This window comes from Vibrio sp. H11 (assembly GCF_004804295.1).
Taxonomy (GTDB): domain Bacteria; phylum Pseudomonadota; class Gammaproteobacteria; order Enterobacterales; family Vibrionaceae; genus Vibrio; species Vibrio ostreae.
On the sequence record NZ_SSHN01000005.1, the window covers coordinates 1 to 57,671 of the forward strand.

The following is a 57,671-nucleotide window of genomic DNA, read 5'->3' on the forward strand; positions in this document are numbered from 1 at the left end:
GGCACCGTGACCGACACCACTAAGCTGGATCAAAGCGCGCCCACCAATAACGATGGCAGCAATAGCATTGCGTTTGTTGATGGCGGCGATGAGCTGCTGAGCCGCAGCGAAGCGACCAGCGTGACGCTGACAGGGAAAGTGGAAGCGGATGCGACGGTAACGGCGATCACCATTACTGACGGCGACACCACGCTGACTGTGGCGGCGGCAGACATCACGGTCGATGCAGACGGCAATGTGTCGGTCATTGGTCAAAACTTGTCTGGCCTGAACGACGGCGAACTGACTGTCACCATGAACGTCACCGACGCGGCGGGCAACCCAGGCACCGTGACCGACACCACTAAGCTGGATCAAAGCGCGCCCACCAATAACGATGGCAGCAACCGCATTGTGTTCGACGATGGTGGCGATGAGCTGCTGAGCCGCAGCGAAGCAAGCAGCGTGACGCTGACTGGTAAAGTGGAAGCGGATGCGACGGTAACGGCGATCACCATCACCGACGGGACGACCACATTAACGGTCGACAGCGATGACATCACGGTCGACGCAGACGGCAATGTCTCTGTCGCAGGCCAGGACTTATCCGGTCTGAACGACGGCGAGCTGACCGTGACCATGACTGTGACCGACGCCGCGGGTAACCCGGGCGCGGTGACCGACACCACCGAACTGGATCAAAGCGCACCAACCAACAACGATGGCAGCAACCGCATTAACTTTGTTGATGGTGGCGACGAACTGCTGAGCCGCAGCGAAGCGACCAGCGTGACCCTGACCGGTAAAGTGGAAGCGGATGCGACGGTCACGGGCATCACCATCACCGACGGGACGACCACATTAACGGTCGACAGCGATGACATCACGGTCGACGCAGACGGCAATGTCTCTGTCATTGGCCAGGACTTATCCGGCCTGAATGACGGCGAGCTGATCGTGACCATGAATGTGACTGACGCGGCCGGTAACCCGGGCGCGGTCACCGACACCACCGAACTGGATCAAAGCGCGCCAACCAACAACGATGGCAGCAACCGCATTAACTTTGTTGATGGTGGCGATGAGCTGCTGAGTAGCAGCGAAGCAAGCAGCGTGACGTTGACCGGTAAAGTCGAGGCGGACGCCACCGTGACCGGCATGACCATTACCGATGGCACGACCACATTGACGGTCAACAGTGATGACATCACCGTCGACGCAGACGGCAATGTCTCGGTGAGAGGCCAGGACTTGTCCGGCCTGAATGACGGCGAGCTGACCGTGATCATGAATGTGACTGACGCCGCGGGCAATCCGGGCGCCGTGACCGACACCACCGAACTGGATCAAAGTGCGCCCACTAACAACGATGGCAGCAATAGCATCGCGTTCAACGATGGCGGTGATGAACTGCTTAGCCGCAGCGAAGCGACCAGTGTGACGTTGACCGGTAAGGTGGAAGCGGACGCGACCGTGACCGGCATCACCATCACCGACGGGACGACCACATTGACGGTCAACAGTGATGACATCACCGTCGACGCAGACGGTAATGTCTCGGTCAGTGGCCAGGACTTATCTGGCCTGAACGACGGCGAGCTGACCGTGACCATGAATGTGACCGACGCGGCCGGCAACCCGGGCGCCGTGACCGACACCACCGAACTGGATCAAAGCGCACCGGAAAATAATGACGGCAACAATAGCATCGCGTTCAACGATGGCGGCGATGAGCTGCTGAGTAGCAGCGAAGCAAGCAGCGTGACGCTGACCGGTAAAGTGGAAGCGGACGCGACCGTGACCGGCATCACCATCACCGACGGGACGACCACATTAACGGTCGACAGCGATGACATCTCCGTCGACGCAGACGGCAATGTCTCTGTTACAGGCCAGGACTTGTCCGGCCTGAATGACGGCGAGCTGATCGTGACCATGAATGTGACTGACGCCGCGGGCAACCCGGGCGCGGTCACCGACACCACCCAACTGGATCAAAGCGCGCCAGCCAACAACGATGGCAGCAACCGCATTAACTTTGTTGATGGCGGCGACGAGCTGCTGAGTAGCAGCGAAGCAAGCAGCGTGACGTTGACAGGTAAAGTGGAAGCCGATGCGACGGTGACCGGCATCACCATTACGGACGGCGACACCACGCTGACGGTTAACGCCAGCGATATTAGTGTCGATGCAGACGGCAATGTCTCTGTCACAGGCCAGGACTTATCTGGCCTGAACGACGGCGAGCTGACCGTGACCATGAATGTGACCGACACCGCGGGTAACCGGGGCGCCGTGACCGACACCACCGAACTGGATAAAAGTGCACCGGAAAATAATGACGGCAGCAACAGCATCGCGTTCAACGATGGCGGCGATGAACTGCTCAGCCGCAGCGAAGCGAGCAGCGTGACCCTGACCGGTAAAGTGGAAGCGGACGCGACGGTCACTGGCATGACCATTACTGATGGCAATACTACGCTGACTGTGGCGGCGGCAGACATCACGGTCGACGCAGACGGCAATGTCTCTGTGGCAGGCCAGGACTTGTCCGGCCTGAACGACGGCGAGCTGACCGTGACCATGAATGTCACTGACGCCGCGGGCAACCCGGGCACCGTGACCGACACGACCAAGCTGGATCAAAGTGCACCGGAAAATAATGACGGCAACAATAGCATCGCGTTCAACGATGGCGGCGATGAGCTGCTGAGTAGCAGCGAAGCAAGCAGCGTGACGTTGACTGGTAAAGTCGAGTCGGACGCGACCGTCACCGGCATGACCATCACCGACGGGACGACCACATTGACGGTCAACAGTGATGACATCACCGTCGACGCAGACGGTAATGTCTCGGTCAGTGGCCAGGACTTGTCTGGCCTGAACGACGGCGAGCTGACCGTGTCCATGAATGTGACCGACGCGGCCGGCAACCCGGGCACCGTGACCGACACCACCGAGCTGGATCAAAGCGCACCGGAAAATAATGACGGCAGCAACAGCATCGCGTTCAACGATGGCGGTGATGAACTGCTGAGCCGCAGCGAAGCGACCAGTGTGACGCTGACCGGTAAAGTGGAAGCGGACGCGACCGTCACGGGCATCACCATCACCGATGGCTCGACCACATTGACGGTCAACAGTGATGACATCACGGTCGACGCAGACGGCATTGTCTCTGTCGCAGGCCAGGACTTGTCCGGCCTGAACGACGGCGAGCTGACCGTGACCATGAATGTCACCGACGCCGCCGGCAACCCGGGCGCGGTCACCGACACGACCGAACTGGATCAAAGTGCGCCCACCAACAACGATGGCAGCAACAGCATTAACTTTGTTGATGGCGGCGATGAACTGCTGAGCCGCAGCGAAGCGAGCAGTGTGACGTTGACCGGTAAAGTCGAAGCCGATGCAACGGTAACGGGTATCAACATCACCGACGGCGACACGACGCTGACGGTCAACGCCAGCGATATTAGTGTGGATACGGACGGCAATGTCTCTGTCACAGGCCAGGATCTGTCCGACCTGAACGACGGCGAACTGACCGTGACCATGAATGTGACTGACGCGGCCGGTAACCCGGGCGCGGTGACCGACACCACTAAGCTGGACCAAAGCGCGCCCACCAACAACGATGGCAGCAATAGCATCGCGTTCAACGATGGTGGCGATGAGCTGCTGAGCAGCAGCGAAGCAAGCAGCGTGACGTTGACCGGTAAAGTGGAAGCGGATGCGACCGTGACCGGTATGACCATCACCGACGGGACGACCACATTAACGGTCGACAGCGATGACATCACGGTCGACGCAGACGGTAATGTCTCTGTCACAGGCCAGGATCTGTCCGACCTGAACGACGGCGAACTGACTGTGACCATGAGTGTCACCGACGCGGCCGGTAACCCGGGCGCCGTGACCGACACCACTAAGCTGGACCAAAGCGCGCCCACCAACAACGATGGCAGCAACAGCATTAACTTTGTTGATGGCGGCGATGAACTGCTGAGCCGCAGCGAAGCGAGCAGCGTGACGTTGACCGGTAAAGTGGAAGCGGACGCGACGGTAACGGGCATCACCATCACCGACGGGACCACCACATTGACGGTCAACAGTAATGACATCTCTGTCGACGCAGACGGCAGTGTCTCTGTCATTGGCCAAAACTTGTCTGGCCTGAACGACGGCGAGCTGATCGTGACCATGAATGTGACTGACGCGGCGGGCAACCCGGGCGCGGTGACCGACACCACCGAGCTGGATCAGACCGGTCCTTCTCCTATAGCTAACAGCATTGTGTTTGAAGACGGCGGCGATAACTTCGTCAACAGTGATGAAGCGAGCAGCGTCGACCTGACCGGTGAAGTGGAAGCGGGCCACCGCGTGAGCCGCATAGTAATCAGTGATGGTAATGCCGAGCACGATATCGTAGTGGCTGACGAAGACATCTTGGTGGCTGCGGACGGCACGGTGACCGTGGCGGATCAGGATTTATCCGGATTCAACGAAGGCACACTGACCGTCACCATGACCGTGGTCGACCCGGCGGGCAATGACCTGGCGGTGACGGATATCACGGTGCTGGATCTGACTTTCGCTACTGCAGGTAACGCTACAAACGATGATGCGGTAACTAAAGAGGATACCGCGATAACGGTTGACGTTTTGGCGAACGATTCTGACTCCACTTACAGCGGAGAGCTGACTTTGGTTGCCGGATCTGTCTCTTTGGCAGAAGACTTTGAAAATGCAGGTACAGTGGCAATTGTTAACAACCAGATTGTCTTTACACCGGCAAATAACTTCAGTGGTGAAGATATCGTCGTGAATTACACCGCGATGGATGCTGAAGGCAATACTGCTAATGCGACACTGACTTTGGATGTTACACCAGTTGCAGATGCGCCTAAATTTGAAGACTCTGCTGTCAATTCGAATCCGGGAGATGGTCTGACTATAGAGACCTGGACCGGAGTTTATCCAGAAGATTCTCAAGGTAACTGGGATGGCTCAGGTGTCTCTGCTGATCGACTGGAAGCTGTGGTGCGTGCTTATGTGAGTGGAAGTGCTACCGCTGATAGTTATAACTCTTCAACCATTCAGACCGTGACAGGAAGTACCTACAGTGGTCAGGGGACATTAACGGTTATTTCCGGGTTCATTTATCTTGAGGCGAATACAGTGTATGCCTTTGGTGGTCAAGCCGATGACAGCCTGTATGTGAAAGTCGGAAGTGATATCGACGCTTCGGCAACGTGGGGAACTGGGGCACAAGTTTCAGGTGATACGGTGACGGTGGAAGAGTCCGGCTACTATCCAATTGAAATCGCGCATCACAATGAACACGCAGATGGCTCTTATGAGGTTAATATTACCGCGAATGGTGTTACATCGAGCTTAAGTACTGAGCACTTCTCGCTGTTTAGCGATATGGATGCCATTGTTGCATCTGGTATTCGTTTAGCCGGGACCGTCAGCGACGAACAAAGGAATCTGGATCACTACATTGCCTATTCAGTTAACGAAGGCGATGAAGACACAAGTATTCCATTGACCTCATTCACCGTAGATGTGACGGATGACTCTGAAACGATAACCGAGGTGACTGTAACCGGAGCTCCTGTAGGAACGGTACTCACTGACGGAACCAATACGATTACTTTTGTCACTGAAGGTCAGGTGATTTCAGTTAAGGACTTTGATTTCGAAAACATGTCACTGACGCCGCCGCAAGACTTTAATGGCACGATCAATTTAACCTTTACCGCCACGTCGACCGAAGGGGAACTGGCTGCGGTTGAGTCAGAACAGAGTGCTACAGCGACGAAAGAGATCAGCGTTGAAGTTCATAGCGTCAATGATGCTCCGGTGATTGAGAATATTAGCTCTGTTTCGGTATCTGAAGAGGGACTTCCGGGCGGCAACCCTGATACTAATGGACCTGTTGATACTACGGACAACAAACAAGCGAGCGGAACATTCGATGTCAGTGATGTTGATGGCGATTCTCTGGTACTGTCACTATCCAGTTCTGCGAGTTTGACCTGCGGTGGCGAAGACGTTGTCTGGCTTTGGGATACTGATAGCAACACCTTAATTGGTTATGTTGGCGAAATTGGTGGTGACGATTATCAGTCTGTGGTGACGGTAACTCTGACCGAGCCACAAGCGGGTTCAACCCAATGGAGCTATGGTGTTGAATTACAGGCACCGCTTGATCATCCTGATACCAGTTCAGAAGACGTTGTTGATTTTAATGTGACATTGTCAGTCTCAGACGGGCAAACTGTAACGCAAGGCACTATCAATATTGCGGTTGAGGATGACTCACCGATTGCAGGGTACAGCCCGTCACAGGCACTAACCATCAACAATATTCCGGATATTCTGGTTGGTGAATTTAATCTGAGTAATTACAGTCCTGCGGCTAATCAGGGATTCACTATCAGCGCGAGAAGTTTTGCTTCGGCTAATGATTTGACCTTAGTCGATGGAACGGTTTCTTCGTCCCACGAAGGTATTGGTGTTAGTGGTCCATCGCCTTATCACCGTTTAGATAATGAAGTGGACTATCGTGAGCTTGGTGGTGAAGGTGCATCGGAAGAGATCATCATTACGCTGGACGAGGGCACGGTTGCGTACGGCTTTAATGTAGATTTCGGTTACTTCTATGGTGGTGAAAAAGAGTCGGGTGAAGTTGAGTTCTGGCGTGATGGGGTACTGATTTCGACCCAGTCCTTTGAATCTGAAGATGACGGTGGTAATCAGTCAGCAGATTTTGTCCTGGCTAAAGATGGTGGCTTTGACAAAGTGGTTATCCGGGCCACGGACAATGGAGTTGGTAACCACAGCGACAACAGCGATTTCACCATTAAGTCAATTAAGTTTATTGGTACTGAGGATAACGGGTCTGAGCCAATTGCTTACGGAAATGGACAGGTTGATGTTGATTGGGGCGCTGATGGACAAGGGTCTCTAGCCATTATGTTTAACGATTCAGATTGGAGGACCGATGATAGTCTTCCGATCAGATTTATTGACAATGGGAATAATACGATCTTGGGGCAGGAACCAGATGGAACGTTAGTCTTCCGTCTTGAATACACGCCATCGACTGGCTCCTGGGAGTTCTATCAATATCAGGCGATGATGGCCTCAGATGGTGACACAGATATTAATTTCACCGTTTATGCCACCGATGGTGACGGCGATGTTGCAGAGGGTGGTTTTGCTGTTACTCCGCTAACACCTCCCACAGTCAGTAATCTGATGCTGACTGTTTCGGAAGAAGGTCTGGACAACGGTATTGAGGATTCTTCATTGGATCAGCCAAACCATGGCACCACTGATTCTGTCACGGATGAAGGTGATGTTACGTTAACTGGTCAAGGGACATTGTCACTTGGTGAACCGGATGAGAGTCTAACGTCCAATGGACATACGATTCACTGGCAGTTGTCGACCGATGGTCAGACTCTGACCGGCTCAGCAAATGGCTCTCCGGTGATTGAAGTCGTGGTGGACAGTGCTGGGCACGTAAGCACCAAACTATTCGGAGCGATTGACCATCCTCAGGGGGCAGACAGTCTGACTGTTAATGTGCCGGTTACTGCCACAAACGGTGTTGGCTCAACTTCGGGTAAGATTGCGGTTGTGATTGAAGATGATGTTCCTACTGCTTCTGAGATATTCGAGTTCTCTGCTCCGCAAACGAAGCAAGGTGCGAATGTTCAGTTGATCGTTGACATCTCAGGTTCATCAAATGGACAAGATGATGTCAGAGAGGCGGTGACTGATATCCTTGAGCAGTATAAGTCATTAGGTGAAACTAAAGTTCAGTTGATTGTATTTAGTGATACTGCTTGGCTTCAGGGTTCAACTTCATGGCTTGATGTAGACGATGCGTTAGCTCTGGTTGACAATCTCTATGACAATGGCTCTACAAGTAACCCATCTCATGCCAAAGGGCAAGCTGACTATGACGAAGCATTAGAGTTTGCAGCACAGCAGTGGAAGTGGAGTGAAGATGGTGCTCTTAACGATGCAACAAACGTGAGTTATTTCTTGTCCGATGGCAAACCGAATGGGCATGACGGGTTCGGTCCGTGGAAGAATGATAATTCTATAAATAACAAAGAACTAGATAAATGGTTAGACCATCTGGAGACTAACGGAATCACTAGTATTTCGTACGGGTTTGGCTCCAATGTCGACGTAGACCAGCTAAATATGATTGCTTACGATGGCTTTAACAAGGCAGAGAGCTCTGCGGTCGTTGTGTCTGCAGCAAGTGATCTTCCGAATGTGATCCAACAGTCGCAAGTTAAGATTATTGAAGGCTCTTTAACTGAGAGCGGGAATAGTTTTGGTGCAGATGGTGGTTATGTAAGTCAGTTGTCTGTTGAAGGGGTCGTGTTTAGTTTTAATCAGACGTGGGTATACAGAACCGGATGTGATAACAACCTAAGCGCTTGGTATAACTCTGATAGTCATGAACTTATCATCTCTCGAGACAATGAATATCAATTAGTTATCGATTTAGTGAGCGGAGATTACCGTTTCATTGGTGCTAATCAAGATCAATCTCAGCGCATCGAGTTTGGTTATACCCTGACCGATAAAGATGGAGATTCCAGCTCCAGCACCATGACGTTTGTCACCGGTTATGACATCAACTCCACGCTTGATGCTGTTGATACCGTACATGTATACAATGATGGCGATTCGGTCCAATGGTCTTCGGTTCCTGTGGATATCGCGAGTACATCCAGCAGTGTTGACTACAGTGAAAATGGCCTTGTAGTAAACGTCGGTGCCGGTGGTGATGATGTGTTCCTTGGCGATGGTGATGACGTTATGTTCCTTGGCGACAGCCATATTGAAGGTCTGGATGACAATGCCACTGCTGCACAGAAGCAAGCAGCTGCCCAGGAAGTCATGGAGGCCTTTGGTTCGGGTCATGACAGTGATTGGCTGGTCGATGCTGATGATGAAGACAGTGCACTGAATATAAGCGCAGCAAGTAATGCCTATGTGGATATTGCGCACGGCGGCGGCGGTGATGACTACATCTATGGCGAAGGTGGTGTCGATGTTATCTTCGGCGGCTCTGGTAATGATCATCTGTTCGGTGGTGACGGCAACGATACCTTACGTGGCGGCACGGGCGATGACGTACTTAACGGCGGCGCCGGTGATGACATCCTGGTAGGTGGTCTGGGTAACGATATCCTGACTGGTGGTGAAGGTAATGACCTGTTTGTGTTTGATGGCGAGTTCCAGAATGACCATGAATACAAACACCAGATGGATGTGATTACTGATTTCCACCAGGGTGACAAGCTGGATCTGTCACTGATGATGGAAGATCTGGGAAGTGATTCGATGGAAGATCTGCTGGCACACGTTAATGTCAAAGTGGAAGACAACGACATAGAACTGACGTTTGAAACCGGTACGGGTGAAGACAGTCACAGCCAGTCTATCGTGTTGAGTGGAAGTGCGAGTCAGTTTGGTCTTAACGACCAGTCGAGTAGCTCGGATATCACTAGCATGCTGCTGAGCGATATCATTAAGCACGATCCAACAAACAGCTAGTACTGTTCAGGTAAGTATGTAAAGGTTCGGCACATATTCCCGGCTTCGGCCGGGTGTATGGCCGAATTTTTTTGTTTGTGGATGCTCACTCTGGATTGATTGGTCTCTGCGTTTGTTTCAGCTCCACCTGCTGCAATCGATGAGGTGATTGCTCTTGAGTGCTAATTGGTGAGTCACTGCTGGTTATATTTCTGTTGTGACATTTACCGTTTGTTTCTCACCTAGTTCAAATTTTTCGAATATCTAAGCCAATCCTTCCCGGTTATTTCCCGATTTTGCCTATCTATAATGGTCTTAATTAAGAGTCAAAAACATTTTAACGAGGTGAATCATGGGTAAATTAGTCGAGGGTGTATGGCACGACGTTTGGTATGATACCAAAAACAGTGGCGGCCGTTTTGTGCGTGAAGACGCAGGCTTTCGTGACTGGGTTGAAAATAAACCAGACGCAAAATTTACTCCGGAGTCCGGACGCTATCATTTGTATGTATCGCTGGCGTGTCCGTGGGCGCACCGAACTCTGATTTTCCGTCAGCTCAAGCAGCTACAAGAGCATATTGACGTCACTATCGTTTGTCCGGATATGCTGGCAGAAGGCTGGACTTTTGGTATCCCTGAGCCGCTGTTTGGTCATACCCGTATGCATCAGATTTACACTCAGGCTAAATCGGATTACACCGGTCGGGTGACCGTACCTGTCTTGTGGGATAAGAAGAGGAACACCATTGTCAGCAATGAATCGTCTGAAATCATCCGGATGTTCAACACGGCATTTAACGCCTTGACGGGTAACCAGGATGACTACTATCCGCAGCATCTACAGGCGTTAGTGGATGAGTGGAACGAGTTTATTTATCCGAACATCAATAATGGTGTTTATCGCTGTGGTTTTGCCACCACGCAAGAAGCGTACGAAGAAGCGTATGATTCGCTGTTTGCGGCACTGGATAAGGTGGACAGTCACCTGGCGACCCATCGTTACTTAGCTGGTAATGTGATCACGGAAGCGGACTGGCGTCTGTTTACCACACTGATTCGTTTTGATGCGGTGTATGTCGGCCATTTCAAATGTAATAAAAAACGTATTGCGGACTATCCGAATCTGAACGGTTATCTGAAAGAGCTGTATCAGGTGCCGGGCGTGAAAGAGACCACCGATTTTTATCATATTAAGCGCCACTATTACTTCAGCCATACCACAATCAATCCGACTCAGATTGTGCCGGTAGGACCGGATCTGGATCTGGACACATCGCACGGTCGTGAAGGGATTTAAATACCTGAACCTGCCGATGTAGCAATACTGATAAACCCTGGCCAATCGGCTGGGGTTTGTTTTATCTGAAATGTGAACTCCATTTTTATCAAAACCTTATACACTTATTAGAGGGTACATCTGCCATTGTCCTGCTCACCGGGATCAACCCGTGATGGAGTTATTATGGAGCTTACCAACGTCAGTCAAAGTGTTATCTGGAATCTACTTATTGCTCTCTTGCTGGGTGCCATTGTCGGTACGCAGCGTGGCTGGGTAACGCGGCATAATGTCGAGGGGTCGCGGGTGGCTGGTATTCGCACCTTCTCTTTGGTGGGTCTGTATGGCGGCTTATCGGCGGTGCTGGCTGAACGCTATTCGCCGCTGCTGCTTGGCTTTGCACTATTGGCGCTGGTGATGGTTACCTGCATCGCGTTTGTGCTTAAGCAGCGTAAATCACAGGACATCAGTATTACCGGCGTGGTGAGCTTGTTAGTCACTTTTGTCATCGGCAGCCTGGCGGTGTCCGGTAATCCTGTGCTAGCGGCCGTCGCGGCGGTCATTACTGCCTTGGTGCTGGACAATAAGCAGGAGCTGCACCAGGCGCTGCAAAAGCTGCAGGAATATGAACTGGATGCCGCACTGCGGCTGATGTTGATTTCGATTGTGATGCTGCCGCTATTACCCAACCAAAGCTACGGCCCTTGGGGAGCACTGAATCCGTACGAGATTTGGTGGATGGTGGTACTGATCGCCAGTATCTCTTTTATTGGCTACTTTGCCATTCGTATCGGTGGTGCCCGACGCGGCGTGCTGTTTACCGCTGCGTTTGCCGGGCTTAGCTCGTCGACCGCCTTAACCTTACAATTTTCCCAGTTGTCGCGTGAGCGGGCTGACATCAGTCCTTTGCTGGCGTGTGGTATTCTGCTTTCGTGCGGTACCATGTTTCCGCGGTTGTTGGTGGTACTTTCATTAATTAACAAGAATTTATTGCCGATGCTGGCGCCTGTGGTGGCAGTGATGATGCTGGCGCTTTACCTGCCGGCATGGTTATTGTGGCGCTGTGCTGAGACAGTGGCCCCTGAACAACAAAGTGAACAGGAAAAACGCCATAATAATCCGCTGGCGTTGCAATCGGCGTTGTGGTTTGGCCTGGTTTTGGCCCTGATCATGTTGCTATCGCATGCTTTGTCAGAGTGGTTTGGCGAAGCGGGTACCCTGGGCCTGGCTGCGGTGTCCGGGATTACCGATGTCGATGCGATTACTCTGGCACTGGCGAGGCAGAGCTCGGACGGACTGGATAATCATACTGCGGCGTTGGGTATTGTGATTGCAGCCTCGGTCAATACTCTGGTGAAAATGGGGATGGCCTGGGTAGTGGGTGACAGGCAGGTCGGCATAAGAGTGATGCCGGTGATGCTGCTGTCTGTCGGGCTGGGTTTACTGACGCTGTGGATGATCTAAATATCGTCAGCTGATTGTTAAATGTGTCAGTGCTTTTTACAAGGGCTGTTTTTTCACAAGAGCAGGGCTTTTCACAACAGCAGGGCACAAATAAACAAAAGGCCTTCGCAGTGCGAAGGCCTTTATCTTCAGTCAGAAGCCATTATTTTTGCTCTTGGTCTGCCTGAATTGCAGTCAGAGCGATGGTGTAGACGATATCGTCAACCAGCGCGCCGCGTGACAGGTCGTTGACCGGCTTACGCATGCCTTGCAGCATCGGACCGATTGAAACCAGGTCAGCACTACGCTGTACCGCTTTGTAAGTAGTGTTACCTGTGTTCAGATCTGGGAACACAAATACCGTCGCTTTACCTGCAACCGGAGAGTTAGGGGCTTTAGAAGCGGCTACGTTCTCCATGATCGCTGCGTCGTACTGTAGCGGACCGTCGATAACCAGGTCAGGACGTTTTTCCTGTGCCAGGCGAGTCGCTTCACGGACTTTATCAACGTCAGCGCCTTTACCTGAAGTACCGGTCGAGTACGAGATCATCGCTACGCGAGGATCAATACCGAATGCCGCTGCAGAGTCTGCTGACTGGATAGCAATCTCAGCCAGTTGCTCAGCGGTCGGATCCGGGTTGATGGCACAGTCACCGTAAACCAGAACCTGGTCAGGCAGCAGCATGAAGAAGATCGAAGAAACGATCGACGCATTTGGTGCTGTCTTAATGATCTGGAACGGAGGAACGATGGTGTTGGCCGTTGTGTGAACGGCACCAGAAACCAGACCGTCGACTTCGTTTGCTTCCAGCATCATGGTGCCCAGGAATACTGAGTCTTCCAGCTTCTCGCGAGCAACCACTTCAGTCATGCCTTTCGCGCCGCGCAGCTCAACCAGACGAGCAACGTAGTTTTCGCGGATAGCGTCAGAGTCGATGATTTCAACACCAGCGCCCAGTTCAACACCCTGTTGCGCTGCTACGCGACGGATTTCATCCGGGTTACCCAGCAGGACACAAGTCGCGATACCGCGTTCAGCACAGATAGATGCAGCTTTAACGGTACGTGGCTCATCACCTTCAGGCAGAACGATACGTTTACCGGCACGACGAGCGAACTCAGTCAGCTGGTAACGGAACGCAGGCGGACTCAGACGACGAATTCCCTGAGTACCTTCACTCAGAGAGTCGATCCAAGGGCCGTCGATGTGGCTGGCAACGTGATCGTTAACGAACTCGATACGCTCTTTATCGTCCGCCGGAACTTCCAGGCTGAAGCTTTGCAGGTTCAGCGAAGTTTGCCAGGTGTTACCTTGTGCCTTGAAGATTGGCAGGCCTGATTCGAAAGCTGGTTTACACAGCTGTTCGATTTCGTGCGGGATATCGTAACCACCGGTCAGCAGGATAGCGCCGATCTCAACGCCGTTCATCGCCGCCAGAGATGCCGCAACGATAACGTCCGGACGGTCTGCTGAAGTGACCAGCAGTGAACCTGGTTTGAAGTGCTCAATCATGTGTGGCAGTGAACGGGCACAGAAAGTGATGCTCTTCACGCGGCGAGTGTTGATCTCACCTGCATTAACGATTTCAGCTTTCAGGTGCTTCGCCATGTCGATAGCACGGGTCGCGATCAGTTCAACATTCCATGGCACGCAACCCAGAACGCGGATTGGGCTGGAGTTGAAGATCTGCATCACTTCCAGGTTCGCTTTGGTCGCTGCGTCAGAATCGTCAAAGATTTCAGACAGATCAGGACGAGTACGGCCAGCTTCATCAACCGGAGCGTTCAGTTTGTTGATGATCACACCAGCGATGTTTTTGTTCTTCACGCCGCCGAAGTTAGAACAGGCAACTTCCAGACGCTCTTTCAGCTGAGATGGGTTGTCGGTGCCTGGAGTGGCAACCAAAACGATCTCTGCGCCCAGCGTTTTTGCTACTTCGTAGTTAACCTGGTTAGCGAACGGGTGCTTACGGGTCGGAACCAGACCTTCGATCAGAGTCACTTCCGAATCTTTATTGATTTGGTTGTAACGCTCAACGATGGTTTCCAGCAGCACGTCCATTTTCTCGCCGCCGATCAGGCCTTCAGCTTCAGGCATCGACATTGGCTGAGCCAGTTTGATGCTGCTGTTTGCACTGATGATGGTCGAAGTAAGGTCAGGCTGGTCGCCGCCACTGCGTGGCTGTGCGATTGGCTTGTAGAAAGAAACATTTACGCCTTTGCGTTCCATAGCACGCAGCAAACCCATGCTTACGCTGGTAAGACCAACGCCGGCACTGGTTGGGATAAGCATAATAGTACGGGACATTCTTAAAGTACCTCAACACTATTGTTTAAAATCTAAGGAGCTTAGATTAAAAGGAACAAAGCCCAACAGGCGATCTGCAAGATGAGAGTGACAGAGCGGGTGTTGAGCCCCTAAAAAACACTGGCTAACTCGAGGAGTTAGCCAGGGAATCTGATTAGATGTTGGTCAGACGAGCGGTGTCTTCAGCGATAACCAGTTCTTCGTTGGTTGAGATAACCATCGCTGGGATACGGCTGCCTTCAGTTGTGATAACACCTTCGCCGCCGAAACGTGCTTTCAGGTTCGCTGCGCCATCTACTTCGATACCGAAGATAGCCAGGCGGTTCAGAACCATTTCACGGATTGGTGCAGAGTTCTCACCGATACCACCGGTAAATACGATAGCGTCCAGACGACCGTCCATGCTAGCTGTGTAACCTGCAACGTATTTTGCCAGGCGGTGGCAGAATACGTCCATTGCACGAGTCGCTTCTTCTTTAGTGCCGTAGTTGTCTTCAACGAAGCGGCAATCAGAAGTGACTTCGGTCAGACCTTGTAGGCCAGACTCTTTAGTCAGCATCTTGTTGATGTCAGCGACTGAGTAACCCAGCGTGTCGTGCAGGTGGAATACGATCGCAGGATCGATATCGCCACAACGAGTACCCATAACCAGACCTTCCAGAGGAGTCAGACCCATAGAGGTGTCAACTGACTGGCCGTTCTTGATTGCACAAACAGACGCACCGTTGCCCAGGTGGCAGTTGATGATGTTCAGTTCGCTGGCTGGTTTACCCAGACGCTCTGCGGCTTCACGTGCGATAAACAGGTGAGAGGTACCGTGTGCGCCGTAGCGACGGATGCCATGCTCTTTGTACAACTTGTATGGCAGCGCGTACAGGTACGCTTCTTCTGGCATAGTTTGGTGGAAAGCAGTATCGAATACGGCAACGTTCTGCAGTGCAGGGAATGCTTTCTGAGCTGCTTTAATACCAACGATGTGCGCCGGGTTGTGCAGAGGAGCGAAGCTAGCCGCGTCTTCAATACCTTTCAGAACGGTTTCGTCGATCAGAGCTGATTGAGTGAACTGCTCACCGCCGTGTACAACACGGTGGCCAATGGCTTTCAGTTGCTCTGCCAGTTCTGGCTTAGAAGCAAGGATAGTTTCAACGATGAAAGTCAGAGCTTCATCGTGTGCAGCGCCATCACCCAGTTGAGCTTCGTGCTTGCCGTCAAGTTTCCACTTGATACGTGCTTCTGGAAGGTGTAGACATTCAGCAAGACCTGAAAGGTACTCGTCGCCATTTTGTGCGTCGACAACAGCGAACTTAAGTGAAGAACTACCGCAGTTTAAAACTAAAACTAGCTTAGACATGAGTAACTACCTGTAATAATCGGTTAGGACAAAAATTAATCTCAAGAATAGTCAACCCATGCAGGACTGCTACTAATCTTGGTCAATAAAGCTTCAATTTCCGTATAAAAAGACGTGACAGTGTCAGTGTAATCGTCGGTGCAATCCGTGCTGCATTCATCGCAGAGTTGCTTAAATAATAATTACGGGCAACAATGAGATTGAGAATGCGCAAAGGATAGCGATATTAGGTCAAGATAACAAAAAAAATTTGAAAGAATATTATAATTTGTCAAATTTTTACGCCATTTGTTGAATCGTTCAACTATTTTTTAAAGAACGATTGGCAGCTTTAACGAGGGGAATGGTATGAGTAATAAAGCAGGAATCATCCACAGCCTAAAAGATGGTCAGAAGTACATGGACACCTGGCCAATGCGCAAAGAGCTGAATCTGCTGTTTCCGGAACCGCGCATCATTAAAGCAACGCGCTTTGCGATTAAAGTGATGCCGGCGGTTGCGGCGATCAGTGTCCTGACACAGATGACCTTTCACAACGCTGGCGCGATGCCGCAGACGATTGTGATCGCGTTGTTCGCGATAAGCCTGCCGCTGCAAGGGATATGGTGGCTGGGCAACCGAGCCAATACCCAACTGCCGCCCGCTCTGGCGCATTGGTACCACGAACTGCATGAAAAAATCATTGAGACGGGGTTTGCGCTGGAACCGGCTAAGGCCAAGCCACGTTATAAAGAACTAGCCGCTATTCTCAATCGGGCATTTCGTCAACTGGATGAAACCTCGCTAGAGCGTTGGTTCTGAGTCTTGATGGCAGCTTTAGCCGTTCTATTAGCACTGAAGTTGCCGTTACTTAAGGTGAGTGATGAGTTTAAATACTCGATAGTAAATCTGTTATTCAATTAATTTAATACAGGTTCAAAGATATTAATATAATGAGTCACTTTTGTTGCTATCTTGATATTATTTTGTTGGTCGTGCGATGTTAAATTGTACGGCCTTTACTTTATATACAGATGTTTTTGTAAACAGATGTTTTTGTAAAGTGATGACTATTTCAACATAACCGCTAAGTTTAAATAATATTCAACCAGTTGCTTTTTCTAATGGCTAATGCCTCTGAGATGGCTGATGGCTCTAGTGCATCGCTCAGCGCTAATAAGATGGTTAGTTAGCTCAAAAACAGCAGCAGCCACGGCAGCTTCTTCAACTTAATTTACATGCGTGGCGCCGGTCAGCGTCCAGACGCCACATGCTCAAATAGTGAACTCTTCTCAAATTTGCGCGCGATACCATATTCCCAGCTCTCTTTTTGTTATTTTCCTGTTAACTCTCACTTCCCTTTCCCCGAACTAACTGGTAATAATGTTGTTAGTTGTACGCAGTGGATACAACAAACAAAAAACACAACATAGCACTAAAATAAAAAAGCTTTATATCAAGGAGTTAAGATGAAAGCACGCAAAGCTATTGCGACCGCTGTTCTGGCGGGCGCTGCATTACTCTCGTCGCAAAGCATTATGGCGAAAACCGCCAAAGTCGCAGTATCACAAATTGTTGAACACCCGGCACTTGATGCCGCTCGTCAGGGCCTGTTAGATGGTTTGAAAGCCAAAGGTTATGAAGAGGGCAAAAACCTCGAGTTTGATTTTAAAACCGCGCAGGGTAACCCGGCAATTGCCGTTCAGATCGCTCGTCAGTTTGTGGGTGAAAACCCGGATGTACTGGTTGGGATCGCAACCCCGACCGCGCAGGCTCTGGTTGCTGCAACCAAATCTATCCCTATCGTTTTTACTGCAGTAACCGATCCTGTCGGTGCCAAACTGGTGAAGCAGATGGAACAGCCGGGCAAAAACGTCACCGGTCTGTCGGATCTTTCTCCGGTAGAACAGCACGTAGAGCTGATTAAAGAGCTGATGCCAAACGTGAAATCGATTGGCGTGGTTTACAACCCGGGTGAGGCTAATGCGGTCAGCCTGATGGAGCTGCTCAAATCATCTGCCGATAAACATGGCCTGACTCTGGTCGAAGCCACGGCACTGAAAAGTGCCGATGTTCAGTCAGCTACTCAAGCTATCGCTGCGAAGTCAGACATCATTTATGCGCTGATCGACAATACAGTGGCGAGTGCAATTGAAGGCATGATCGTGGCGGCCAACCAGGCGAAAACGCCGGTATTTGGTGCTGCAACCTCTTATGTTGAGCGTGGTGCTGTGGCAAGCCTTGGCTTTGACTACTACCAGATTGGTGTGCAGACCGCAGACTACGTAGCCAAAATCCTGGATGGTGCTAAACCGGGCAGCCTGAACGTTGAAATCGCGAAAGGTTCTGACCTGGTGATCAACAAAACCGCGGCCGACAAACTGGGTATGACCATTCCGCAATCCGTCCTGGATCGTGCGACCAGCGTAAAATAATAAATGGCAGTGCGGCAGTGAACTGTTGCGCTGAACCTGACTGAGCGGCCTGCGGGCCGCTCAGAATTAAGCAGAAAAGGGAGTTTGTATGTCTGCTTTTGCATTTTTTGGGGCCTTAGAAGTTGGCCTGATTTACGGGTTGGTTGCTTTGGGCGTTTATCTGACGTTCAGGGTGCTCGATTTTCCCGATTTGAGTGTCGATGGCAGTTTTCCGATGGGCGCAGCGGTTGCGGCTACCGCCATTGTATCGGGCATCGATCCTTGGCTGGCAACCGGCCTGGCGATCGTTGCTGGTATGGCAACGGGCTGGGTGACCGCCTTTCTGACTGTGCGTTGTGGCATCTTGCATCTTTTGGCCTCGATTCTGACCATGATTGCCGCTTTCTCTATCAACATCCGCATCATGGGACGTCCGAACCTGGCACTGCTCGGGGAAGATACCATTCTGACACCGTTCGAAGCGATGGGCGATGCCATGTGGATTCGTCCGTTAGTGGTCGGTGTGCTGGTCGTTATCTCAGCGCTGTTTATTATTCGTCTGCTCAACAGTGACTTTGGCCTCGGTCTTCGTGCCACAGGCGTTAACGCGCGTATGGTGGCGGCTCAGGGGGCCAGCACAGCATTTTATACTTATTTTTGTCTGGCGATTTCAAATGGCTTTGTCGGTTTCGCCGGCGCACTTTTCGCTCAGACCAACAGTTTTGCCGATGTCACCTCAGGTGTCGGTACCATAGTGGTCGGCCTGGCCGCGGTTATTCTGGGTCAGACCTTGATCCCGGGGCGCAAAATCTGGGTCGCGGTGGTCGCTGTGATTGTCGGCTCGGTGTTGTACCGCCTGGCAGTGGCATTTGCTCTGAGTTCCGGTATGTTTGGCCTGCAGGCATCAGATCTGAACCTGGTGACCGCGGTCCTGGTTGCTGCAGCGCTGATCATGCCGCGTGTGAAACGCAATATGAAATCCAAAACACCAAAAAGCAAGCAGGGTAAGTCGTCAGGAGAAGCGGTATGATTCGGTTAGAAGATATTCAAGTGACCTTTAATCCCGGCACTATCCTCGAAAACCGCGCTCTGCGCGGCGTGAATCTTGAAGTGCCGGAGCATCAGTTCCTGACCGTGATTGGGTCGAACGGCGCCGGTAAATCGACGCTGCTCGGCGCTGTCACCGGTGAAACGCCGATGGTGGGCGGGCAAGTCTTGATTGATGATATTGATGTTACGCGCCAGAGTGTCGATCGCCGCGCAAATTTGTGTGCGCGGGTGTTTCAGGATCCGCTGGCCGGTACCTGTGGCGCCCTGACCATTGAAGAGAATATGGCGCTGGCCTACATGCGTGGTAAACGTCGTGGCTGGAAACATGCTTTGTCCAGCAATCGTCGTAAGTTGTTTCAGGAGCGGATCAGTATTCTGGGCTTAGGCCTCGAAGATCGCCTCGGTGACAGTATCGGTCTGTTATCCGGTGGTCAGCGTCAGGCTGTCAGTCTGGTGATGGCGACGTTATCGGACAGTAAGCTGTTGCTTTTAGATGAACATACTGCTGCGCTGGATCCGCGTATGGCGGCATTCATCATCGATCTGACCAAGAAAATCGTGACCGAGTTTAATCTGACGGTGATGATGGTCACCCACTCGATGAAAGATGCATTGGCGTGTGGTGATCGCACTGTCATGCTGCATCAGGGTAATATCGTTCTGGATGTGGCAGGTGAGCAGCGTGCCAATATGGATGTGCCGGATCTGCTGGAGATGTTCTCCAAAGTGCGCGGTGAAGAGTTGTCTGATGATAGTCTGCTGCTGAGCTAGTTGGTCGCTGCCGACATATGAGTGAAAGATTCAGGCCCCGGGTGAGTCATCCGGGGCCTGATTTATTTTAAGCGCTTTGCGTTGCTAGTTCATCGCGGTAACGCTTGAAATGGTCAACAATAGGTTCGACCTGAGTCATGGTGCGGATTTCGCGGAACAGGTCAGCCGCTTGCGGATAGGCCTGACGCAGGTAAGAAAACCACTGTTTAACCCGGTTAGGATAGTACTTCCCTTTGTCGCCGCGCACTTCGTAGGCGGAATACTTGAGCAGCAGATCCACCACTTCGTTCCATGGCATGGCTGTGTGGTTGTGCTTAACAATATTACCCAGGTTAGGTATGTTCAATGCACCCCGGCACACCATCAGCGAATCGACTCCGGTGGTTTCGATACAGGCCTGTCCATCCTGATAGTTCCAGATTTCACCGTTGGCAATCAGCGGTAATGACGTTTTCTGGCGAATCTGGTCAATGTAATGCCATTTAATTTCATTCGCTTTGTAGCCGCCGGCTTTGGTACGGGCATGTACGGTGAGTTCATCGGCTTTTGCCTGTTGCACGGCATCGACAATTTCAAAGCAGTCATCAGGATTTTCCCAGCCGAGACGAATTTTGGCCGTTACCGGGATATCAGCAGGTACCGCCTCACGGCAGGCTTTGATCACCTGGTAAATCAGTTCAGGATGTTGCAGCAGTGCTGCACCGCCTTTGCTCTGGTTGACCATCTTTGCCGGGCAGCCGAAGTTCAGGTCAACGCCACATGCGCCCAGTTCCGCCGCGCGAATGGCATTTTCTGCCATCCAGTGCGGATCCTGACCCAGTAGCTGAACCTTGACCGGGACGCCGGATGCGGTTTGTGAGTTTTGTTTCAACTCCGGACAGAGACGATAAAACACATGGTCCGGTAATGGCTGGCTGACCACGCGCACAAACTCAGTCACACAGAAATCGTAATCGTTAATCTGTGTCAGCATTTCACGCATCAGGTGATCCAGTACGCCCTCCATCGGGCCTAAAATTACTCGCATAGTGTGTTTTATCATTGCCGTTCAAAATGGAGGCGAGATTGTAGTGTGGCGTACCCCAAATGTCACGTCATACCCGGTTAGCAAGGCGGTTGTTATTGGTTTTGTTGGCCAGTAAGCCAGCAGTTGTGAGGAAATCGGCACACACAAGCGGGTCAGTTTGGGTATAATGCCGCTTTCGCCATTGATGAAATATAAGAGACCCCATGAGCTATCAGCTAGTCAATCTGACTCAGGATGAGTGTGACCAATCACCGTTGTTTATTGAAGGTGCAGTATATGCCGCCAATCTGGCGACGAAACCGCTCGACCCTGAAGAATGGTTGCAAGCCGTGTTTGGTGAGCAGGCCGGTGCGATTAAACCAGCTGTCGTGGAGCAAATCCATGCTCAGTACAATCAGTTAAAGCAGAACAGCTACGGCTTGCTGGCACTATTGGCAGTGCAACCTGAGTCCAGTGAAGAGGCGTTGGCTGATTTTGCCGAAGGTTTTATGAATGTCTGGCCGCACGTTGAGCCGTTGTGGCATGAAGTCCATCTGTCAGATGGATCGGTACGTATGCTGCAAGCTCTGCTGACGACCCTGATGCTGGCGATTGATGAAGAGCAGACGCACGCGGAAATGAAAGCGGCAGGCTACGATTCACCGCCCGACTTGGCCTCGATGATCAAGCAGTTGGATCTGATGGTCCATGAAGTTGCTCTGGCTGCCGATGAAGCCATGCTTGGTTCAAAAGCGCAGAGTATAAATCCATTTAAAGATATCGGCCGTAATGACGCCTGTCCTTGTGGCAGTGGCAAAAAGTTTAAGCAGTGCTGCGGATTGGCTGTTGGCTGATATCGTCGCGCCAAGTGGATGATAGGCAACTGATAGCGAATCCCATGCCGTGAGTTTTTTATGGCCTTGATTGTGGTGAATCGAACTTTTCCCACACAGGATTGACACAATAAGAAAGTAAAACGCCTATAACTTTCTTATCCCCAATAGCTAGGAGCTGTGACAGAATGAACAAATGGCTAGCACTGTGTTTTTGCAGTTTTTCCGTTTTCGCCTCACCCAAAGAGACATTGAGTGAACGTCTGGCGATGACCGAGGGTTTTAGTGCTAAATTTGAGCAACAGGTAGTCAGCCCGGACGGTGACGTCGTGATGGAAGGCAACGGTGAAGTGGATATTGCCCGCCCGAGCCTGTTCCGCTGGCAGACTGAAGCGCCAGATGAAAACTTGTTAGTCTCAGACGGCAAGTCATTGTGGTACTACAGTCCGTTCATTGAACAGGTGACGATTTATGATCAAGCGCAGGCCACAGAACAGACACCGTTTGTTCTGCTGACCCGTAACCGCGCCAGTGATTGGGACGCATACCGGGTTGAAGAAAACGGCGATGTGTTTACCCTCACGCCAACGGCCGTTGATTCCAATCAAGGCCAGTTCCAAATCACCATTAACAACGCTGGTGTCGTCAAAGGCTTCAATGTGATTGAGCAGGACGGCCAGAAAAGTCTTTTCACCTTTGATGATGTTACGCAGCAAACACCACCGAAGAGTCGTTTCACCTTTAAAGTGCCGGATGGCGTAGAAGTGGACGATCAGCGCTCAGAGTAATCACTTTGTGACGCACGGATTTCACCTATACGACAAGCTGGTACTAGAGTAGCGATAACCTGAGTAACGGATAACCTTGAGTAATTACAATTTCGACTTTGCCGGGGATGAGGATTTTCGTCCCCTGGCTGCACGCATGCGACCGCAAACCGTTGACCAGTATATTGGCCAACAGCATATTCTCGGACCGGGTAAACCGCTGCGCCGGGCGCTGGAGGCAGGTCAAATCCACTCAATGATTTTGTGGGGGCCGCCCGGCACCGGTAAAACCACCTTAGCTGAAGTGGCCGCGAATTATGCCAACGCGGAAGTCGAACGTGTCTCTGCGGTGACCTCAGGGGTAAAAGAGATTCGGGCTGCGATTGAAAAAGCGCGTGAGAACAAACTGGCGGGCAGACGGACCATTTTGTTTGTCGACGAGGTGCATCGTTTTAACAAATCGCAGCAGGATGCTTTCTTACCGCATATCGAAGATGGCACGGTGACCTTCATCGGAGCGACCACCGAGAACCCGTCATTCGAACTCAATAACGCATTGTTATCGCGTGCGCGGGTTTACAAACTGACATCGCTCAGCAAAGACGAAATCCTGCAGGCGCTTAATCAGGCGATCGCCGATAGCGAACGCGGGCTGGGCAAAGAGACAGCTCAGTTTCACGATCAGGTTTTGGAACGTTTGGCAGAACTGGTGAACGGCGATGCCCGTATGTCCCTCAATTATCTTGAGCTGCTGTATGATATGGCGGAGCAGGATGAGCAGGGTGTCAAACAGGTCACGATCAGTTTGCTGGCCGAAGTGGCCGGTGAAAAAGTGGCGCGCTTCGATAATAAGGGTGACATTTGGTATGACCTGATTTCTGCGCTACACAAATCGATTCGTGGTTCAAATCCGGACGGCGCCTTGTACTGGGCAGCGCGAATGATCAGCGCTGGGTGCGATCCGCTGTATATTGCCCGCCGTTTACTGGCGATCGCATCAGAAGATATTGGCAATGCCGATCCACGTGCGATGCAGGTGGCGTTATCGGCCTGGGATTGCTTCCATCGGGTCGGTGCTTATGAAGGAACCCGCGCCATTGCCCAGGCGATTGTCTATCTCGCGTGTGCGCCCAAAAGCAATGCCGTTTATACCGCCTGGGCTCAGGCCCTCAATGACGCCCAAAATCTGCCGGAGTTTGAAGTGCCGATCCATCTGCGTAACGCGCCGACCAAGCTGATGAAAGAGATGGGGTATGGCGAAGAGTACCGTTACGCCCATGACGAACCGGGTGCTTATGCCGCCGGTGAACGTTACCTGCCACCGGAAATGACCGGAACTCGCTACTATGAGCCAACCAAACGGGGCTTAGAAACCAAGATTGGTGAAAAGTTAGATTATCTGGCCGACCTGGACGCAAAAAGCCCACGAAAGCGCTATGAAAAGTAGTCACTTTTCGTTATCTTTGACCCAATAAATTTCAATACGCGTGGCTTTGATTAAAAAGGAAGCACACGCGTTTTTTCGTAACTCAAAAGCATAGGATTAGCAATGCTGGATTCTAAATTACTTCGTACAGAGCTGGATGAAACAGCTGCAAAACTGGCGCGTCGCGGTTTCAAACTCGACGTAGACGCAATTCGTACACTTGAAGAACAACGTAAGTCGATTCAAGTAGAAGTTGAAAATTTACAATCCACGCGTAACTCCATCTCCAAGCAAATCGGTCAGTTAATGTCACAAGGTGACAAAGCCGGTGCCGAGGAAATTAAACAGCAAATCGGTAACCTGGGCGCCGACCTGGATGCGAAGAAAGTCGAACTGGACGCGGTTCAGAACCAACTGGATGCGATCACGCAAAGTGTACCTAACCTGCCAGATGATTCAGTACCCGATGGTAAAGATGAGAACGACAACGTTGAAGTGTCTCGTTGGGGTACACCGAAAGAGTATGACTTTGCAGTCAAAGATCATGTTGACCTGGGTGAAATGGGCGACGGTATTGATTTTGCCAGCGCAACCAAGATCACCGGTGCACGTTTTGTAGTGATGAAAGGTCAGTTTGCCCGTCTGCACCGCGCGATTGCGCAGTTCATGCTCGATCTGCATACCGATGAGCACGGTTACACCGAACTGTACGTGCCATACCTGGTCAACGCTGACACGCTGTTTGGTACTGGTCAACTGCCTAAATTCGGTAAAGACCTGTTCCACACAGAGCCTCTGGCAGAAAAAGCCAGTGACGAAGAGCCTCGTCGTCTGTCTCTGATCCCAACGGCTGAAGTTCCGGTAACAAACTTGGTGCGTGACACCATTTCAGAAGAAGCTGATCTGCCGCTGAAGATGACGGCACATACCCCATGTTTCCGTTCAGAAGCCGGTTCTTACGGTCGTGACACGCGTGGTTTGATTCGTATGCACCAGTTCGACAAAGTGGAGCTGGTTCAGATCACCAAGCCAGAAGATTCAATGGCGGCACTGGAAGAGTTGACCGGCCACGCAGAGAAAGTCCTGCAACTGCTGGAGCTGCCTTACCGCAAAGTGGTTCTTTGCACCGGTGATATGGGCTTTGGCGCTCGTAAGACTTACGATCTGGAAGTCTGGGTACCGGCGCAGAAAACCTACCGTGAAATCTCTTCGTGCTCAAACATGTGGGATTTCCAGGCGCGTCGTATGCAAGCACGTTTCCGCCGTAAAGGTGAGAAGAAACCTGAGCTGGTTCATACTCTGAACGGTTCTGGTCTGGCAGTCGGCCGTACTATGGTTGCTATCCTGGAGAACTACCAGCAAGCCGACGGCCGTATTGAGATTCCGGCAGTACTGCACAAATACATGGGTGGTCTGACTCACATCGGTTAACCTCCGATTCAGAGATATAAATCAGAAACCGGCATTGAAACTGCCGGTTTTTTTGTACCGAAAAATAGGCGCCGTCACTGAGCCTGAATGATAACTGATAGGGCATGATGCACAAACTGGGTGCGTTGTTCCGAAGGGTTAATTTATAACTCATTGAATTTAATTGTTTTAATTTTTGGTACGTGCTTTGCAACGGTTAAATTGATTAAAGATAACTCGTCCAAGTTAGTACCTAGAACAAAGCGCCCTGTTTTATGCAAAATAGGGCGCTTTTATTTTACTAATCCCGCTATTTTTATGGCTTAGCATGCGCGGAATGCACGGCATGAAGGGAATTCTGTGCGATATTCGCACAGCGGATTTTGTCAGCCTTTCGCTGCTAAGCTGTACGATACTGAAAGAGAAAAGAGTGTTATCACTGCTGGCTATTGACCCGTAACGATTACGTGGTAAAACAAAGCGATAAATAACAAAATAACCACGGCCGGACTATGGCTGTGCAGAAGAATGAGGTCGCAATGAGTACGATTCTGGAATGTATTCGCACGGTAGGGCGCGGAGAACGCGGGCGTAAGCCGCTGACTTTTGATCAAGCCTATCAGGTGATGGATGAGTATCTGAATGGAGAGGTGGGTGATGACCAGATGGCCATGCTGCTGATGCTGATCCGGGTCCAGAATGAGACCAATGCGGAAATCGGCGGATTTGTTAAAGCATTCCAGTCAAGAGTGCCAGCGATTGGTGCAGAAATTGACTGGCCATGTTATGCCGGTAAACGCGCTGCGGCGGGAAAACCATGGCATCTGCTGGCGGCCAGAATCATGGCAGATAATGGTCACAAGATCTTAATGCACGGTTACAATGACAAACCCGCATCCCGTGAACATGCCCAGGATTACCTGACCGCTTGCCAGGTACCGCTGGCATCCGATGCAGACCATGCCGAACTCCTGCTGCAAACCGGTAATATCGCCTATTTGCCGCTGAGCGCGTTTGCACCTCAGGCTGAGCTGATGATGAGCTGGAAAAATCGCTATGGTTTGCGTACACCGATCAATACCGTGGTGCGGGCGCTTAATCCTGGTGGTGCTGAGATAGGTCTGCGCGGCAGCTTTCACCCGGGTTTTCAGCAGCTGCATGCGGAAGTTGAGCACGTGATTGGTAAGACGGCACATGCTGTCGTGTCGTTTAAAGGGCAATCCGGTGAGTCGGAGTATAACCCGAAAGTGAGCCAGACGGTGTGGCTGAGCCAAACCGACGGTGTGCACAGTTATTACTGGCCTGAACAATACCTGTCTGATATTGCATTACCTGCTGATTGCCCGCTTGGCACTGCGGAAGAGGACAAAGTGCAGATGGCGAATAGCGTGGTTGCCACCATGACTGCAGTGCTGTTTGCCAAAACCCTCGATCGCGAACAAGCCATGGCCACGGCTTACCAGTACTGGCAGCATTATGTGACCCAGCACGCGGTATAATCATTGGCGAATCTAGCAGTAAAGCAGTGCTGCTAATCAGACATCTTTTATCAATGGCCATCGGCGCGTGAGCGCCGGTGGCCATTTGGTATCGCTAACAAATTTGTATCAATAACAATCAGTGCTAAGTCTGAAGACGAGATTTGTCCTGAAAACGGTCCTTGTGCTGAAAAGCTGGCTACGACTGAAAACATTCCGGGGTCTGTAAGGCCGCTTCTACCGCGTTAAGCAGTTGGTCGAGATGATGAGCTTCACTGACAAATGGTGGCATCATATAGATCAAACGGCCAAACGGGCGAATCCACACTCCATGTTCGACAAATAATGCCTGAATCGCTTCCATGTGCACCGGATGATGTGTTTCTACCACCCCGATGGCGCCAAGCCAGCGCGTTGCTTTGACTTGCGGATAGTGGTTGAGGAGAGGTAAACGCTCAGCAAAGCATTGCTCAATCTGTTTAACCTGTTGTTGCCAGTGATTTTCTGCAATTAATTCCAGACTCGCAGCCGCGACTGAACATGCCAGCGGATTCCCCATAAACGTTGGACCATGCATAAAGCAGCCGGCCTCACCGCCGCACACTGTATCGGCGACGTCTTTGCTGGCCAGGGTGGCCGATAAGGTCATGTAGCCACCTGTCAGCGCTTTACCGACACACAGAATGTCCGGTGCAATGCCTGCGTGTTCGCAGGCAAACAACTTGCCGGTGCGGCCAAATCCGGTCGCAATTTCATCCAGGATCAGCAAGACGCCAAATTCGTCGCACAAGGCGCGCACTTCACGCAGGAACTGCGGGTGATAGATACGCATTCCTCCTGCACCCTGCACGATGGGCTCTAAGATCACTGCGGCTATCTGGTGATGGTTATCGGTGAGCTGTCGACGGAAATCGATGATGTCGTTGTCATCCCACTCTTGCCAAAAACCGCCTCGCGGCGACTCAGCAAACAGATGCTCCGGCAGGAAGCCTTTATACAGACTGTGCATCGAATTGTCCGGATCGGTGACTGACATCGCGGCGAAGGTATCTCCGTGATAGCCGTGGCGCAGAGTGAGAAACTTCGGACGCTGTTCGCCTCTGGCATGCCAGTACTGCAGCGCCATTTTCAGGCTGACTTCAACCGCGACTGAGCCGGAATCAGCCAGAAAAACATGTTGCAGATTATCCGGAGCCAGCTCCAGCAGCTTGCGGCAGGCATCAATCGCCGGCTGATGGGTAATGCCGCCGAACATGACGTGAGACATCTTATTAATCTGTTGGTGAGCGGCCTGATTAAGGCGCGGATGATTGTAACCGTGAATGGCGGACCACCAGGAAGACATGCCGTCTACCAGCTCTGTACCATCCTCAAGATAGAGCGAGACACCGTCGGCATGGGTCACCGGGTAGCAGGTCAGAGGTGTAAGGGTTGAAGTGTAAGGATGCCAGATGTGCTGGCGGTCGAAGGCGAGATCCATAGATAATCCGAACTGAAATTAGATTAAAAAGCAAACAAGTGTAAACTTGTTGATTTTGTTGTTGTTGACAGTCTAACGCTTGTCGGTAGACTAGCCAACATAAAACTAATAACCCCAACAAGGATTACACGTGGAAACTCGTCATAACTGGACAGTGGCTGAAGTCAACGCCCTGCTTGAAAAACCGTTTATGGACCTGTTGTTTGAGGCACAGCTGGTGCATCGCCAGTTTCACCCCAATAACTATGTTCAGGTCAGCACTTTATTGTCGATAAAAACCGGTGCCTGCCCAGAAGACTGTAAGTATTGTCCGCAAAGTGCTCACTACCGTACTGACGTTGATAAAGAGCGTCTGATGGAAGTGGAACGTGTATTAGACGCCGCGCAAAAAGCGAAAAACTCAGGTTCCACCCGTTTCTGTATGGGCGCGGCGTGGAAGAACCCGAAAGCGCGTGATATGCCATTGCTTAAAGAGATGATCTCAGGCGTGAAAGGCATGGGGCTGGAAACCTGTATGACGCTGGGTATGCTCGATTCTGAACAGGCGAAAGAGCTGGCTGACGCCGGGCTGGATTACTATAACCACAACCTGGACACCTCGCCTGAGTTCTACGGTAACATCATCACCACGCGTACTTATCAGGATCGCCTGGATACCTTGTCCCACGTGCGTGATGCCGGCATGAAAATCTGTTCAGGCGGTATTATCGGCATGGGCGAAAGCACCAATGACCGAGCCGGACTACTGGTTGAACTGGCTAATCTGCCGGTACACCCGGAAAGTGTGCCGATTAACATGCTGGTTAAAGTCAAAGGCACGCCGCTGGAGACAGCTGAAGATGTGGAGCCGTTTGATTTTGTTCGTCTGATCGCGGTTGCCCGCATCATGATGCCACAGTCGGCAGTGCGCTTGTCAGCCGGTCGCGAGAATATGAATGAGCAGATGCAGGCACTTTGCTTCATGGCTGGAGCTAACTCTATTTTCTATGGTTGCAAGTTACTGACCACACCAAACCCGGCTGAAGACAGCGATATGATGCTGTTCAAAAAGCTGGGCATAAATAGTCAACAAGTGGCTCAAAAGCCAGATGAAATTACTGAAAATGAACTGCTGGATCGCGTGGTAGAGCGTGTGGCAGCTCGTCCAACCGCGGATGACATTTTCTACGATGCCAGCGTTTAACTCCAGAATCGAGCAAGCCCTTGCCGCGCGCAAGCAGCAGGGGCTGAGCCGGACTCTGCAGGTGCTGCAGGGCAGCAATAAGGTTCGTTTTGAACAAAACGGCCGCCAGTTTGTCAATTTTTCCAGTAACGATTATCTCGGGCTGGCGGCGGATCCTGAACTGGTCAAAGCCTGGCAGGTTGGTTTGGATAAATATGGCTGTGGCAGCGGTGCATCGCCTTTGGTCACCGGCTTCAACTATGCCCATCAGGCTCTTGAACAAGAGCTGTGTCAGTGGCTCGGTTACGAGCGTGCGGTGCTGTTCGGCTCTGGTTTCAGCGCAAACCAGGCGCTGTTGTTTACCCTGCTCAACAAAGACGATGTTGTCATTCAGGATAAACTGAATCATGCCTCGCTGCTGGAAGCCGGATTACTCAGTGCAGCGACTATGAAGCGCTTTCGTCATAATGATATCAAGCATCTCAACCAACTGCTGAATGCCGATAGCGCCGCTAAGCTGGTCGTCACTGAAGGCGTATTCAGTATGGATGGCGATCAGGCTCCGTTGGCGCAAATTCAGCATAGTATTGAAGGGAAAGCCTGGCTGGCCGTCGATGATGCGCACGGCATTGGAATTCTGGGGCGCAAAGGGGCAGGCAGTTGTGATGCTGCGGGTATAAAAGCGGATATTCTGGTGGCGACCTTCGGTAAAGCGTTTGGTCTGTCCGGTGCCGCGATTTTATGTAACGCTTCGGTCGGGGATTATCTGACCCAGTTTGCCCGTCATCATGTTTACTCTACCGCGATGCCGCCTTCCCAGGCCCACGCCCTGACTCACGCCGCGCAGATGATTCAGTCCCAGCAGTGGCGCCGGGATAAGTTGGTCGAGTTATCCGATACCTATGATGCCATGCTCAAAGATTTGCCTGGCTATATGGCAACTGATACCACCATTAAGCCTTTTGTTCTCGGCAGTGCCGCAAGGACCCTGGATGTTGCTGAGCAAATGAAACAGTCCGGGTGCTGGATGACAGCGATTCGCCCGCCAACTGTGCCGCAGGGCAGTGCAAGGCTGCGTATTACGCTGACTGCCAGTCATCAGGTCGCTCATGTCCAGCATATGGCAGAGAGCCTGCTGCGCTGTCTGGAGGAGCAAACATGACAGTCACTATGCTATCGGATTCCTCTTTGAGTACCGACAAAGCCGCGATTGCCGAGGCGTTTGGTAAAGCAGCGGCTCACTATGACCAGCATGCAGCTTTTCAGCGCGATGTCGGTGAGCGTTTACTTCGTTTTCTGCCTGCAGACCTGACCGGCTATCAGGTGCTGGATCTGGGGTGTGGCACCGGTTATTTCTCGCTGTTACTGCGTCAGCGTGGCGCTCGTGTCGTGTGTGCAGATTTATCTGCCGGTATGTTGGATACCGCCCGAGAGCGTTGCGGTGATGACAGGATGCGCTACGTGTTGGCGGATGCTGAGCGTCTGCCGTTTGCGGCCCAATCATTCGATGTCGTATTTTCTAGCCTGGCATTGCAGTGGTGTGATGATTTATCACAACCTTTGCGCGAAGTGCGTCGGGTCTTGAAAGCTGACGGCATCGGCTTATTTTCTACTTTACTTGATGGCTCGCTGAGTGAACTTAAATCTGCCTGGGCGAAAATTGATGCACATCAACACGTTAATCATTTCATCACGCTCAATCAGTTAAAAATTGCGTTGGCGCAAGCCCAGTGTTTGCAACATCAAATAGACTTACCGACGATTACAGTCTGGTACGAGTCTGCATTTTCGTTAATGCGCGATTTGAAGGGAATTGGCGCCAATCACGTCAATGGCCGTTCGCGTGGCTTAACCAGCCGACGCGTGCTCACTCAGGTCGAGCAGCACTACCAGTTGTTTGGTAACCATCAAGGTCTTCTGCCTGCAACATATCAGGTTTGTTTAGGGGTAATACATCGATGATAGATGCATTTTTTATTGCGGGTACGGATACCGACGTTGGCAAAACAGTGGCATCCAAAGCCATTTTACAGGCATTATCTGCCAGGGATTTAACGACGATTGGTTATAAGCCAGTAGCCGCCGGTTGTGAGAAAACTGAGCATGGCTTTCGTAATTCAGATGCGCTGCACCTGTTGCAGGCTGCGTCGAAGAAAATGGATTACGAAGATATTAATCCTTATGCACTGGAACTGGCAACTTCGCCTCACATTGCTGCCAAATATGAAAATGTGACGATTGAATATGAAGTTCTCAGCGACAAGCTGGCGAAGCTAAAAGCTAATTCTGACATGGTATTAGTGGAAGGTGCCGGTGGCTGGCGGGTTCCGGTATCAGATTCAGACTATCTGTCTAGCTGGGTTAAGCAAGAGCAGTTACCGGTGGTGCTGGTGGTTGGTATTAAGCTAGGCTGTCTGAGTCACGCGCAACTGACGGCCGAGAGCATCAAAGCCGACGGACTGAACCTGGTGGGATGGGTCGCGAACCGCATCAATCCCGGCACAGAACATTATGCCGATATCATCACCATGCTGGAGCAGCACATCGACGCGCCTAAGTTGGGTGAGATCCCTTATTTACTCAGCGCTAAACGCCAGGATCTGGGCAAATACATCGATGTGACGCCGTTAGTCGGCGAGCCTGCGCACGCGTAGCGGGCCAGTAGGGGATAACTGATTTCCCGGTCGATGACGTGATAGCAAAACAAACGATCAAAAAAGGCTGCCTTGGCAGCCTTTTTCAGTAAAACTTATGTGCATTGCAAGTATGGGTTTGATTCAAACCTTAGTTTTTATTTAAACCCATCAGCGCATAATGCGTGTCAGCGATATTCTGCTGTTTGGCTGAATCAGTACTGATACCCAGCTCTTTTTTGGCTTCTTCTTCAGTTAAGCCTAGGTGACAACAAAGTAAATCAATCGCCATTTGGTAGCTATGCGCTTCAGCCATGATACTTTCCTTTCATTATCGGTTAATCCCTGAACTCCCAAAATGTAGTTTCTTTCCCGGGATCCCTCAATAAGACCAAAGTCTAAAGTCATACTGATCCGACCTGACGCTGAATGGGCATTGAAGACAGACATTAAATGTTGCAATTTACTGCTTAACCTTGAATATCAAATCTTAGACACTATCTATTAGATTAGTCTTTCAGTATTAGTTACGTCTTAAAGTAAAAGAATCAGTCTATAAGCCCTGACTTAAAACAGACAACTAAGGGCGTTATATTTCACATCCTGTGCGGAGAAAAGTAAATGAAGCGAGTGTTATTATTCCTGGCGACCAACCTGGCCGTGGTGCTGGTGTTAAGTGTTGTTTTGAATATTGTGTATGCCTTTACCGGTATGCAGCCAGGCAGTCTGTCTGGTCTGCTGGTTATGGCGGCAGTGTTTGGTTTCGGCGGTGCCTTCATTTCGCTGATGATGTCGAAAGGTATGGCACTGCGCTCTGTGGGCGGAATGGTGATTGAAAACCCGCGTAATGAAATGGAGCACTGGCTGATGCAAACTGTGAGTCGTCAGGCACAGCAAGCCGGTATTGGTATGCCGACAGTGGCGATTTACGACGCGCCGGACATGAATGCATTCGCAACCGGTGCTAAGCGTGATGATTCTCTGGTCGCTGTTTCTACGGGACTGCTACATAACATGACCCGTGATGAAGCCGAAGCGGTACTCGCCCATGAGATAAGCCACATTTCCAACGGTGACATGGTCACCATGACACTGATGCAGGGTGTGGTGAACACCTTCGTTATCTTCCTGTCGCGCTTTGTTGCCAACCTGATCGCATCCCGTGACTCGGAAGAGGGTGAGGGCAGCAACATGATGGTTTATTTTGCGGTCTCTATGGTGCTGGAGCTGGTGTTCGGCTTCCTGGCAAGCTTTATTACGATGTGGTATAGCCGTCATCGTGAATTCCATGCCGATGCTGGTGCCGCGCAACTGGTCGGTAAACAGAAAATGATTGCCGCACTGGAGCGTCTGAAGATGAGCTATGAACCTCAGCTTGAAGGTTCAATGATGGCATTTGGTATTAACGGTAAAAGCACATTAACAGAACTGCTGATGAGTCACCCTCCGTTGGATAAACGAATTGCCGCGCTGCGCAATTCGTAATTCCCCAAGATACCAATGCACCAATAAGCCAATGTGCCGATAAACCCATTGGCCAATAAAACAATCACTCCGGACACGGCCTGCTCTGCCCGGGGGGGATGTCAATCCAAGGCCCTGAGTTCACCCTCAGGGCCTTTTGTTTTGCCCTCATAATCCCACTGTATGTTTCTTCTGGACCTGCTTCTTCTGAGTCATGATCGTTTAACGGAACATTACTTGCGCACAGACAGAACTGTTCGTGTCATGACCGCTTGCTCTATGCTTGCTGCTGCGTTTATTGACAGCGGCTTATTCTGTCCGCGCTTACCTTTATGCGAATCGGCGATTTTGTTATCGGCTACTTATTGATTTCCCGATTCATTTTAAAATTTTTGTTTATTTTCCGAGCGAACGAACGTTGTGTTGTTAATCATTTGCTATTTATGTTGCCTAACTGTGTTGTTTTTGGTGTTTGTTTAGTGATTTAATTGTCACTTTCGAAAGTTTTATGGATTAAATTATTTTAAAACAATAGGTTATGGTTATTTTTCGGGATAGGTTACGCAATGGCCTGGTGTGTTCAGAGGACTTAATGTGCGAACTTTAGCGCCTTTTCCATGATCTGAGGCAGCAAAGATGCGGGAATAAAGTGATCTATGTAACAAACAAGAAATGAGTTTGTCATTTAGTTATGAGTGAACGCGCATTTTTTGTGTTTCTTTGTTTTCGTATTCGATAATGAATGCATAATTACGTCAGCAACAACACAATTATAACGAGCAACTATAACGAGCCGTGAAAACAAAAGGACGAACATTATGACCACTCTTAAACAACCTAGTTTGCTAGGACAATGTATTGCTGAATTTATTGGCACCGGATTACTGATATTTTTCGGTGTTGGCTGCGTTGCGGCACTGGTTTTAACCGGTGCGCAGTTTGGCCAATGGGAAGTGAGTATTATGTGGGGCTTTGCAGTTGCGATTGCCATCTACTGCACTGCGGGAGTTTCCGGAGCGCATATTAATCCGGCAGTCACAATTGCATTAGCCGTATTTCACGGCTTTGAAAAGGAAAAGGTAATCCCTTATATCGCTGCTCAGTTGTTGGGGGCTTTCAGCGCAGCCGCGCTGGTTTACGCTCTGTTCGGCCCGCTGTTTACCGACTACGAAATTGCCCACAATTTCACCCGAGGTAGTGAAGAGGCTCTGGCTACGGCAGGTATTTTCTCGACTTACCCGAATCCGGCTCTCTCTTTTTCTGGTGCTTTTGCGGTCGAGTTTGTCATTACCGCAGTTTTGATGTTTGTCATTCTGGCGCTGGGTGATGAGCGCAATGGCGCGTCACGTGGCGCAATGAACCCTTTACTGATCGGTATCCTTATTGCGATTATTGGCGGCTCACTTGGCCCGCTGACCGGTTTTGCTATGAACCCGGCGCGTGACTTCGGTCCCAAGCTGTTTGCTTACCTTGCTGGCTGGGATTACGCATTGTCCGGCGCTAAAGATATCCCGTATTTCATCGTGCCGATTGTCGCTACCATTTGTGGTGCGTGTTTTGGCGGATGGCTGTATCCGAAAGTGATCGGTGCACACTTACCTCAGGAAGGCCAGGGTTGCACTATCCCGAATCAATGTGATGAAACGGTGGAAAACGCATCGGCGTAACCACAGACTTATTGATCTGTAAAGTCACCATTAAAACGATTTAAAAATAGAACATAATAGAAAACAAAAGGAATCCTGACATGAGCGACCAAAAATACGTTGTAGCACTCGACCAAGGCACAACCAGCTCACGCACTGTTATTCTCGATCACGACGCTAATATCGTCGCGGTATCACAACGTGAATTTACCCAAATTTATCCGCAGGGTGGCTGGGTTGAACATGATCCGTTGGAGATCTACGCTACCCAAAGTTCAACGCTGACTGAAGTCCTGGCGAAAACCGGTATCAGCAGTGATCAAATCGCCGCTATCGGTATCACCAACCAGCGTGAAACTACTGTGGTGTGGAACAAAGAGACAGGTAAGCCGGTATATAACGCGATTGTGTGGCAATGTCGTCGTACCGCTGACATTTGTGATGAGTTACGTGCTCGTGGTCTGGAGTCTTACGTGCGTGATAATACCGGTCTGGTTCTTGACCCGTATTTTTCCGGTACCAAGGTGAAATGGATTCTGGATAACGTCGAGGGCGCTCGTGAAGATGCTGAAGCGGGTAAACTGCTGTTTGGTACCGTTGATACTTGGCTGGTGTGGAAGATGACCCAGGGCCGCGTTCATATTACTGATTACACTAACGCATCGCGTACTATGCTGTTTAATATCAATGACATGTGCTGGGACCAAAAGATGCTCGATGAGCTGGGTATTCCTGCCTCTATGTTGCCGGAAGTGAAATCATCATCTGAAATCTACGGTAAAACTAACATTGGTGGTAAAGGCGGCACACGTATTCCGATCGCAGGTATTGCCGGTGACCAGCAGGCAGCACTGTACGGTCAGATGTGTGTTGAACCTGGACAGGCGAAAAACACTTACGGTACCGGCTGCTTCCTGTTGATGAATACGGGGACCGAGCGCGTAGCTTCAACCCATGGTTTGTTGACGACTCTGGCTTGTGGCCCGAACGGTGAGCCTAACTATGCACTGGAAGGTGCGGTCTTTATGGGTGGTGCTTCGATTCAGTGGCTGCGTGATGAACTCAAACTGTTTTCGGACGCACACGACTCTGAATACTTTGCCACCAAAGTAGACAGCTCTAACGGCGTTTACGTGGTGCCTGCATTTACCGGCCTTGGCGCACCTTACTGGGATGCACATGCCCGTGGCACCATTGTTGGTCTGACTCGCGGCACCAATACCAACCACATTATCCGCGCCACGCTGGAAGGGATTGCCTACCAGACTCGTGACGTACTGGATGCGATGCAGGCCGACTCAGGTATCCGTCTGGAGACGTTGAAAGTCGACGGTGGTGCGGTGGCAAACAACTTCCTGATGCAGTTCCAGGCTGATGTGTTGGATACTGAAGTACAGCGTCCTGAAGTGACGGAAGTGACTGCACTGGGGGCTGCTTATCTGGCTGGTATCGCGGTAGGTTACTGGAGTGGTATCGAGGAAGTGCGTAATAAAGCGGTTCTGGATCGTACCTTTACACCGCATGAAGACGAAGACAAGCGCGCCCGTCGTTACAAAGGCTGGAAGCGAGCGGTGAAATGTGCTCAGGTTTGGTCAGAATTACGCGATAGTGAAGATTAATCGTCTGATTTATGGGCAAACCAACAAAAAAGAGCGCGTAAGAGCGCTCTTTTTTTGCATCAGCTCCTGATTTGGGGCTTCACAACTTCTCATAGGGTTGTAATTGGCGCACAATGCCCTTTATAACAACAAGATCACTATCAGGAGTAGAGTACGTGAAGCAAGTTCCACGACACCAGCAGATTGTCGAGCTGGTTACTAAACATGGTTATGTGAGCACCGAAGAGTTAGTCGAACGTTTTAATGTCAGCCCGCAGACCATTCGTCGTGATCTTAATGAACTCGCCGACGAAAATAAAATCCGCCGTTATCACGGTGGGGCGACGATTCCGTTAAGTTCGGAAAACATCTCTTATAATACGCGTAAATCGATAAATTTCAGCGAAAAAGACATTATTGCTGAGGAGGTCGCCAAGTCAATTCCGGATGGTGCGACACTGTTTATTGATATCGGAACCACACCTGAAGCGGTTGCCCGCGCCCTGAATAAAAACCACAAGCAACTGCGTGTTGTCACCAACAATATGAATGTGGCAACCATCTTGTTACCTAATCCGGAAGTGAGGCTGATTCTGGCGGGTGGCGAAGTACGCAACCGTGACGGCGGCATTGTTGGCGAGGCGACACTGGATTTTATTAAGCAGTTTCGTCTGGACTTCGGTATTCTTGGTATCAGTGGCATAGACTTGGACGGTTCATTACTGGATTTCGACTACCATGAAGTTCGGGTCAAACAGGCGATTATCGAGAACAGTCGCAGCGTACTGCTCGCGGTGGACCATTCTAAATTTGGTCGTAACGCCATGGTGAAACTGGGCAATATTTCCCAAATTCACAGTCTGTTTACCGACCAGCGCCCGCCGGAACAGATTATCAATATCCTTAACGAGCACAACATAACTCTGAGTGTGATCGAAGGTAAGAGCGCATAAACTCATTTAAGCGCTATTAAAAGCCCATTAGTTAATACTTGTGGGCTTTTTTTGTGGCTGAATCACACAAATCGAGCATAAACGAACATTTTTGGTGACTGAAAACGAAAATGGATCTACCATGAGTCATATTCGTTCGCTCATTAGAATACTAAGGTCAGCAAAAATGAACACAAAGACTCAACATAATAATGACCATCTTCTCGATATGATTATTATCGGTGGAGGTATCAACGGTGCCGGTATCGCAGCGGATGCTGCCGGCAGAGGCCTGTCGGTCGGTCTCTATGAAGCTCAGGATTTTGCCAGCGCGACGTCATCGGCAAGTTCCAAGCTGATTCACGGCGGACTGCGTTATCTGGAGCATTATGAGTTTCGTCTGGTTTCAGAGGCACTGGCCGAACGTGAAGTACTGCTGCGTAAAGCGCCGCATATTTCGATTCCGATGCGATTCCGCCTGCCTCATCGCCCGTTCCTGCGTCCTGCGTGGATGATTCGTTGCGGCCTGTTTCTGTATGACCACCTGGGTAAGCGCACCACACTGCCAGCGAGTCGCAAAATTGATCTGGCTAAATCCGGTTTGCTGAAACCAGAGATGAAGGTTGGTTTTGAATATTCTGACTGCTGGGTTGATGATGCGCGTATGGTGCTGCTGAATGTGTTGTCTGCCCAGAATAACGGAGCAGAAGTGGCGAACTACTGTAAGGTTGAGCAAGCGGAACAGAAAAACGGTATCTGGCACGTCACGATTCATAATGTGCTGACCAACACGCGTTTTGAGCGCAAAGCCAAAGTTCTGGTGAATGCGGCAGGGCCTTGGGTCAAGCAGGTGTTTGACGACGGCTTGCATGCAGCGTCACCGCGTAACATTCGTCTGATCAAAGGCTCCCACATCGTAGTGCCAAAAGTTCATCACGAAAATAAAGCTTACATTCTGCAGAATAAAGATGGCCGGATTGTATTTGTTATTCCTTATCTGGGGGATTTTTCCATCATAGGCACCACAGATATGGAGTACAAAGGCGATCCGCGTAAAGTCGAGATCTGCGATGAGGAAGTGGAATACCTGCTCGATATCGTAAACCAGCACTTTGTTAACCAAGTACACAAAGATGATGTCGTATGGACTTACAGTGGTGTGCGTCCGCTGTGTGATGATGAATCAGATTCACCGCAGGCGATCACGCGTGACTACACTCTGGAACTGACCAAAGATGGCGAAGCGCCGATTTTGTCTATTTTTGGTGGTAAGTTGACGACTTACCGTAAACTGGGTGAGTCAGCGATGAAAAAACTGGAGCCGTTTTTCCCGAACATGGGACGTCCATGGACTGCGTACAGCACATTGCCGGGTGGCGATTTCAGCTGTAGCCGGGAAAAACTGGCCATCACCATTCAGCAGCAATATCCGTGGCTAAGTGATAAGCAGGCGTTTCGCTATGTGACTCAATTCGGTATGTACACCCACAAAATGCTGGCGGGTGTTTCTAACGCTGAACAGATGGGGCGCGAGTTTGCGCCAGGTGTATACCAAATCGAAGTGGATTACATGCTGGAGCATGAATTTGTCAAAAACAGTGACGACCTATTATGGCGCCGTACCAAGTTAGGTTTGTATCTCAACCAAGAGCAGCGGGAACAAGTGGCTGAGTACATTGCCGCCAATCTACCGGCTCAGCCAGCCGTCAGTTTATCAGTCGTCAATCATTAACCCGAAGCCCTTGATCGGTGATCGTTGACTGGTGAACAAAGTTTCAAGATAAAACCAGATTTCGAAGCAATGAAGCAATGAAGCAATATCGGAGTCTGGTTTTTTGTCGCTACCGTAAACGTCAATCGGGATGTGCAACGGATTGCCGCACATCTCTGCCCTTGATTTACCCTGCTTTTTACCGTGCTCACTTTTGGGTGCCGTTTTCATTTTGTTACTTATTTATCCTCCAAACTCAGCATCTTACTTAGCGCCTTAGTGATCGGCTTCGCTGCCCCTTGCGTACACCCTAATATAAAAAGTTGTACAAATATTTTTTTGTACAACTTTTGCGAAATGCTCTACAGTAGAGTTGTGTTGTACGAAATTATGTTTTGTATAAGTATTGAGGTCGGTCATGGATGTACAAACGGTTGCGCATTTTTACACTAAGCTCAACAAAAGCACCTTGCATACATTGCAGGATATTTATCATCACGATGTCGTGTTTGAAGATGCGGCACATCGTATCGAAGGCTTTGCGTCTTTGGCTGATTACTTCGATAACCTGTACCGCAATGTTGACCGGTGTGACTTCGTTATCCACGAACAGCATCAGGCCGGGCAGAATGCCTTTCTGACCTGGACCATGCAGCTCCAACATCCCAAATTGGCCGGAGGGCGAATGGTACAAGTGCAGGGCATGAGTCATGTGAAGTTTCATGAAGCGAAGGTGATTTACCACCGCGACTATTTTGATTTAGGTGAGATGTTGTATGAGCAGTTGCCGTTACTCGGCAGCGTTATCCGCTCGATCAAACGGAGGCTGGGGCAATGAGGTCTGTGCTGATTACTGGGGCAACGTCGGGTATTGGTAAAAAACTGGCCGAAGACTATGCACGTCTTGGTTGGCAGGTGATCGCCTGCGGCCGTAATCAGGAGAAGCTGCAGCAACTCTCTTCGCTTTCAACCTCAGTGCACTGTTTGCAGTTCGATCTCACCCAGCGTGAGCAGACTCTTGCGGCTTTGTCACAACTGCCTCTTACTCCCACATTATGGATTTTAAATGCCGGTGATTGCGAGTACATCGATGACGGAGTGATGGACGCCAAACTTATGGCGCGTGTGTTTGAGATTAATGTGATTGGTCTCGCCAACGCCATAGAGGGCATCCAGCCTCATCTCAGCGCCGGACACAGGGTGGCCATCGTTGGCTCAATCGCCAGTGAGCTCGCGTTGCCAAGAGCTGAGGCGTATGGCGCTTCGAAAGCAGCCGTCGCCTATTTGGCCAACACACTGCGCCTTGACTGGAGTCAGCGTGAAATCGCGGTATCAACCATCTTTCCCGGTTTTGTCGCCACTCCGCTGACCGATAAAAACACGTTCAATATGCCAATGATAGTGACTGCTGAGCAAGCGTCTCAACGGATTCGTCACGGGCTTGAGCGCGGGCAGGACTGCATTTACTTTCCGCGCCGGTTTACCTGGATAATACGCTGCCTCGGCGTGTTGCCGTATAGCTGGCAACACCGCCTTATCCGTCGTTTTTTCCGTACTTAGAAGGACATTACAATGAAAATAGCCATTGTCGGCACGGGAATTTCTGGCCTGACCTGCGGGTACTACCTGCATCAGGAGCATGACATTACATTATTTGAAGCCAACGATTATATCGGCGGACACACGGCGACAGTAGATGTTGAACTGCAGGGGCAATCTTACTCTGTGGATACCGGATTTATTGTCTACAACGATCGGACCTATCCTAACTTTATCCGCATGATGGATGAAATCGGGGTACAAGGCGTGCCGACTCAAATGAGTTTTAGTGTGCGCAATGATAGTAATGGGCTGGAGTATAACGGCCATACGCTGCGCACCTTGTTTGCCCAGAAGCGCAACTGGTTACGACCCAGTTTCTATCGCTTTATCCGGGAAATTGTCCGCTTTAATAAGCTGGCCAAGCAGGCTGAACGGGACGAACAGCAAAGCTTGCAAACCCTCGGGCAGTTCCTGCTCCATCACCGCTTTTCCGACTACTTTTGCCGCAACTACATTTTACCAATGGGGGCTGCTATCTGGTCTTCGTCGCTGGCTGATATGCGCGCTTTTCCGCTGATGTTTTTTCTGCGTTTCTTTCTCAATCACGGATTACTGGATATTACCGACCGGCCGCAATGGTATGTGATTGAAGGCGGCTCCCGTGCCTATATTGAACCATTGACCCGGGGATTCTCTGACCGTATCCGCCTAAATTCGCCGGTAAGTCAGGTGCGACGAACTCTGCAAGGTGTTGAGCTGGAAGTGAATGGTCGGGTTGAGCATTTTGACACGGTGATATTTGCTTGTCACAGCGATCAGGCTCTGAATATGTTAAATGACCCAAGCCGGAACGAAACAGATATTTTAAGTGCCATGGCTTATCAGGCCAACGAAGTGGTGTTACACACGGACACTGCACTTCTGCCTAAACGCAAAGCGGCATGGGCCTCGTGGAATTACTGGCTGAGCGGGCAGGCAGGAGAAGATCAGCAGTTGCCGTCTCTGACCTATAATATGAACATCCTGCAGCATATTCATTCGCCGCACACTTTTTGCGTGACCCTCAACAGCACGCACTCGATAGAACCGGACAAGGTTCTGCGCAAGTTTGTTTATCACCATCCGGTATTCACCCTGCAGTCTGTTCGGGCGCAGGAGAGAAAGCAGGAAGTGAGTGGCTTGAACAATACCTGGTATTGCGGTGCTTATTGGCACAACGGTTTTCACGAGGATGGGGTGCGCAGCGCACTGGACGTTATCACCCAAATTCAGGCTCAGGCGGCAAGAGATGCGAGAGGAGCAGCGTAATGCAGCAGCAAACAGCGGGCAGCGCTCTAATGGTTGGCCAGGTACGTCATCGCCGGTTTACCCCGGTGACGCACTCACTCAATTATCCGCTGTTTATGCCCTGTATCGACCTTGATGACTGGCCGGCACTGTCTCAGAAAGTGTGGGGACTGGGCGAACGTTGGTGGCACTGGGCTCGGTTTCGCCGTGATGATTATCTCGGTCAGGGGCCGCTGAAACAAGCGGTCCAGGATAAAGTGTATGAGCTGACCGGTGAGCAGTGCGACGGCAAAGTGCTGGCTGTGATTCATCTGCGTTATCTCGGTCTCTATTTCAGTCCTGTTAATTTTTACTATCTTTATGACAGGGGAGGACACTGGCGTTACTTGTTGGCTGAGGTCAGTAACACTCCCTGGAACGAGCGGCATTACTATGCAGTGGCGGCAGACAGCGGCGCCGACGGCGCGAACTGGAAGCACGAGAAAGTGTTTCATGTATCGCCGTTCAATCCCGTTGAACAGGAGTACCAATGGCGGCTGAAGCCGTTGGACCATTCATTAATGGTGCACCTCGAATGTCATCGGGATCAAAAGGAATTTGATGCCACTCTGGCGCTTAAAGCGCGTCCTTTTACCTCTTCCGGGTTACTAAAGTTGTTGGTACGCACTCCGGCAATGACGGTAAAAGTTGTGTTCGGGATTTATTGGCAGGCGTTCAAGCTGTGGGTGAAAGGCGCACCGACTTATTTACATCCTAAGGATAACTTTCATCCCAAGTATCGCTCACACCCCGAGAGTCGCCAGAGCAAGGCGGATAAAAACAATAAGGAGAATTCTCAATGTTAAATTCCTCATCATTAGAACTACCCAAGACCTTGTCGCAGTGGCAGAAAGGGGCGCGTAGCCTGGCCCTGCAGTCACTTCGTTTTCTGAATAGCGGGTCACTGACCATCGAAGAACACTTCTGTGGTAATACGATTAATCAGGAGCAGTTTGGCGAATACAAAGCCACAGAGCCTCATGCTGTGATCCGAGTGTCAAATCCGGACTTCTACGCCCGGGTCCTGAAAGGCGGCAGTATCGCCGCCGCAGAAGCCTATATGGACGGCTGGTGGGACAGTCCTGATCTGACGGCGCTGACTGAGCTGATGGCTCGTAACCTCGCCGCGTTGGATAAAATTGAGGCGCAAAGCAGCGTTATAACGCGCGCGGTTAATAAACTTGGGCACTGGCTGAAACGTAACTCGATTGTGCGTGCCAAGCAAAATATCGAGGCCCATTACGATTTGGGTAATGATTTGTACCGCACCTTCCTTGATGAGCGCATGCTGTATTCCAGCGCTCTGTATCTGAATACCTCAGATTCATTGGAGCAGGCACAGGTTCAGAAAATGGATCGCTTATGTCAGCAGCTCAAACTCACAGCCGATGATCACGTGATTGAAATTGGTACCGGCTGGGGCGCGATGGCGATCTACATGGCGCAAACCTATGGCTGCCACGTGACCACGACGACGATCTCTGAGCAGCAATATGATTACGCTAAACGTAAGATCGAGCAGTTGGGCCTGTCGGAACGTATCACCTTACTTAAGCAGGATTACCGAGTACTGGAAGGCACCTTTGATAAGCTGGTCTCGATCGAGATGATTGAAGCGGTCGGTAAAGCGTATCTGCAATCGTATATGACTCAGTGCCAAAAGCTGCTCAAACCGGGCGGTTTGATGGCGATTCAGGCGATTACTATCGCGGACCAGCGTTACGATTATTACAGTAATAACGTCGATTTTATCCAGAAGTATATTTTCCCTGGTGGCTTCCTGCCGTCGATTACGGCGCTCACCAGCATGGCGACTCGCAGTACGGACTTTGTGGTGCGTGACTTGTTAGATATTGGTCAGGACTATGCGAAAACTCTGGCCGACTGGCGGCAGCGGTTTGAGTCGTCTTTAGCTCAGGTTCGTGAGCTGGGGTATGACGAGCGTTTTATCCGCATGTGGCGTTATTACCTGTGCTATTGCGAGGGAGGATTCAAGGCGCAAACCATCAGTACCATTCACCTCACTCTGCAACGAGCCAGATGATGCGTTCATTTCTCCTGGTTTCAGTCTGGTTTGAGCTGATTTGGCTATTGGCCGTCCTGGGTCAGGAGCAGTGGCAGTGGCTGACCACTTTGCTGGTGGTCGTTACGCTACTGTTTTCAGCCTGGCGGCTATCCGTTGCCGTAGGGCGGATATGCGCCGTGGCCGTCACCGGTATAGCGATTGATGTGGCCAATATGCATCTCGGGCTATTTTTCTTTATTAATCCGCATCTTCCGGTGTGGTTAATTGCGCTTTGGTTCATTTTTGTCTGGTTTGCAGCTTTTGCTATCCCGGCATTGAGCCATTTGCCATCTTGGCTCGTAATAATAGCTACGGGCTTAGGTGGCGCGCTAAGTTATTGGGCGGGTTATCGTTTCGGGGCTGTTGGCTTCGGTTTGCCCGTTTTTTATACAGTGTTGGCACTGTTTTTGGAATGGTTAGGTGTGTCTTTGTTACTGATAAAGGTGTTTAGCAATGAAAACGTCAATCGCCACACTTTTCCTGAGCACACTGCTGTGGACCGGCGTAACAGCCAGCGCGGCAGAGGTTAATGGAACACAAAAGCCACAATGGAATGAATGGCCTGTCGTTGGGCAGGCTACTTTGTCCTGGCTGTGGTTAGATATCTATTCTTCCCGGTTGAGAACGCCGGACGGTAAATATCAGCAGCAGGATGATGTGCCTCGTCACCCGCTGGCGTTGGAGATCCGCTATTTGCGTGATATTGAGCGTGAAGACCTGGTCGAGGCCACCCGGGATCAGTGGCAGAAAATGGGCTATTCCAGTGATGAGATTGAGCGTTGGCTCCCGCTGTTAGAGACGATGTTACCGAATGTCCTGTCAGGCGAAAAGCTGGTCTATGTGTCTGACGGACATCGTGGACAGATGATCCATATGTCACTACAGGACAAGTCTCAGATTCTGGGAGAGGTTACAGATACGAAGTTTAACTCAGCCTTTCTTGCCATCTGGTTATCACCCAACACCCAATATCCGAAACTTCGCAGTCAATTAATAGGGATGAACCGATGACATCGACAGCAAAACTCTGGTGGGTAGTCAGAGCCTGGTTACTGATGGCCGCAACCATGTTGGCGGGTTGCTCGGCTGAGCTCAAGGATTATAAAGCGAGTCAGCCGACTTTCGATTTATTTGGCTATTTTTCCGGTCACACTCAGGCCTGGGGAATGGTACAGGATTATACCGATAAGCAGACCCGGCGCTTTGAGGTTGATATCGTAGGGACTGTCTCTGGTGATGTTTTGACCTTGGTTGAAGACTTTGAGTTTGACGATGGTGAGCAGAGTCAGCGTATCTGGACCATAACTCGCACTGGCGAGGGGATGTATCAGGGGCAAGCCGACGACATCATCGGAGTGGCAACCGGACAGGAAATCGGTAATGCCCTGCAGTGGCAATATGATTTTTTGCTGAAAACCGACGACAGCGAAATTGAGGTGACATTTGATGACTGGATGTATCGTCAGGACGAAACGCGCCTGTTCAATGTGACCACGATACGTAAGTTTGGCATTGAAGTGGGCAAAGTGACTTTGTTTTTTAGTAAATAAAAATTTTTAGTAAATAAAAGTTTTTTAGTAAAGGAAAGCTTTGCAGTAAATCAAAATTTTTCAGGACATCATTTTTTCGGAAATAGAGTCACTTGGTTTTTCTGCACATGATGGTTGGTGATTGACCAACAAAAAAGGGTAGCCGAAGCTACCCTTTGACGTATTCGCTTCAGATTAAAGCTTGTCAGTCAGTTCGATTGCGTAACCGATGTAACTGGCTGGCGTCATCTCTTTCAGGCGTGCTTTTTCTTCAGCTGGCAGCTCAAGGCCATCGATGAAGTTACGCATCGCTTCGCCGTCAACACGCTTACCACGAGTCAGCTCTTTAAGCTTCTCGTATGGCTTTTCGATACCGTAACGACGCATAACGGTTTGCACCGGTTCGGCCAGAACTTCCCAGTTCTGATCCAGCTCTTTCAGCAGTGCATCACGGTTAACTTCCAGCTTGCTGATACCTTTCAGAGTCGAAGTGTAAGCGATGATAGCATAACCCACACCTACGCCCAGGTTACGCAGCACAGTTGAATCTGTCAGGTCACGCTGCCAGCGTGAGATTGGCAGTTTTTGCGCCAGGTGGTTGAATACTGCGTTCGCCAGACCCAGGTTACCTTCTGAGTTTTCAAAGTCGATTGGGTTAACTTTGTGCGGCATGGTTGAAGAACCGATTTCGCCGGCGATCGTTTTTTGTTTGAAGTGACCCAGAGCGATGTAGCCCCATACGTCACGATCGAAGTCGATCAGGATGGTGTTGAAACGAGCAACGGCATCAAACAGCTCTGCGATGTAGTCGTGTGGCTCGATTTGCGTGGTGTACGGGTTCCAGGTTACACCCAGAGACTCAGTCACGAACTCTTCGCTGAACTGGTGCCAGTCGATGCTTGGGTAAGCCGACATGTGTGCGTTGTAGTTACCTACAGCACCGTTGATCTTAGCCAGAATTTCAACGTTTTCGATCTGCTTGTACTGACGCTCCATACGGTAAGCGACGTTAGCCATCTCTTTACCCATGGTTGACGGAGAAGCCGGTTGGCCGTGAGTACGAGACAGCAGAGGGATGTCACGGTATTCGTTTGCCAGCTTGCGAATCGCATCGATGATGTTGCGAATCTCAGGCAGGATCACAGTTTCACGCGCTTCGTGCAGCATCAGAGCGTGAGACGTGTTGTTGATATCTTCAGAAGTACATGCGAAGTGGATGAACTCGTTCACCGCGTGCAGTTCAGGAACGCCCGCCACTTTCTCTTTCAGAAAGTACTCAACCGCTTTTACGTCGTGGTTGGTGGTGCGCTCGATTTCTTTGATGCGCGCTGCATCTTCTTCACTGAAGTTTGCCGCGATCTCATCTAGAAACTGGTTTGCTTCCGCACTGAATGCTGGTACTTCTTTGATCGCATCTGTCGCTGCAAGTTTTTGTAACCAACGGATTTCAACGATAGAGCGGTACTTTAGTAGGCCAAACTCGCTAAAGATGCTGCGTAGTGCAATAGTCTTACTTCCGTAACGGCCGTCTACTGGTGAAACAGCAGTCAATGCTGACAGTTCCATGGGGTTCTCCTGAATTGAGTTTCTAAATTTCGTGTGCTTTATACCAATAACTGTGGCAATTGTCACGAACATTGCGCAATCGTTTGCGGTTGGTTGGTTTCAGTTTAAAAAACATCTTCGGTTGCGGTAATTCCGGCAATTTAAACATGACAGCAACCGAAAAAAATTAGCTCGCGACTAAGCGCGAGCTAATGAATCAATCTTTACAGCCTGGCTAACAGGATTTTAGCCTGCTCAACCATCTTCTTGCGTCCGAAAATCAGGTGACGACGTTTGCCTCCGACCTGACGCCACAGCACTGCACAGCGGATCCCAGACAGCAACAGGGCGCGTACTTTCTGCTGATTACCGGTTTGCTGCAGTACCGCAGGTGTGCCGGTGACCTGAATGCGTGGGCCGATTGGGCTGATGACATCCAGATAAATGCTGGCCAGGTTACTGATCATCTGGTCATCCAACAGATCGAAATGCTCCACCTGACGTTCGATCATCTGGATACGATCCCCTAGCTGAGAAAGGGCATCGCGGCGCTGAGTCAGTTTACGCTCCAGCGCCATCAGGCTGATGATGTAGCGGGTCACTTCGCTGCCTGCAGGCGTGCTGTCGATTCCGTTGACTAAACACTCAAGGCCGACTTTTAGATTAGCCTCACTGCCGAATACGTTGAGTGTATTGGCAGGGTTGGTAGATAAGATGGCCTTGAGAGAAGTTTCAAACGCGTCTGAATCACAGGAACCGTTTTTTGCTACTTGTTGAACCAGGGCAACGGCCTGGCAAATACCGGCAAAAGCGATGGTACGGTCGTAATTTGTGTTAGCCACGTAAATACTCCTAAAGTTGACTAAGTCCTGAATGCCTAAACGATGCGCTCTTCGATGATACCGCCACCCAGACAAACTTCGCCTTGGTAGAATACCGCTGACTGACCCGGGGTCACTGCAACCTGCGGTTCATCAAACATAACTTTGATATTACTGTCATCAAGAGGGATGATAGTACATGGTATATCAGCCTGGCGGTAGCGGGTTTTGACTGTGCAACGTGTTGGTGCTGTAATGATTTCGCGATCTACCCAGTGTAGTTGAGAGGCCACTAAACCCTCTGATTTCAGCAGTGGGTGATCGGCACCCTGAACAGCAATCAGCACGTTACGTTTCAGATCTTTCTCTGCTACATACCAAGGCAATTCGGAACCGTCTTTTAAACCACCGATATGCAGGCCTTTACGCTGGCCCAGGGTTTGATACATCAGGCCTTGGTGTTCGCCGATGACTTTACCTTCCGGTGTTTCGATTTTACCCGGCTGAGCCGGTAAATAGCGAGAAAGGAAATCGGTAAATTTGCGCTCACCGATGAAACAAATACCGGTTGAATCTTTTTTCTTCGCCGTGATCAGCCCTTGCTCTTCAGCAATACGGCGTACTTCTGGTTTTTCCAGTTCACCAACAGGGAACAGGCTGCGTGCGACTTGCTCGTGACTCAGCGTGTACAGGAAGTAACTCTGATCTTTATTGCTGTCCAGGCCTCGCAGCATCTGAGGCTTCTCACCCTGCTCAGGGAAAGTACGGCGTACGTAGTGGCCCATCGCAATGTAGTCTGCATCGAGTACTTCATCTGCGAATTCCAGAAACGCTTTGAACTTAATTTCTTTGTTACAAAGAATGTCCGGGTTTGGGGTACGGCCGGCTTTGTACTCTTCCAGGAAATACTCGAACACATTGTCCCAGTATTCTGCTGCGAAGTTGATGGTATGCAAATAGATACCCAGTTTGTCACAGACCGCCTGAGCATCAGCAAGATCTTCGGCAGCAGTGCAGTATTCTTCGTTATCATCCTCTTCCCAGTTCTTCATAAACAGGCCTTCGACCTGGTAGCCCTGCTGTTGCAGGAGATAAGCTGAAACGGAGGAATCAACGCCACCTGACATGCCGACAATAACTTTCTTTTGGCTGTTTGCGTTGCGGTTTTCTGACATGACTAAACACCACTTAATTAACTAGGAGGCAGATTCTAACAGAAAGATTTTTTTGAGGACAGATCCGCGACTCGAATCACACTTCACACAGACGCTCTCTGCGGTTGTTTAAACGCAGTTTTTGACCAACAACATCATTTCCATGAGGACAGTGTTGCCTGTAAAAACACGGTTAAAGTTGGGGGATGTAAAACAGCGATTAATATAAGGAGATGGGCGTGATCTCATTGTCTAAATAGCGGAGTTCAGAGTGCAATCGTTATTATTTTTGCTATTGCTAAAAATATCATCATTGCAAACGTTTGCTATAATTGTGTGAGTTGCCGCAACATTGGACGCGGGGTAGAATCGCGCATCCTTTCCATCCGAGCCTATACTGACGTTATGAAATTTCCCGGCCAACGCAAATCCAAACACTATTTCCCGGTTCATGCCCGTGACCCGCTTGTGATTCAAGCACAAGAAAGTAAAAGAATGTCACGTACCCACATTATTGGTATTGATCAGACATTGGTTGATATTGAAGCAAAAGTCGATACCGGCCTGATTGAGCGTTATGGGTTGAGCAAGGGGCATTCGCTGGTGATCAGTGATGAGAGTGCAGAAGCTCTATATAGCGAGTTGAAGTCTGAGCAATTGATTACCAATGAATATGCAGGTGGAACTATAGGTAACACGCTTCATAATTATTCGGTATTAGCTGATGACCGTTCAACGTTATTAGGGGTTATGAGTCAGGATATAAAGATCGGCAGCTACGGATACCGCTATCTATGTAATACATCCAGTCGTATGGATTTGAATTACCTCCAAGGTGTTGACGGCGCGATTGGCCGCTGTTTTGCGTTAATTACTGAAGATGGTGAACGAACTTTTGCGATTAGTGAAGGTCAGATGAATCAGCTCAGTCCGGATAATATCCCGGAAAAGATTTTTAAAAGTGCTTCTGCATTAGTGCTCACAGCGTATTTAGTGCGTTGCAAAGAAGGCGACCCTATGCCTGATGCAACCATGCGAGCGATAGAATACGCCAAAAAACATGACGTGCCTGTGGTGCTGACGTTAGGGACTAAATTTGTTATTCAGGATGACCCAGCATTCTGGCAGCAGTTCCTCAATGATCACGTGTCTGTGTTAGCCATGAACGAAGATGAAGCGCAAGCTCTGACCGGCGAAAGCGATCCGCTTGCGGCTTCGGATAAAGCGTTGGATTGGGTTGATCTGGTGTTATGTACGGCAGGTCCTGTCGGTTTGTTTATGGCAGGTTATACGGAAGAATCCAGTAAGCGTGAAACTTCATTGCCTCTGTTACCCGGCTCTATTCCAGAATTTAACCGCTATGAGTTCAGTCGCCCGGCAACCAAAGTCAGCTGTATTAATCCGCTGCGTATTTATTCTCATATTGCGCCTTATATGGGGGGGCCGGAGAAAATAAAAAATACCAATGGAGCAGGGGATGCGGCGCTGTCGGCGTTGTTACACGATATGGCTGCAAATAAGTATCATAAAGAGAACGTTCCTAACTCCAGCAAGCATCAGCACGAGTTTTTGACTTATTCGTCTTTCTCTCAGGTGTGTAAATATTCCAACCGAGTAAGCTATGAAGTCCTGGTTCAGCACTCGCCGCGCTTGTCTCGTGGTCTGCCTGAGCGTGAAGATAGCCTGGAAGAAGCATACTGGGAACGTTAATCGCGGCTCATCAGTGAGCTAGGCTTGATTGCGGCAATAAACTTGATACGTATCTGTAAGCACTGCCAATTTGGTAGTGCTTTTTATTTACCTGCGGGATAAAAATCAACAACAGCGCTGCTTGCTGATTTTGAGTTGATGCCTTTATTGGTTATTGAGTTAAATTATGGAAAGCATGTCGTTTATTGTTTAAGCCACTTATCTGTAACAAAATCTAACGGCGACCTGTGTTAAATCTGTAAGCGGTTTCATGCTCATTCTGTAGCGCATAAATATTTATATCAATAGAAAAAAAGGCCCCCATATGGGAGCCTTATTAAAAGATAAGCTATTAAAGTGCGAAGTCTTCGAGAGATTTACCTTCGTCCAGAGCTTGTTGGATAACCGATGGAGTACGACCTTGGCCTGTCCAAGTCTTTTCTACACCGTTGTCCATGTATTTATACTTAGCTGGGCGAGGAGCACGTTTGCCTTTCGTTTTTGTTTTAGTTTCACCAGCAAGTGCAGTAATAAGAGCATCAACATCAATGCCGTCTTTTGCAATTTGCTCAGCGATAGCGGCTAATTTAGCCTCTTGAGCTTCACGTGCTGCACGTTCTTCTTCTTCCGCTTCTTTGCGTTCTTCAACAACAGTAGATAATTTATCCAGTGCTTCTTCTAGTTGTTCAACAGTCAATTCACGAGCGTACGCACGAAGGCTGCGAATATTCAACAGAGTTTTTGTAATTTCCGACATTACCGATTCCTATGAAATAAATTCTTTTAACAGTTCAATAGTAAACCCAGCGATTTATTCTGGCAACAATGAAAGTGTAATATTAAGAAAAATATTTGTAAAAATAAAATAACTGCGCCGTGGGCAATTTATTACTCCCGCTTCACCCTTATCTTATTTATGGTTTTATTCGCTGAATTGGTTAAAAGGAGCAATTTATCGCACAAACGCAAATAAGCGAAGTGATATTCATTGCATAATTGTATGAAATGGGTCTCAGCAATGAAATGGATTTCAACATTTTGTGATCAAAATTGAGTAACAGGATGTGTTGCATTGATAATTATCATAAGTACAATAGCGCGCACCTGATGCGAAGTTCGGGATGAGAATCTGTTACAACTGCTTAACAGAGATGTTTGTCCTGGTTTCGATGTAGAGGCGCGATATCGATAAGTAGTCATGATTAGGGTGATGCCAGTGAGTTATGACAAAAGGTGATATCGCCGAAGTCAGCACGCCTGTCAATGCGTCTGGCTGGGGTTGTCAGCGAATAGGGACAACACTGCCATAGTCTATTTTTTCCTTAAACTATGGAGCGCTACTGTAGGGTTGGGTGAAGTGTTCGCTTCCCTTTCGCTTAGTTCAACATAAGTTACGCGTTAGTTCGTGTAGTTTGTCTGCAGTAGATCTCTAGCCATTTATTACTGGTTTTTGAAGATCATGAATTTAATTGATTTTGCTACCTCACCGTTTTCTGTACTTCCGCCTTTGGTGGCATTGACGCTGGCGATCGTAACACGCCGTGTTCTGGTTTCACTGGGTGTCGGTATTATATTGGGTGCGCTTTTACTGGCTGATTATTCAGTGGGTGGAGCATTGAGTTACATCGGTGAAAAAGTCTCAAACGTTTTTGTCGAAGACGGCGGACTGAACACCTGGAATATGAGTATCGTCGGATTTCTTCTGCTGCTTGGCATGATGACGGCGCTGTTGTCTCTCTCAGGTGGTACCCGTGCGTTTGCCGAGTGGGCCCAGGTCCGGGTTAAAAGCAAACGTGGTGCTAAGTTGCTGGCGGCATTTCTGGGCGTATTCATCTTCGTTGATGATTACTTTAACAGCCTCGCTGTTGGTTCTATCTCGCGTCCTGTGACTGATCGTTTTAATGTATCGCGCTCAAAGCTGGCGTACATTCTTGATTCGACCGCAGCCCCTATGTGTGTTGTTATGCCAGCTTCAAGCTGGGGCGCTTATATCATGACCATTATCAGTGGTATCCTGGTCTCTCACGGTATTAGTGACTATTCTCCGCTGGGTGCTTATCTGCGTCTGGTACCGATGAACTTCTACGCGATTTTTGCCTTAATCATGGTGTTTGTCGTGGTCTGGTTCCAGATGGATATCGGCCCGATGCGCAAGCACGAAATTGCCGCATCTATGGGTAAAGGTTCCGATGCGGATGCCCAGGCTCGCGATCTGAATGATGAACTGGATATTCGTGAAAGTGAAAATGGAAAAGTGTCTGACCTTATTTTTCCGATTGTGGCGCTGGTTATCGCCACGATTGGCGCGATGTTGTGGACCGGTGGTCAATCATTGTCAGAACAGGGTACTGCGTTCAATATCTTGGGTGCTTTCGAGAACACGAATGTCGGTACATCACTGATATATGGCGGCTTGGTTGGCCTAGCAGTCGCTCTGTTTACCGTCGTGAAGCAGGGGATTGCGATCAGCGAAATTGGCGCGACACTGTGGGTTGGCGCAAAGTCGATGTTTGGTGCCATCCTGATTCTTATCTTTGCCTGGACGATTGGTGCGGTGATCGGTGATATGAAGACCGGTGCTTACCTGTCGTCTCTGGTGCAGGGGAATATCGATTCGCAGTGGTTGCCGGTCATCCTGTTTGTGCTTTCGGGCATCATGGCATTCGCAACGGGTACATCATGGGGTACCTTCGGTATCATGTTACCGATTGCCGGTGATATGGCCGGTGCGACAGACATTGCATTAATGCTGCCGATGCTGAGTGCGGTTTTGGCCGGTTCTGTATTTGGCGATCACTGTTCTCCAATTTCAGACACCACGATTCTTTCTTCTACCGGCGCGCGCTGTAACCATATCGACCACGTTTCGACTCAGCTGCCTTACTCACTGGCTGTAGCGGGCGTTTCGGCGATTGGGTATGTCGTACTGGGTATGACAGCATCGGTATTCCTGTCTCTGGCGGCAGCAACGGCGGTATTTATTGCGGTCTGTTTTGCCTTTGTGACGCTCTCCCGTGCCAAAATAGCGAGCCTGAAAACGGCCTGATAACCGTCTGATAACCAGGTGGCTGTTTGGTAAGCCTGAGCTGGATTATAAAAACTGGCCCGGTTGATAAAAAACTCCGCAAGCGCGGAGTTTTTTATTTGTGTTGAGATGGTCACTGAAGGCGGTATAACCCGGCATGACTCAGAGCAGGCGCCAAACCGCCTATTTCTGCAAATTATATTTCTTTAATAGTCGATAAAGTGTCGTACGTGATATTCCCATATAGCGCGCTGCAGCACTCATATTATGCTTGTGGTCACTGATGACCTGCAGCAGGTAATCAGAATCAATCGTGTCCGATGCCGGTAGCATTTGCCGATCTGCAATTTCAAGCCCCAAATCCGCAATGGTGATGTTTTTGTCTCCGCACATGATAATTGCACGCTGAATGACATTTCTGAGCTCACGCACATTCCCTGGCCATGAGTGGCGGGTCAGATAGTCGACCACGGCTTTACTGAGGTGTTTTTTCTTGCCGTCGCTCAATACGTTGAGGAAATACTGGGCATAATCAGGAATATCTGCCTTACGTTCTCTTAATGCCGGAATATGCAGCGGCAAGATATTGAGTCGGTAATACAAGTCCTCTCGGAAACCGCCCTGAATGATGTCGTGTTTGAGATCGACGTGACTGGCCGCAATGATACGACAGTCAACGGATACCGAACTGTCAGACCCCAGACGTTGCATTTTTTTAGATTCAATAAAGTGCAGCAGATGAATCTGCAAATCAGAGGGCATATCTCCGATCTCATCCAAAAACAGGGTGCCGTGATTGGAACGCTGGATATAACCAATGTGGTCGGCAATAGCGCCGGTAAAGGCGCCTTTTTGATGGCCAAACAGTTCGGACGCGATCAGACCACTGGCTATGGAGCCACAATTGACCTCAATAAACGGATACTGGGCTCTTGCGGACAGTGAGTGAATCAGTTTGGCACACAACCCTTTACCCACCCCGGTTTCACCCTGGATCAGTACTTCGGCATCGCTGGCGGCGTATTTGGAGATTTTGTTGCGTATATCTGCCATACTCGAGCTACTGCCAATCAGCTCCAGAGTTTTATAATCATTCGGGCATAACACATCGACATGGGTGCTCACAGCTTCGTACCTTGTTAAACAAGACTCCATATAACCCTAGTGCTTCTGGGCTAATTAGGGAGCGATTGGCTGTCTTATATATGAGAAAGCTATCGCTCAGACACGTTTTTTTGTGAAGGTAATTGCTGTGCAACGGTTATTTTAAGGTGTTCGCTGAGTAGCAACTCATCAGGCCGGCATTATCAGTGTTGCCGCTCAGATCAGTAAAAGTGATGTCGATCAGCAGAAGTGACGTTGTTCTTTTAAAGGTTGTTACGGTATTTCATACTATTTAACCCGTGGCAGGAAAAAAAATGCAATTAGCAGTTGCAAATTCTGTCGAGCTTAGTTAGTGTTGAAACCAATCAAGTTAACCAGTTCAGAAGTAAATAGTATGCGTAATTTTGTAATGAATATTCATCATCACCATCATCCCTAAGCAGTCTTTCGGGAGATGTACGCATACCCGGGAGGCAGGACTCTCCCGGTGGTTATATGAAAAAATTTTCAGAAATCAGACCCTCGGGAGACAAATCTCTCGAGGGTTTTTTTCTATCTGGCTCAGATAAATCTGAAATAAATTCAATATCTTACAAAGGAATAATGTAATGCAGACACAACGCCTACGAATCGCCGTTCAGAAGAAAGGTCGCCTGAGCAAAGAGTGCCAGGAACTACTGAAAAAGTGCGGTGTTAAATTTAACATCATGGGTGAGCGTCTGGTGGTTCACTCACTAAATATGCCAATCGACCTGCTGCTGGTTCGTGATGACGATATTCCGGGTCTGATCATGGATGGCGTGGTTGACCTAGGTTTTGTCGGTGAGAACGTTCTGGAAGAAGCCTGTCTTGATCGCCAGGCTCTGAACCAGCCAAGCAACTACGTGCCTCTGCGCCGCATGGATTTTGGCGGCTGCCGTCTGTCCATCGCTATCGATAAAGAAATGCCTTACAACGGCCCTCAGGACCTGCGTGGTAAGCGCATTGCAACCACTTACCCTCAACTGCTGAAGTCTTACATGGACAAGCAGGGCATTGATTTCAGTACCTGTATGCTGACGGGGTCTGTTGAGGTCGCTCCGCGCGCTGGCCTTGCTGATGCGATTGCCGACCTGGTATCTACTGGCGCAACACTGGAAGCCAACGGTCTGAAAGAAGTGGAAGTCATCTATGAATCAAAAGCGGTTCTGATTCAGCGTGGTGGTGATTTTGCAGCGGATAAAGTGGCGTTGATCGAGAAACTGTTGGCGCGTATGCAAGGTGTTCAACAGGCGAAAGAGTCGAAATACATCATGCTGCACGCCCCGGCTGACAAACTGGCTCAGGTTAAGTCTCTGCTGCCGGGTGCGGAAGATCCAACGGTTCTGCCTCTGTCTGAAGACAAAACGAAAGTAGCCGTACACATGGTGAGCTCTGAGAACCTGTTCTGGGAAACGATGGAACAACTGAAAGCACTGGGCGCAAGTTCTATCCTTGTACTACCGATTGAAAAAATTATGGAGTAGTCGCCATGAGAACCGTTGTATGGCAATCATTAAGTGAAGAGCAGCAGGATTCAATTCTGCAGCGTCCGGCAATCGCTGAAGGAGCAAACATTACTGCTGCTGTTTCAGAAGTGATTGGTCAGGTCCGTGCCCGCGGTGATGCCGCATTATTGGAACTGACGGAAAAATTTGACCGCGTGAAGCCGGAATCGATCCGCGTTTCTCAGCAAGAAATTGATGCAGCGTCTGAACGTCTGACTGATGAGATGAAACAGGCTCTCGATCAGGCTTACACCAACATTGCTAAATTCCACAAAGCGCAGAAGCCACAACCGATCAAAGTGGAAACCATGCCAGGCGTGGTTTGTGAGCAGGTAACCCGTTCGATCAACAAAGTAGGCCTGTACATTCCGGGCGGCAGTGCGCCGCTGCCTTCAACGGTTCTGATGCTCGGTGTGCCTGCACAAATTGCCGGCTGCCGTAAAGTGGTGCTTTGCTCACCGCCGCCAATTGCCGATGAGATCCTGTACGTCGCCAAACTGTGTAACATTGATGAAGTGTATAACGTTGGTGGTGGTCAGGCGATTGCGGCGATGGCTTACGGCACAGAAACTGTGTCTAAAGTGGATAAAATTTTCGGCCCTGGCAACGCTTACGTAACTGAAGCTAAGCGTCAGGTTAGCAATGATTTCCG

At 50.0% G+C, this 57,671-nt stretch carries 43 protein-coding genes, 1 riboswitch and 1 other annotated feature (1 of these 45 running past the window's edge); of the genes, 33 read left to right on the plus strand and 10 right to left on the minus strand.

All coding sequences use genetic code 11. From position 1 onward, the window contains the following. Positions 1-6 precede the first annotated feature (6 nt). From E6C74_RS21215 to E6C74_RS09135, 3 genes are all read left to right on the plus strand, one after another. Positions 7-9,576 (plus strand): Ig-like domain-containing protein, encoded by a 9,570-nt coding sequence (locus E6C74_RS21215; protein WP_206208398.1) that lies wholly within the window; start codon positions 7-9, stop codon positions 9,574-9,576. Positions 9,577-9,907: 331 nt separating this feature from the next. Continuing rightward, positions 9,908-10,852, plus strand: coding sequence for a glutathione S-transferase family protein (locus E6C74_RS09130; protein WP_136484407.1), 945 nt, complete (start codon positions 9,908-9,910; stop codon positions 10,850-10,852). A gap of 165 nt (positions 10,853-11,017) precedes the next feature. Further along, positions 11,018-12,295 (plus strand): MgtC/SapB family protein, encoded by a 1,278-nt coding sequence (locus tag E6C74_RS09135; RefSeq protein WP_136484408.1) that lies wholly within the window; start codon positions 11,018-11,020, stop codon positions 12,293-12,295. A gap of 142 nt (positions 12,296-12,437) precedes the next feature. Here the strand turns inward: E6C74_RS09135 and pta are convergent, their stop codons facing one another. Then, entirely contained in the window at positions 12,438-14,582 is a 2,145-nt protein-coding gene (gene pta / locus E6C74_RS09140; protein WP_136484409.1) for a phosphate acetyltransferase, read from the minus strand. Between the two features lie 154 nt (positions 14,583-14,736). Continuing rightward, entirely contained in the window at positions 14,737-15,933 is a 1,197-nt protein-coding gene (locus tag E6C74_RS09145; protein ID WP_136484410.1) for an acetate kinase, read from the minus strand. Positions 15,934-16,281: 348 nt separating this feature from the next. Here E6C74_RS09145 and yfbV point away from each other — a divergent pair, with 348 nt between their 5' ends. From yfbV to E6C74_RS09165, 4 genes are all read left to right on the plus strand, one after another. After that, the gene (yfbV, locus tag E6C74_RS09150; RefSeq protein WP_136484411.1) at positions 16,282-16,734 is read left to right on the plus strand and encodes a terminus macrodomain insulation protein YfbV; all 453 of its coding nucleotides are present in this window, start codon (positions 16,282-16,284) and stop codon (positions 16,732-16,734) included. A gap of 647 nt (positions 16,735-17,381) precedes the next feature. Then, positions 17,382-18,347: an ABC transporter substrate-binding protein gene (locus tag E6C74_RS09155; RefSeq protein ID WP_136484412.1), complete on the plus strand. Its 966-nt coding sequence runs from the start codon at positions 17,382-17,384 to the stop codon at positions 18,345-18,347. An 88-nt stretch (positions 18,348-18,435) separates the two neighbouring features. Next, positions 18,436-19,356: an ABC transporter permease gene (locus E6C74_RS09160; protein ID WP_136484413.1), complete on the plus strand. Its 921-nt coding sequence runs from the start codon at positions 18,436-18,438 to the stop codon at positions 19,354-19,356. Continuing rightward, positions 19,353-20,147, plus strand: a complete 795-nt coding sequence (locus tag E6C74_RS09165; RefSeq protein WP_136484414.1) for an ABC transporter ATP-binding protein — start codon at positions 19,353-19,355, stop codon at positions 20,145-20,147. Before E6C74_RS09160 ends, E6C74_RS09165 begins: the two co-directional genes overlap by 4 nt. Before the next feature lie 67 nt (positions 20,148-20,214). Here E6C74_RS09165 and dusC read toward each other — a convergent pair whose 3' ends face one another. Continuing rightward, positions 20,215-21,174: a tRNA dihydrouridine(16) synthase DusC gene (dusC, locus tag E6C74_RS09170; protein ID WP_136484415.1), complete on the minus strand. Its 960-nt coding sequence runs from the start codon at positions 21,172-21,174 to the stop codon at positions 20,215-20,217. A gap of 203 nt (positions 21,175-21,377) precedes the next feature. On the opposite strand from dusC, the gene E6C74_RS09175 reads away from it, so the two are divergent. The 5 genes from E6C74_RS09175 to E6C74_RS09195 all read left to right on the plus strand — a co-directional run bounded on the left by E6C74_RS09175 (position 21,378) and on the right by E6C74_RS09195 (position 27,088). After that, entirely contained in the window at positions 21,378-22,007 is a 630-nt protein-coding gene (locus tag E6C74_RS09175; RefSeq protein WP_136484416.1) for a YecA family protein, read from the plus strand. Positions 22,008-22,174: 167 nt separating this feature from the next. Next, positions 22,175-22,774, plus strand: coding sequence for an outer membrane lipoprotein chaperone LolA (lolA, locus tag E6C74_RS09180; protein ID WP_136484417.1), 600 nt, complete (start codon positions 22,175-22,177; stop codon positions 22,772-22,774). A 76-nt stretch (positions 22,775-22,850) separates the two neighbouring features. Beyond that, the gene (locus tag E6C74_RS09185; RefSeq protein ID WP_136484418.1) at positions 22,851-24,200 is read left to right on the plus strand and encodes a replication-associated recombination protein A; all 1,350 of its coding nucleotides are present in this window, start codon (positions 22,851-22,853) and stop codon (positions 24,198-24,200) included. Positions 24,201-24,302: 102 nt separating this feature from the next. Beyond that, positions 24,303-25,610 carry a serine--tRNA ligase gene (serS, locus tag E6C74_RS09190; RefSeq protein WP_136484419.1) on the plus strand — a complete coding sequence of 436 codons (1,308 nt, stop codon included), beginning with the start codon at positions 24,303-24,305 and terminating at the stop codon, positions 25,608-25,610. 491 nt (positions 25,611-26,101) lie between these two features. Next, positions 26,102-27,088 carry a glycosyl transferase family protein gene (locus E6C74_RS09195; RefSeq protein ID WP_136484420.1) on the plus strand — a complete coding sequence of 329 codons (987 nt, stop codon included), beginning with the start codon at positions 26,102-26,104 and terminating at the stop codon, positions 27,086-27,088. A 178-nt stretch (positions 27,089-27,266) separates the two neighbouring features. On the opposite strand, the gene bioA is transcribed toward E6C74_RS09195, so the two are convergent. Beyond that, on the minus strand, positions 27,267-28,547 hold the full coding sequence (bioA, locus tag E6C74_RS09200; protein ID WP_136484421.1) for an adenosylmethionine--8-amino-7-oxononanoate transaminase: 1,281 nt from the start codon (positions 28,545-28,547) through the stop codon (positions 27,267-27,269). Positions 28,548-28,677: 130 nt separating this feature from the next. Between bioA and bioB the strand changes: the two genes are divergently transcribed. Genes bioB through bioD form a run of 4 tightly spaced genes read left to right on the plus strand, consistent with a single transcriptional unit; the run spans position 28,678 to position 32,363 of the window. Further along, entirely contained in the window at positions 28,678-29,730 is a 1,053-nt protein-coding gene (bioB, locus tag E6C74_RS09205; protein ID WP_136484422.1) for a biotin synthase BioB, read from the plus strand. Then, positions 29,717-30,871 carry an 8-amino-7-oxononanoate synthase gene (bioF, locus tag E6C74_RS09210; protein WP_136484423.1) on the plus strand — a complete coding sequence of 385 codons (1,155 nt, stop codon included), beginning with the start codon at positions 29,717-29,719 and terminating at the stop codon, positions 30,869-30,871. Before bioB ends, bioF begins: the two co-directional genes overlap by 14 nt. Next, the gene (gene bioC, locus E6C74_RS09215; protein WP_136484424.1) at positions 30,868-31,671 is read left to right on the plus strand and encodes a malonyl-ACP O-methyltransferase BioC; all 804 of its coding nucleotides are present in this window, start codon (positions 30,868-30,870) and stop codon (positions 31,669-31,671) included. Before bioF ends, bioC begins: the two co-directional genes overlap by 4 nt. Next, the gene (gene bioD / locus E6C74_RS09220; protein ID WP_168796998.1) at positions 31,668-32,363 is read left to right on the plus strand and encodes a dethiobiotin synthase; all 696 of its coding nucleotides are present in this window, start codon (positions 31,668-31,670) and stop codon (positions 32,361-32,363) included. Before bioC ends, bioD begins: the two co-directional genes overlap by 4 nt. A 130-nt stretch (positions 32,364-32,493) precedes the next feature. On the opposite strand, the gene E6C74_RS20985 is transcribed toward bioD, so the two are convergent. Then, positions 32,494-32,658 (minus strand): hypothetical protein, encoded by a 165-nt coding sequence (locus tag E6C74_RS20985; RefSeq protein ID WP_168796999.1) that lies wholly within the window; start codon positions 32,656-32,658, stop codon positions 32,494-32,496. Between the two features lie 305 nt (positions 32,659-32,963). On the opposite strand from E6C74_RS20985, the gene htpX reads away from it, so the two are divergent. From htpX to E6C74_RS09285, 13 genes are all read left to right on the plus strand, one after another. Next, positions 32,964-33,827, plus strand: a complete 864-nt coding sequence (htpX, locus tag E6C74_RS09225; RefSeq protein WP_136484426.1) for a protease HtpX — start codon at positions 32,964-32,966, stop codon at positions 33,825-33,827. A 797-nt stretch (positions 33,828-34,624) separates the two neighbouring features. Next, positions 34,625-35,473, plus strand: coding sequence for an MIP/aquaporin family protein (locus E6C74_RS09230; RefSeq protein ID WP_136484427.1), 849 nt, complete (start codon positions 34,625-34,627; stop codon positions 35,471-35,473). Positions 35,474-35,553: 80 nt separating this feature from the next. Next, entirely contained in the window at positions 35,554-37,071 is a 1,518-nt protein-coding gene (glpK, locus tag E6C74_RS09235; protein WP_136484428.1) for a glycerol kinase GlpK, read from the plus strand. A gap of 155 nt (positions 37,072-37,226) precedes the next feature. After that, entirely contained in the window at positions 37,227-38,003 is a 777-nt protein-coding gene (locus E6C74_RS09240; protein ID WP_136484429.1) for a DeoR/GlpR family transcriptional regulator, read from the plus strand. A 166-nt stretch (positions 38,004-38,169) separates the two neighbouring features. Continuing rightward, complete coding sequence (glpD, locus tag E6C74_RS09245) at positions 38,170-39,714, plus strand: glycerol-3-phosphate dehydrogenase (RefSeq protein WP_136484430.1); 1,545 nt, start codon at positions 38,170-38,172, stop codon at positions 39,712-39,714. 397 nt (positions 39,715-40,111) lie between these two features. Beyond that, positions 40,112-40,531, plus strand: a complete 420-nt coding sequence (locus tag E6C74_RS09250) for a nuclear transport factor 2 family protein (protein WP_136484431.1) — start codon at positions 40,112-40,114, stop codon at positions 40,529-40,531. Beyond that, positions 40,528-41,253, plus strand: a complete 726-nt coding sequence (locus E6C74_RS09255) for an SDR family oxidoreductase (RefSeq protein ID WP_136484432.1) — start codon at positions 40,528-40,530, stop codon at positions 41,251-41,253. The genes E6C74_RS09250 and E6C74_RS09255 overlap by 4 nt, the downstream gene beginning before the upstream one ends. Before the next feature lie 12 nt (positions 41,254-41,265). Beyond that, positions 41,266-42,543, plus strand: coding sequence for an NAD(P)/FAD-dependent oxidoreductase (locus E6C74_RS09260; protein WP_136484433.1), 1,278 nt, complete (start codon positions 41,266-41,268; stop codon positions 42,541-42,543). After that, a complete protein-coding gene (locus E6C74_RS09265) occupies positions 42,543-43,367 on the plus strand; it encodes a DUF1365 family protein (RefSeq protein ID WP_136484434.1) in 825 nt (274 codons plus the stop codon). Before E6C74_RS09260 ends, E6C74_RS09265 begins: the two co-directional genes overlap by 1 nt. After that, positions 43,361-44,605 (plus strand): cyclopropane-fatty-acyl-phospholipid synthase family protein, encoded by a 1,245-nt coding sequence (locus E6C74_RS09270; protein WP_136484435.1) that lies wholly within the window; start codon positions 43,361-43,363, stop codon positions 44,603-44,605. Before E6C74_RS09265 ends, E6C74_RS09270 begins: the two co-directional genes overlap by 7 nt. After that, on the plus strand, positions 44,602-45,156 hold the full coding sequence (locus E6C74_RS09275) for a DUF2878 domain-containing protein (RefSeq protein ID WP_240798162.1): 555 nt from the start codon (positions 44,602-44,604) through the stop codon (positions 45,154-45,156). The genes E6C74_RS09270 and E6C74_RS09275 overlap by 4 nt, the downstream gene beginning before the upstream one ends. Then, a complete protein-coding gene (locus E6C74_RS09280) occupies positions 45,080-45,637 on the plus strand; it encodes a chalcone isomerase family protein (RefSeq protein WP_136484436.1) in 558 nt (185 codons plus the stop codon). The genes E6C74_RS09275 and E6C74_RS09280 overlap by 77 nt, the downstream gene beginning before the upstream one ends. Beyond that, positions 45,634-46,176, plus strand: a complete 543-nt coding sequence (locus E6C74_RS09285; RefSeq protein WP_136484437.1) for a DUF3833 domain-containing protein — start codon at positions 45,634-45,636, stop codon at positions 46,174-46,176. The genes E6C74_RS09280 and E6C74_RS09285 overlap by 4 nt, the downstream gene beginning before the upstream one ends. Before the next feature lie 174 nt (positions 46,177-46,350). Here E6C74_RS09285 and purB read toward each other — a convergent pair whose 3' ends face one another. From purB to mnmA, 3 genes are all read right to left on the minus strand, one after another. Further along, complete coding sequence (gene purB, locus E6C74_RS09290; RefSeq protein WP_136484438.1) at positions 46,351-47,721, minus strand: adenylosuccinate lyase; 1,371 nt, start codon at positions 47,719-47,721, stop codon at positions 46,351-46,353. Between the two features lie 203 nt (positions 47,722-47,924). Beyond that, positions 47,925-48,542 carry a high frequency lysogenization protein HflD gene (hflD, locus tag E6C74_RS09295; protein WP_136484439.1) on the minus strand — a complete coding sequence of 206 codons (618 nt, stop codon included), beginning with the start codon at positions 48,540-48,542 and terminating at the stop codon, positions 47,925-47,927. Positions 48,543-48,577: 35 nt separating this feature from the next. Next, a complete protein-coding gene (gene mnmA, locus E6C74_RS09300; protein WP_136484440.1) occupies positions 48,578-49,696 on the minus strand; it encodes a tRNA 2-thiouridine(34) synthase MnmA in 1,119 nt (372 codons plus the stop codon). 384 nt (positions 49,697-50,080) lie between these two features. Here mnmA and E6C74_RS09305 point away from each other — a divergent pair, with 384 nt between their 5' ends. Continuing rightward, a complete protein-coding gene (locus E6C74_RS09305; protein WP_136484441.1) occupies positions 50,081-51,385 on the plus strand; it encodes an inosine/guanosine kinase in 1,305 nt (434 codons plus the stop codon). A 331-nt stretch (positions 51,386-51,716) separates the two neighbouring features. Here the strand turns inward: E6C74_RS09305 and E6C74_RS09310 are convergent, their stop codons facing one another. Beyond that, positions 51,717-52,121 carry an H-NS family nucleoid-associated regulatory protein gene (locus tag E6C74_RS09310; RefSeq protein WP_136484442.1) on the minus strand — a complete coding sequence of 135 codons (405 nt, stop codon included), beginning with the start codon at positions 52,119-52,121 and terminating at the stop codon, positions 51,717-51,719. Between the two features lie 407 nt (positions 52,122-52,528). Next, positions 52,529-52,712, plus strand: a riboswitch (Lysine riboswitch). 111 nt (positions 52,713-52,823) lie between these two features. On the opposite strand from E6C74_RS09310, the gene E6C74_RS09315 reads away from it, so the two are divergent. Then, positions 52,824-54,410: a Na+/H+ antiporter NhaC family protein gene (locus E6C74_RS09315; protein ID WP_136484443.1), complete on the plus strand. Its 1,587-nt coding sequence runs from the start codon at positions 52,824-52,826 to the stop codon at positions 54,408-54,410. 162 nt (positions 54,411-54,572) lie between these two features. On the opposite strand, the gene E6C74_RS09320 is transcribed toward E6C74_RS09315, so the two are convergent. Further along, positions 54,573-55,514, minus strand: coding sequence for a sigma-54 dependent transcriptional regulator (locus tag E6C74_RS09320; RefSeq protein ID WP_136484444.1), 942 nt, complete (start codon positions 55,512-55,514; stop codon positions 54,573-54,575). A gap of 396 nt (positions 55,515-55,910) precedes the next feature. Continuing rightward, positions 55,911-56,047, plus strand: a sequence feature (His leader region). Positions 56,048-56,101: 54 nt separating this feature from the next. Here E6C74_RS09320 and hisG point away from each other — a divergent pair. Both hisG and hisD read left to right on the plus strand, forming a co-directional pair. Then, positions 56,102-56,998, plus strand: a complete 897-nt coding sequence (gene hisG / locus E6C74_RS09325) for an ATP phosphoribosyltransferase (protein ID WP_136484445.1) — start codon at positions 56,102-56,104, stop codon at positions 56,996-56,998. 5 nt (positions 56,999-57,003) lie between these two features. After that, a protein-coding gene (gene hisD / locus E6C74_RS09330; RefSeq protein WP_136484446.1) for a histidinol dehydrogenase crosses the window boundary here: on the plus strand, positions 57,004-57,671 show its 5' portion. Its footprint extends 625 nt past the window's final position; only the first 668 of its 1,293 coding nucleotides appear in the window; its start codon is at positions 57,004-57,006; its stop codon lies beyond the right edge, outside the window.

Coding starts and splice junctions, on each gene's coding strand:
- E6C74_RS09130 (WP_136484407.1), top strand. CDS start 9,908: ATGGGTAAATTAGTCGAGGGTGTATGGCACGACGTTTGGTATGATACC.
- E6C74_RS09135 (WP_136484408.1), top strand. CDS start 11,018: ATGGAGCTTACCAACGTCAGTCAAAGTGTTATCTGGAATCTACTTATT.
- pta (WP_136484409.1), bottom strand. CDS start 14,582: ATGTCCCGTACTATTATGCTTATCCCAACCAGTGCCGGCGTTGGTCTT.
- E6C74_RS09145 (WP_136484410.1), bottom strand. CDS start 15,933: ATGTCTAAGCTAGTTTTAGTTTTAAACTGCGGTAGTTCTTCACTTAAG.
- yfbV (WP_136484411.1), top strand. CDS start 16,282: ATGAGTAATAAAGCAGGAATCATCCACAGCCTAAAAGATGGTCAGAAG.
- E6C74_RS09155 (WP_136484412.1), top strand. CDS start 17,382: ATGAAAGCACGCAAAGCTATTGCGACCGCTGTTCTGGCGGGCGCTGCA.
- E6C74_RS09160 (WP_136484413.1), top strand. CDS start 18,436: ATGTCTGCTTTTGCATTTTTTGGGGCCTTAGAAGTTGGCCTGATTTAC.
- E6C74_RS09165 (WP_136484414.1), top strand. CDS start 19,353: ATGATTCGGTTAGAAGATATTCAAGTGACCTTTAATCCCGGCACTATC.
- dusC (WP_136484415.1), bottom strand. CDS start 21,174: ATGCGAGTAATTTTAGGCCCGATGGAGGGCGTACTGGATCACCTGATG.
- E6C74_RS09175 (WP_136484416.1), top strand. CDS start 21,378: ATGAGCTATCAGCTAGTCAATCTGACTCAGGATGAGTGTGACCAATCA.
- lolA (WP_136484417.1), top strand. CDS start 22,175: ATGAACAAATGGCTAGCACTGTGTTTTTGCAGTTTTTCCGTTTTCGCC.
- serS (WP_136484419.1), top strand. CDS start 24,303: ATGCTGGATTCTAAATTACTTCGTACAGAGCTGGATGAAACAGCTGCA.
- E6C74_RS09195 (WP_136484420.1), top strand. CDS start 26,102: ATGGCTGTGCAGAAGAATGAGGTCGCAATGAGTACGATTCTGGAATGT.
- bioA (WP_136484421.1), bottom strand. CDS start 28,547: ATGGATCTCGCCTTCGACCGCCAGCACATCTGGCATCCTTACACTTCA.
- bioF (WP_136484423.1), top strand. CDS start 29,717: ATGCCAGCGTTTAACTCCAGAATCGAGCAAGCCCTTGCCGCGCGCAAG.
- bioC (WP_136484424.1), top strand. CDS start 30,868: ATGACAGTCACTATGCTATCGGATTCCTCTTTGAGTACCGACAAAGCC.
- bioD (WP_168796998.1), top strand. CDS start 31,668: ATGATAGATGCATTTTTTATTGCGGGTACGGATACCGACGTTGGCAAA.
- E6C74_RS20985 (WP_168796999.1), bottom strand. CDS start 32,658: ATGGCTGAAGCGCATAGCTACCAAATGGCGATTGATTTACTTTGTTGT.
- htpX (WP_136484426.1), top strand. CDS start 32,964: ATGAAGCGAGTGTTATTATTCCTGGCGACCAACCTGGCCGTGGTGCTG.
- E6C74_RS09230 (WP_136484427.1), top strand. CDS start 34,625: ATGACCACTCTTAAACAACCTAGTTTGCTAGGACAATGTATTGCTGAA.
- glpK (WP_136484428.1), top strand. CDS start 35,554: ATGAGCGACCAAAAATACGTTGTAGCACTCGACCAAGGCACAACCAGC.
- glpD (WP_136484430.1), top strand. CDS start 38,170: ATGAACACAAAGACTCAACATAATAATGACCATCTTCTCGATATGATT.
- E6C74_RS09250 (WP_136484431.1), top strand. CDS start 40,112: ATGGATGTACAAACGGTTGCGCATTTTTACACTAAGCTCAACAAAAGC.
- E6C74_RS09255 (WP_136484432.1), top strand. CDS start 40,528: ATGAGGTCTGTGCTGATTACTGGGGCAACGTCGGGTATTGGTAAAAAA.
- E6C74_RS09260 (WP_136484433.1), top strand. CDS start 41,266: ATGAAAATAGCCATTGTCGGCACGGGAATTTCTGGCCTGACCTGCGGG.
- E6C74_RS09265 (WP_136484434.1), top strand. CDS start 42,543: ATGCAGCAGCAAACAGCGGGCAGCGCTCTAATGGTTGGCCAGGTACGT.
- E6C74_RS09270 (WP_136484435.1), top strand. CDS start 43,361: ATGTTAAATTCCTCATCATTAGAACTACCCAAGACCTTGTCGCAGTGG.
- E6C74_RS09275 (WP_240798162.1), top strand. CDS start 44,602: ATGATGCGTTCATTTCTCCTGGTTTCAGTCTGGTTTGAGCTGATTTGG.
- E6C74_RS09280 (WP_136484436.1), top strand. CDS start 45,080: ATGAAAACGTCAATCGCCACACTTTTCCTGAGCACACTGCTGTGGACC.
- E6C74_RS09285 (WP_136484437.1), top strand. CDS start 45,634: ATGACATCGACAGCAAAACTCTGGTGGGTAGTCAGAGCCTGGTTACTG.
- purB (WP_136484438.1), bottom strand. CDS start 47,721: ATGGAACTGTCAGCATTGACTGCTGTTTCACCAGTAGACGGCCGTTAC.
- mnmA (WP_136484440.1), bottom strand. CDS start 49,696: ATGTCAGAAAACCGCAACGCAAACAGCCAAAAGAAAGTTATTGTCGGC.
- E6C74_RS09305 (WP_136484441.1), top strand. CDS start 50,081: ATGAAATTTCCCGGCCAACGCAAATCCAAACACTATTTCCCGGTTCAT.
- E6C74_RS09310 (WP_136484442.1), bottom strand. CDS start 52,121: ATGTCGGAAATTACAAAAACTCTGTTGAATATTCGCAGCCTTCGTGCG.
- E6C74_RS09315 (WP_136484443.1), top strand. CDS start 52,824: ATGAATTTAATTGATTTTGCTACCTCACCGTTTTCTGTACTTCCGCCT.
- hisG (WP_136484445.1), top strand. CDS start 56,102: ATGCAGACACAACGCCTACGAATCGCCGTTCAGAAGAAAGGTCGCCTG.